This is a genomic window from Phocaeicola barnesiae DSM 18169 = JCM 13652 (assembly GCF_000374585.1).
In the GTDB taxonomy this organism is placed as follows: Bacteria; Bacteroidota; Bacteroidia; order Bacteroidales; family Bacteroidaceae; genus Phocaeicola; species Phocaeicola barnesiae.
In genome coordinates this window covers 115344-173014 of record NZ_KB894649.1, presented here as the reverse complement: position 1 = coordinate 173014, position 57671 = coordinate 115344, and the positions used below count along the sequence as shown (strand labels likewise).

The 57671-nt window shown below is 46.7% G+C and carries 45 protein-coding genes and 2 pseudogenes (2 of these 47 cut by a window edge); 26 read left to right on the top strand and 21 right to left on the bottom strand.

The features are described 5' to 3' along the window. The 5 genes from C510_RS0108880 to C510_RS0108860 form a co-directional block, all read left to right on the top strand. Positions 1 to 792, top strand: partial view of a GH92 family glycosyl hydrolase gene (locus C510_RS0108880; RefSeq protein ID WP_018710992.1) — the 3' portion only. It extends 2139 nt beyond the left edge of the window; only the last 792 of its 2931 coding nucleotides appear in the window; the start codon falls outside the window, past its left edge; the stop codon is at positions 790 to 792. 73 nt (positions 793 to 865) lie between these two features. After that, the gene (locus tag C510_RS0108875) at positions 866 to 1972 is read left to right on the top strand and encodes an alkaline phosphatase (RefSeq protein WP_018710991.1); all 1107 of its coding nucleotides are present in this window, start codon (positions 866 to 868) and stop codon (positions 1970 to 1972) included. A 15-nt stretch (positions 1973 to 1987) separates the two neighbouring features. Next, complete coding sequence (locus C510_RS0108870; RefSeq protein ID WP_025892386.1) at positions 1988 to 3592, top strand: MGH1-like glycoside hydrolase domain-containing protein; 1605 nt, start codon at positions 1988 to 1990, stop codon at positions 3590 to 3592. Positions 3593 to 3640: 48 nt separating this feature from the next. Beyond that, positions 3641 to 5032 carry a glycoside hydrolase family 125 protein gene (locus C510_RS0108865; RefSeq protein ID WP_018710989.1) on the top strand — a complete coding sequence of 464 codons (1392 nt, stop codon included), beginning with the start codon at positions 3641 to 3643 and terminating at the stop codon, positions 5030 to 5032. Then, on the top strand, positions 5029 to 5997 hold the full coding sequence (locus C510_RS0108860; protein ID WP_018710988.1) for an ROK family protein: 969 nt from the start codon (positions 5029 to 5031) through the stop codon (positions 5995 to 5997). Before C510_RS0108865 ends, C510_RS0108860 begins: the two co-directional genes overlap by 4 nt. A gap of 504 nt (positions 5998 to 6501) precedes the next feature. Here the strand turns inward: C510_RS0108860 and C510_RS0108850 are convergent. From C510_RS0108850 to mscL, 3 genes and pseudogenes are all read right to left on the bottom strand, one after another. Beyond that, positions 6502 to 7026 (bottom strand): annotated as a pseudogene (locus C510_RS0108850) (aldo/keto reductase); the annotation flags it as partial. A gap of 470 nt (positions 7027 to 7496) precedes the next feature. Then, positions 7497 to 9206, bottom strand: a complete 1710-nt coding sequence (locus C510_RS0108845; RefSeq protein WP_018710985.1) for a PNGase F N-terminal domain-containing protein — start codon at positions 9204 to 9206, stop codon at positions 7497 to 7499. Positions 9207 to 9300: 94 nt separating this feature from the next. After that, the gene (gene mscL, locus C510_RS0108840) at positions 9301 to 9747 is read right to left on the bottom strand and encodes a large-conductance mechanosensitive channel protein MscL (protein WP_018710984.1); all 447 of its coding nucleotides are present in this window, start codon (positions 9745 to 9747) and stop codon (positions 9301 to 9303) included. A 287-nt stretch (positions 9748 to 10034) separates the two neighbouring features. Between mscL and gap the strand changes: the two genes are divergently transcribed. The 9 genes from gap (at position 10035) to C510_RS0108790 (ending at position 21596) form a co-directional block, all read left to right on the top strand. Next, positions 10035 to 11045 (top strand): type I glyceraldehyde-3-phosphate dehydrogenase, encoded by a 1011-nt coding sequence (gene gap / locus C510_RS0108835; RefSeq protein ID WP_018710983.1) that lies wholly within the window; start codon positions 10035 to 10037, stop codon positions 11043 to 11045. A 144-nt stretch (positions 11046 to 11189) separates the two neighbouring features. Beyond that, positions 11190 to 12104 carry a tRNA (adenosine(37)-N6)-dimethylallyltransferase MiaA gene (gene miaA / locus C510_RS0108830; protein WP_018710982.1) on the top strand — a complete coding sequence of 305 codons (915 nt, stop codon included), beginning with the start codon at positions 11190 to 11192 and terminating at the stop codon, positions 12102 to 12104. A gap of 30 nt (positions 12105 to 12134) precedes the next feature. Next, positions 12135 to 13067 carry a diacylglycerol/lipid kinase family protein gene (locus C510_RS0108825; protein ID WP_018710981.1) on the top strand — a complete coding sequence of 311 codons (933 nt, stop codon included), beginning with the start codon at positions 12135 to 12137 and terminating at the stop codon, positions 13065 to 13067. Positions 13068 to 13084: 17 nt separating this feature from the next. Next, positions 13085 to 13879, top strand: a complete 795-nt coding sequence (gene kdsA / locus C510_RS0108820; RefSeq protein WP_026320167.1) for a 3-deoxy-8-phosphooctulonate synthase — start codon at positions 13085 to 13087, stop codon at positions 13877 to 13879. Positions 13880 to 14042: 163 nt separating this feature from the next. Further along, entirely contained in the window at positions 14043 to 15257 is a 1215-nt protein-coding gene (locus C510_RS0108810) for a porin (RefSeq protein WP_018710979.1), read from the top strand. 104 nt (positions 15258 to 15361) lie between these two features. Continuing rightward, the gene (serS, locus tag C510_RS0108805) at positions 15362 to 16636 is read left to right on the top strand and encodes a serine--tRNA ligase (protein ID WP_018710978.1); all 1275 of its coding nucleotides are present in this window, start codon (positions 15362 to 15364) and stop codon (positions 16634 to 16636) included. Positions 16637 to 16985: 349 nt separating this feature from the next. Beyond that, positions 16986 to 18929, top strand: a complete 1944-nt coding sequence (locus C510_RS0108800; RefSeq protein WP_018710977.1) for a glycogen debranching enzyme N-terminal domain-containing protein — start codon at positions 16986 to 16988, stop codon at positions 18927 to 18929. Between the two features lie 14 nt (positions 18930 to 18943). Next, entirely contained in the window at positions 18944 to 20215 is a 1272-nt protein-coding gene (locus C510_RS0108795; RefSeq protein ID WP_018710976.1) for a glycosyltransferase family 4 protein, read from the top strand. 19 nt (positions 20216 to 20234) lie between these two features. Then, positions 20235 to 21596, top strand: coding sequence for a glycoside hydrolase family 57 protein (locus tag C510_RS0108790; RefSeq protein ID WP_018710975.1), 1362 nt, complete (start codon positions 20235 to 20237; stop codon positions 21594 to 21596). A 256-nt stretch (positions 21597 to 21852) separates the two neighbouring features. On the opposite strand, the gene C510_RS0108785 is transcribed toward C510_RS0108790, so the two are convergent. Together C510_RS0108785 and C510_RS16345 are read right to left on the bottom strand one after the other, a co-directional pair. Further along, the gene (locus tag C510_RS0108785; protein WP_018710974.1) at positions 21853 to 23238 is read right to left on the bottom strand and encodes a DUF4270 domain-containing protein; all 1386 of its coding nucleotides are present in this window, start codon (positions 23236 to 23238) and stop codon (positions 21853 to 21855) included. Between the two features lie 22 nt (positions 23239 to 23260). Continuing rightward, positions 23261 to 24086 (bottom strand): annotated as a pseudogene (locus tag C510_RS16345) (glycogen/starch synthase). A gap of 266 nt (positions 24087 to 24352) precedes the next feature. Between C510_RS16345 and panC the strand changes: the two are divergent. Beyond that, the gene (gene panC, locus C510_RS0108775; RefSeq protein WP_018710973.1) at positions 24353 to 25198 is read left to right on the top strand and encodes a pantoate--beta-alanine ligase; all 846 of its coding nucleotides are present in this window, start codon (positions 24353 to 24355) and stop codon (positions 25196 to 25198) included. A gap of 5 nt (positions 25199 to 25203) precedes the next feature. Then, positions 25204 to 25554, top strand: coding sequence for an aspartate 1-decarboxylase (gene panD, locus C510_RS0108770; protein ID WP_025892383.1), 351 nt, complete (start codon positions 25204 to 25206; stop codon positions 25552 to 25554). A gap of 104 nt (positions 25555 to 25658) precedes the next feature. Here the strand turns inward: panD and C510_RS0108765 are convergent, their stop codons facing one another. The 4 genes from C510_RS0108765 to C510_RS0108750 form a co-directional block, all read right to left on the bottom strand. Next, positions 25659 to 27656 (bottom strand): fructose-bisphosphatase class III, encoded by a 1998-nt coding sequence (locus tag C510_RS0108765; protein ID WP_018710971.1) that lies wholly within the window; start codon positions 27654 to 27656, stop codon positions 25659 to 25661. 31 nt (positions 27657 to 27687) lie between these two features. Beyond that, on the bottom strand, positions 27688 to 29349 hold the full coding sequence (locus tag C510_RS0108760; protein WP_018710970.1) for a putative transporter: 1662 nt from the start codon (positions 29347 to 29349) through the stop codon (positions 27688 to 27690). Between the two features lie 271 nt (positions 29350 to 29620). Next, positions 29621 to 31810: a glutamine synthetase III family protein gene (locus tag C510_RS0108755; RefSeq protein WP_018710969.1), complete on the bottom strand. Its 2190-nt coding sequence runs from the start codon at positions 31808 to 31810 to the stop codon at positions 29621 to 29623. Between the two features lie 46 nt (positions 31811 to 31856). Further along, on the bottom strand, positions 31857 to 33086 hold the full coding sequence (locus tag C510_RS0108750; protein WP_018710968.1) for an LL-diaminopimelate aminotransferase: 1230 nt from the start codon (positions 33084 to 33086) through the stop codon (positions 31857 to 31859). Positions 33087 to 33304: 218 nt separating this feature from the next. Between C510_RS0108750 and C510_RS0108745 the strand changes: the two genes are divergently transcribed. Both C510_RS0108745 and C510_RS0108740 read left to right on the top strand, forming a co-directional pair. Next, entirely contained in the window at positions 33305 to 34189 is an 885-nt protein-coding gene (locus C510_RS0108745) for a YitT family protein (RefSeq protein WP_022339254.1), read from the top strand. Continuing rightward, complete coding sequence (locus C510_RS0108740; protein WP_018710966.1) at positions 34189 to 34785, top strand: Crp/Fnr family transcriptional regulator; 597 nt, start codon at positions 34189 to 34191, stop codon at positions 34783 to 34785. The genes C510_RS0108745 and C510_RS0108740 overlap by 1 nt, the downstream gene beginning before the upstream one ends. A 5-nt stretch (positions 34786 to 34790) precedes the next feature. Here the strand turns inward: C510_RS0108740 and C510_RS0108735 are convergent, their stop codons facing one another. The 6 genes from C510_RS0108735 to C510_RS0108705 all read right to left on the bottom strand — a co-directional run bounded on the left by C510_RS0108735 (position 34791) and on the right by C510_RS0108705 (position 41521). Further along, positions 34791 to 36035, bottom strand: a complete 1245-nt coding sequence (locus C510_RS0108735; RefSeq protein WP_018710965.1) for an LA_2272 family surface repeat-containing protein — start codon at positions 36033 to 36035, stop codon at positions 34791 to 34793. Positions 36036 to 36039: 4 nt separating this feature from the next. Next, entirely contained in the window at positions 36040 to 37698 is a 1659-nt protein-coding gene (locus C510_RS0108730; protein ID WP_018710964.1) for an AMP-binding protein, read from the bottom strand. A gap of 189 nt (positions 37699 to 37887) precedes the next feature. Further along, a complete protein-coding gene (locus C510_RS0108725) occupies positions 37888 to 38865 on the bottom strand; it encodes a dihydroorotate dehydrogenase-like protein (protein WP_018710963.1) in 978 nt (325 codons plus the stop codon). A gap of 10 nt (positions 38866 to 38875) precedes the next feature. After that, positions 38876 to 39544 (bottom strand): YggS family pyridoxal phosphate-dependent enzyme, encoded by a 669-nt coding sequence (locus C510_RS0108720; protein ID WP_018710962.1) that lies wholly within the window; start codon positions 39542 to 39544, stop codon positions 38876 to 38878. Between the two features lie 24 nt (positions 39545 to 39568). Beyond that, positions 39569 to 40051 carry a DUF4494 domain-containing protein gene (locus tag C510_RS0108715; RefSeq protein ID WP_025892381.1) on the bottom strand — a complete coding sequence of 161 codons (483 nt, stop codon included), beginning with the start codon at positions 40049 to 40051 and terminating at the stop codon, positions 39569 to 39571. A 228-nt stretch (positions 40052 to 40279) separates the two neighbouring features. After that, positions 40280 to 41521 (bottom strand): fucose isomerase, encoded by a 1242-nt coding sequence (locus C510_RS0108705; protein ID WP_025892380.1) that lies wholly within the window; start codon positions 41519 to 41521, stop codon positions 40280 to 40282. A 198-nt stretch (positions 41522 to 41719) separates the two neighbouring features. Between C510_RS0108705 and C510_RS0108700 the strand changes: the two genes are divergently transcribed. Then, positions 41720 to 42922, top strand: a complete 1203-nt coding sequence (locus C510_RS0108700) for a pyridoxal phosphate-dependent aminotransferase (protein ID WP_022339260.1) — start codon at positions 41720 to 41722, stop codon at positions 42920 to 42922. 3 nt (positions 42923 to 42925) lie between these two features. Then, positions 42926 to 44170 carry an ABC transporter permease gene (locus C510_RS0108695; RefSeq protein ID WP_018710957.1) on the top strand — a complete coding sequence of 415 codons (1245 nt, stop codon included), beginning with the start codon at positions 42926 to 42928 and terminating at the stop codon, positions 44168 to 44170. A 102-nt stretch (positions 44171 to 44272) separates the two neighbouring features. Here C510_RS0108695 and C510_RS0108690 read toward each other — a convergent pair whose 3' ends face one another. The 3 genes from C510_RS0108690 to C510_RS0108680 are packed head-to-tail and all read right to left on the bottom strand — an operon-like array spanning position 44273 to position 47247. Further along, positions 44273 to 45043, bottom strand: a complete 771-nt coding sequence (locus tag C510_RS0108690) for a DnaJ domain-containing protein (protein ID WP_018710956.1) — start codon at positions 45041 to 45043, stop codon at positions 44273 to 44275. A 19-nt stretch (positions 45044 to 45062) separates the two neighbouring features. Beyond that, on the bottom strand, positions 45063 to 46610 hold the full coding sequence (locus C510_RS0108685) for a peptide MFS transporter (protein ID WP_022339263.1): 1548 nt from the start codon (positions 46608 to 46610) through the stop codon (positions 45063 to 45065). Between the two features lie 25 nt (positions 46611 to 46635). Further along, positions 46636 to 47247 (bottom strand): tetratricopeptide repeat protein, encoded by a 612-nt coding sequence (locus C510_RS0108680; protein ID WP_018710954.1) that lies wholly within the window; start codon positions 47245 to 47247, stop codon positions 46636 to 46638. A gap of 229 nt (positions 47248 to 47476) precedes the next feature. Here C510_RS0108680 and C510_RS0108670 point away from each other — a divergent pair, with 229 nt between their 5' ends. Further along, complete coding sequence (locus C510_RS0108670; RefSeq protein ID WP_018710952.1) at positions 47477 to 48562, top strand: phosphotransferase enzyme family protein; 1086 nt, start codon at positions 47477 to 47479, stop codon at positions 48560 to 48562. A gap of 91 nt (positions 48563 to 48653) precedes the next feature. On the opposite strand, the gene C510_RS16905 is transcribed toward C510_RS0108670, so the two are convergent. From C510_RS16905 to C510_RS0108645, 3 genes are all read right to left on the bottom strand, one after another. Beyond that, positions 48654 to 49178, bottom strand: a complete 525-nt coding sequence (locus tag C510_RS16905) for a hypothetical protein (RefSeq protein WP_018710951.1) — start codon at positions 49176 to 49178, stop codon at positions 48654 to 48656. Positions 49179 to 49459: 281 nt separating this feature from the next. Continuing rightward, positions 49460 to 50362 carry an Abi family protein gene (locus C510_RS0108655; RefSeq protein WP_026320165.1) on the bottom strand — a complete coding sequence of 301 codons (903 nt, stop codon included), beginning with the start codon at positions 50360 to 50362 and terminating at the stop codon, positions 49460 to 49462. 404 nt (positions 50363 to 50766) lie between these two features. Then, the gene (locus C510_RS0108645; RefSeq protein WP_018710947.1) at positions 50767 to 51297 is read right to left on the bottom strand and encodes a nitroreductase family protein; all 531 of its coding nucleotides are present in this window, start codon (positions 51295 to 51297) and stop codon (positions 50767 to 50769) included. Positions 51298 to 51744: 447 nt separating this feature from the next. On the opposite strand from C510_RS0108645, the gene C510_RS0108635 reads away from it, so the two are divergent. From C510_RS0108635 to C510_RS17765, 5 genes are all read left to right on the top strand, one after another. Beyond that, entirely contained in the window at positions 51745 to 52959 is a 1215-nt protein-coding gene (locus C510_RS0108635) for an acyloxyacyl hydrolase (RefSeq protein WP_018710945.1), read from the top strand. A 420-nt stretch (positions 52960 to 53379) separates the two neighbouring features. Beyond that, a complete protein-coding gene (locus C510_RS0108630) occupies positions 53380 to 53781 on the top strand; it encodes a hypothetical protein (RefSeq protein ID WP_018710944.1) in 402 nt (133 codons plus the stop codon). Between the two features lie 116 nt (positions 53782 to 53897). Beyond that, on the top strand, positions 53898 to 55037 hold the full coding sequence (locus C510_RS0108625; protein ID WP_018710943.1) for a helix-turn-helix domain-containing protein: 1140 nt from the start codon (positions 53898 to 53900) through the stop codon (positions 55035 to 55037). Positions 55038 to 55465: 428 nt separating this feature from the next. Then, positions 55466 to 56518 carry a FimB/Mfa2 family fimbrial subunit gene (locus C510_RS17340; RefSeq protein ID WP_018710942.1) on the top strand — a complete coding sequence of 351 codons (1053 nt, stop codon included), beginning with the start codon at positions 55466 to 55468 and terminating at the stop codon, positions 56516 to 56518. Positions 56519 to 56565: 47 nt separating this feature from the next. Further along, positions 56566 to 57671 carry the 5' portion of a fimbrillin family protein gene (locus C510_RS17765; protein ID WP_026320164.1) on the top strand. 814 nt of this gene lie beyond the right edge of the window, so 1106 of the gene's 1920 nt are visible here — the first part of the coding sequence; it begins with the start codon at positions 56566 to 56568; the stop codon falls past the right edge of the window.

The window sequence follows — 57671 nt, the reverse complement described above, 5'->3', positions numbered from 1 at the left end:
GGTGGTGTACTGGAGTTTGTTCTGACTGATAAGCCTAACCTCAAGAGAGGAACGGGAGTGGATGCTTTCCCGTATTCGTATACCAAAGAATCTGTAGTGGCTATGCCATACGTAGACAGAGACCTGAACCTGTTCATGGAACATGTAGACGTGAATTTAGGTTCTGCCACAACAGGGGCCCGCATTTATTATACGTTGGATGGAAGTGAGCCGACAGAAAATTCACAGCTGTATAAAGGAACTTTGTCCATCGACAAGACCACTACCATCAAGACCAGAGCGTTTAAGGCTGGTTATGTTCCTAGTCGGATTTTTACGATTGAAGCTACCAAAGCCGTATTGGAGCCAGCGCTGACAAAGACCGCTTCTGAAAATGGAACATCTTATACCTATTTTGAGGGATATTATCAGACCGTCAATGACTTGAAAAAAAGCAGACCGGTCGGCAAGGGGATTATGAAAGAGCCTTCTATTAAGGAAGCCCCACAAGCAGACCATTTCGGCTACATCTTTGAAGGTTTAATCAATGTCCCCGAAGACGGCGTATATACTTTTGCGACGAAATCGGATGACGGTAGTGTTCTCTACATCGGCGATACAAAGGTTGTGGATAACGACGGTTCGCATGCTGCCATCAGCGCTTCAGGTAAGATAGCCCTGAAAAAAGGGTTGCATGCTTACAGATTGCTGTATTTTGAAGATTATGAGGGCGAAGAATTAGGCTGGGAATGGATGACTCCTGATGCCCGGCAGATGGAGACTATTCCGGCTGATGTCCTTTTTATAAAATGAATGAAATAATTTATATTATTAAATACGTCAAACTATGAATTTGAGAATCAATAAATGGATTGTCACTTGCATCATGTCAGTGGCAATTGTAGGAAATGGAGTTGCGCAGAACAGTAGAACAGACAAAGTGCAGACTTATGTCATGGAGAATCCTTATCCGGTAGAAAAGATTGTTCCACCGACAGGTACTAAGGTGAAGAACGTGATTCTGATGATTGGAGACGGAATGAGTCTGATGCATGTATATTCGGCATGGACAGCCAATCGGGGGAAATTATATCTGGAAAATTGTGAAGTAACCGGTTTGTCTAAGACCTATTGCGCCAATAAACTGGTGACTGATTCCGGGGCAGGAGGAACGGCCATGGCGATTGGGCAGAAGACCAATTATCACTCAGTTGGAGTCGATGTGAACGGGAATCCTCAGCCTTCTTTGATCAAACTGGCTAAACAGAAAGGCATGTCTGCCGGTGTGGCGGTAACCTGCCGTTTGTGGGATGCGACTCCGGCCGATTTCTGTTGCCATAACACTGACCGCGATAATGAAGATGAAATCATTGCCGATTATGTGAATTGTGAAGCAGACTATGTAGTGGGCGGTGGAGCCAAGAAGTTTGAGAACAGAAAAGACGGACGTAATATTTTCAAGGAACTGGAACAGAAAGGTTATCAGGTAGCCCGTAGTTGGGAGGAGTGCAAGAATCTCAAGTCTGGAAAAATCTTTGCGGTGACCGATTCGGTAGATACCCCGTTGCCGGCTGAAAGAGGAGACCGTCTGGCTCAGTCGTCTTTGAAAGGTATCGAGCTGTTGAACCAGAATCCGAACGGTTTCTTCATGATGATAGAAGGTTCGCAGTTGGATGATTACGGACATTTCAATGATTTGGACCTCCTGATGCAGGAAACTCATGACTTCGACCGTACCGTAGGTAAGATTCTGGAGTGGGCTGCCAAGGACGGTGAGACCCTTGTCGTTGTTACTGCCGACCATGAAACAGGTGGACTTACACTTATCGATGGCGATAAGGATAAAGGGGAAATCAAATGTAAATTCTCTACTACCGGACATTCGGGTGTGATGGTTCCTGTATATGCTTTCGGCCCGGGTGCGGAACTGTTTACCGGTATCTATGAGAATACGGACATTTTCCATAAAATCAAATCTTTGCTTAACCTTTAATGGGGAGAGACCGGCATGAAACGTATTGTATGTTTAACTTTGGGATTGTTGTTGGGAGGTAGCAGTTATGTTTTCTCTCAAGGATGCGGCAATGACAGTATCTATCATTTGCCATACAAGGATACTTATGTAAAGGAACCTCTTGTGGCGGAGAATAATTATCGTATAGCGAAACCTAAATACATGAATCCCGGGACTTTTGAAGAGGCCAGGAATATTCTGCCTTTACCGGTTTGGGACGGCCATCAGGACGAAATCGATATGTACTGGAGGGCATGGGAAATAGCGGTTGGCAATATCAAGAATCCGTTGCCGGGCTCTGGTTTCGTCGCTCCTTATATTGATACGGCTTACAACGGTAACATCTTCATGTGGGATTCATCGTTCATTCTGATGTTTGCCAGATATGGAGCCCGTTTCTTCCCGTTCCAGAATACGTTGGATAATTTCTACGCCAAACAACATCCGGATGGCTTTATCTGTCGGGAGATTAAGGCCGATGGTGCCGACTGTTTTGAACGGTATGACCCCGTGAGTACTGGTCCGAACCTGATTCCCTGGTGTGAAATGGTCTATTATCACCAGTTTGGTGATGTGGAACGGTTGCATAAGATTTTCCCGGTTCTTTGTGCTTATTATAAGTGGCTTCGGTTGAACAGAACCTGGAGAAACGGAACATATTGGTCCAGCGGCTGGGGAACTGGTATGGATAATATGCCTCGGGTAGAATCCAAATACAATCCGATCTACAGCCATGGTCACATGATTTGGTTGGATACCAACCTCCAACAGCTGTTCACGGCGAACCTGCTGCTTGAAATGGGATTCTATCTGGAAAGATGGCAGGAGATAGAAGAATTGGAAGATGAAATACAGGTTCTCAAGAAATACATCAGCGAGAATTTGTGGGATGAAAAGACCGGCTTTCTGTATGACCAGTATGCGGACGGCTCATTGAGTAAGACTAAAGGCATCGGAGCCTATTGGGCACTTTTCTCGGATGTCCTGAATGAGGAGCAGATGAAACGGATGATAGGTCAGCTGGAGAATCCGGAGACTTTCAAACGTCCTTTCATGATACCTTCTTTGTCGGCTGATAATCCACGCTACAAAGCTAACGGTCGATATTGGCAGGGAGGCATCTGGCCCGGAACCAATTACATGGTCATGACCGGACTGGTGAAGAATGGCTATCGTGAACTGGCCCGGAAGATAGCTTTGAGTCATTATGACCAGGTCTTTCAGGTTTATAAGAAGACGGGTACTTTCTGGGAGTATTATGCTCCGGAATTGGCCGAACCGGGATTTATGGCCCGTAAGGAGTTTATCGGTTGGACCGGACTTGCGCCTATTGCTGAACTGATAGAATACATCATCGGTATCAGAGGCGATTATACAGAAGGTAAGGTGGTATGGGACATGAATCTGACCGAAGAGAACGGAATTGACAGGTATCCTTTCGGACCGGACGGGTTGGTTTCCTTCAGGGCGAAGAGCAGACGTTCCGCATCAGACAAACCGCAAGTGACCGTAGAATCGAATGTACCTTTTGAACTGACCATCCTTTATGGAGATAAGGAGATGACGGTACAGGTCAAGGAAGGAAAGAATAATTTTTAAAGGAAAGGGTGAACGATGATAAGCAATAAGTTTTTAGGCGTTTCGGCAATGGCTCTGTTGCTGGCATGTTCGGGATATACGGAGACCTATGCACAGACTTCTTATGAGTCCAAACGTCCCGAAATAGCAAAGCGTAACTTCAGCTCAGAAGCTGTAGAGAAAATGATTGTAGAAGTAAGGGATGCCATCAGTGACCCCAAGCTGAGGTGGATGTTTGAAAATTGTTTCCCGAATACGTTGGATACGACGGTGGAGTTTCGTATGAAGGGGGATAAACCGGACACGTTTGTCATTACCGGCGATATCCATGCCATGTGGCTGCGGGATTCTTCGGCCCAGGTATGGCCTTATCTGCAATTGCTGAAAGAGGACAAGAATCTTCAGAATCTGGTTATCGGCCTGATTAACAGGCAGGCCCAGTGTATTCTGATTGACCCGTATGCCAATGCTTTCAATGACGGACCTTTGGGGAGTTATTGGGAAACCGACAATACACAGCACATGGTGAAGGAACTGCATGAACGGAAATGGGAAATCGACTCGTTGTGTTATCCCATCCGTGTGGCCTATCATTATTGGCTGATTACGGGTGACAGCTCCGTCTTCGATGCTGTATGGCACGATGCCATGAAACTGGTGGTACAGACCTTCAAGGAACAACAGCGGAAAGATGGATTGGGTCCTTACAGCTTTACCAGGGATTGTGACCGGCCGACGGATTCACAGATTAACGGCGGATTCGGAGCACCGGTAAAGCCGGTAGGACTGATTTATTCAGCTTTCCGTCCTTCGGATGATGCTACCCAGTACGGATTCCTGATACCTTCGAACATGTTTGCGGTTGTTTCGCTCAGACAATTGGCCGAAATCGAAACCAAGGTTTATGGGAACAAGGAGTTTGCGCAGGAGTGCCTGCAACTGGCAGACGAGGTGGATGAGGCTATCAAGAAATATGGTGTGGTAAATCATCCGGTAGCCGGAAGGATTTATGCATTCGAGGTGGATGGTTACGGTAACAGCCTCTGTATGGACGATGCCAATGTCCCCAGTCTGTTGGGAGCACCTTATCTGGGCTATTGTTCACAGGACGACTCGTTATACCTGAATACCCGTAAATTCATTTGGAGCGATAATAATCCGTATTTCTTCAAAGGAAAGGCTGGCGAAGGGGTAGGGGGCCCTCATGTAGGACTGGATTACGCCTGGCCGATGAGCATCATCATGAAGGCTCTTACATCGACCGATAAGGAGGAAATCAGGCGTTGTGTTACGTTGCTGAAGAATACCGATGCAGATACAGGTTTCATGCATGAATCCTTCCATGTGGATGACCCGACTAAATTTACCCGTTCGTGGTTCGCCTGGACGAATACGCTGTTCGGTGAACTGATAGTGAAAATCTACAAGGAACATCCGGATATCTTAAAATCTGCATTATGAGCAAGAAATATGTATTGGCTTTAGACCTTGGCGGAACAAATTCTGTATTGGGTATCGTCGACCGGGAGGGAAAGGTACTTGCAACTTCTTCGTTCAAGACGCAGGCATACCCGGTTCTGGAAGATTATGTCTCTACCTGTGCCTCGGAAGCCGAAAAACTGATTTCGACTTACGGTTGTGAACATGAAATCCATGCTTTCGGTATAGGGGCTCCCGATGTCAACTATTGGAAGCGGACCATTGAGAACGCGACGAATCTTCCGTGGAAAGGGGTTGTCCCGTTGACCGATTTGCTGGAGCAGAAGATGCATCTGCCGGTCAGGATAACGAACGATGCCAAAGCGGCCGCTTTGGGCGAAATGTTGTTCGGGGCTGCCAAAGGTATGAAGGATTTCATGATGATAACCCTGGGGACCGGAGTCGGTAGTGGTATTGTAGTGAACGGCAAACTGGTCTATGGTAAGAATAGTTTTGCCGGTGAACTCGGTCATTCAACAATCCGTCCGGAGAATGGAAGAGCGTGTCCGTGTGGTAGAAAGGGATGTCTGGAGGCATATTGTTCGGCTACTGGCGTGGCCCGTACGGCTGTTGAGTTCTTGGAGAAAGATGATGCTCCCAGTTTACTCAGGTCGATGGCTGTCGATGAAATAACTTCGAAAGATGTTTATGAGGCAGCTGTCAAGGGTGACCGGATAGCCAACGAGGTTTTCCGGTTTACCGGGAAATTGTTGGGCGAAAGTCTGGCCAATTTTGCCACGTTCTCAGACCCGGAGGCCTTTATTCTGTTTGGCGGGTTGACAAAAGCCGGCGACTTGCTGATGAATCCGCTGAAAGAGACTTATGATAAAGAGGTATTCGAAAATTATAGAGGAACGGCTCGGATTCTGGTCTCGGCTTTAAAAGATGCGGAGGCGGCTATCTTGGGAGCTGCTGCATTGGCCTGGCTGGATGCATCCGGTAGCTGATGCAACTGCTGCATATAGGTACAATAAAACAATAGCGGCTGCTACTATCGGGCTGATAGTAACAACCGCTATTGTTATATGTATAGAGCTAATGCCTGTAGCATCGTAGAATGCCTGCTTAAAACGAACGGACGAATGACTCGAAACGAACGGACGTTTGACTTAAAACGAACGGACGTTTGATTCAAAACGAACGGACATTTGACTTAAAACGAACGGACGAATGACTCGAAATGAACGGACGGACCGGAAAAAACACTGGCATACAAATGTTTGAAAAGGGAGAATCCGTATTTTCGTAACTGATGACCATTTGCTGATGCAAGTACTCCTGATTCTGAAAAGAAGATAGTCCATATCATTGGGTTGGTGACCTGCTGCATGGATTCCCTCTTGAAAATCACATCAAGGATTATTCTTTTTTCGATTACCGCGTGAACGAGGCTCTGCACATGACCGACGAGGAACACGATATCCTTGTTTTTCTGATGCGTCAGATTAGGGAGTCAGCCGTACGGAGGCCGCGCCGAGAAAGTCATCCAGGTGGTCGGGATTGGTTGTTCCGGGTATCGGAGCAATCCACGGCTTGCGCGAGAGCATCCATATCAGGGCGAACTGTGCCAGAGTCACGCCTTTGCGTTTTGCCCATTTCTTTACGAGATAGACCAGTGGCATATTGTGCTTCAACGCTTCTGGTTGGAACTGCGGCAGGTTGTAAGGGCGGTCGCCCTTTGGAAATCGGCTGCTTTCGTCGATGGTTCCGGTAAGGAATGCACGCTCCAGTGGGCAATAAGGCACAAAGCCGATGCCCAGTTCCTGAAGCGTGGGGAATATCTTGGTTTCCGGCTCACGCCACCAGATGGCATATTCGCTCTGCACTGCCGAAAGCGGACATACGGAGTGTGCCCGGCAGATGGAACCGGCACTTGCCTCTGATAATCCCCAATGTAATACTTTCCCTTCTTGCATCAGGCCTTTTACTACGCCTGCCACACCTTCCATCGGTACGTTCGGGTCTACCCGGTGCTCAGGCATTGTAGAGGCAAGGACCTGTCCTATGCCCGTCATTGTTCCGGCTATCGCCAGCGCGTAGCCGGTCGCTTGTTTTAGAAAATTTCTTCGGTCTATAATCTTCTGATTTTATTCTCTATACAAAAGTAGTGTGGAACAGGCAAAATATCCGTAACGATAAACCGGAGGTATGTACCCGTTTTACTGAAAGTGGAATTTTTCCGTTACAGACCGGTCAGTACCGATCGGTAAACATGTTGTTCATGCCTTCGGCAAAAGGCGTCCATGCTTGTGGCACAATGCTATACTCGCGCAAAATGGCAAGTTCATCATCTCCCTGGTCGGATATTATGTGTAGTGGGTTAGGACTGGTGGTTTGTAGAATGCTTGTTTTTTCTTCTGGCTTCTTCGTCCTGCGGAAGCGTAAATAAACAAAAATCCCAGGTCTCTTTGGCAGGCCTGGGACTTTTGCTTGGATGAAGGACGAATCAATAAATCAAAGTACCGGAGATACACCAGTAGCTGTTACTGCCTCCTTCAGGAGCTCCTTGAGGAATCTGAACGGTGATGGTGTGGGTACCTGCCTCCAAATCGCCCAAGTAGATGTATTCCGGATTGGTGACCGTTCCCGGACACCAGTTGGAGCGGCTTAAATCGGAAGAACTCAGGCCGTTTGAGAAGTTGCCTGAGCAGGGATTCCAGTTGCGGTAAGTGCCGCAATCGTCACGCCACGGGATGAAGGTAATCACTTTCTGGCCGTCCAGATAGATGGTATTCGGTTTCTGGTTGAATTCGTCACCGTTTCCCCAGCCACCGTGTCCGGTAGTGAAATAGTAGAGCTTGGCATCCTTTACCGGTTCTTTCAGGGTGAAGGTCGCTTTCAGGGAATCCTTCAGCATGAAGATGGGGTAGGGCTGTCCGGCCTGTTCCATGTAGTTTACGGTATTGAACAGTGGTATGGATTTGTATATCCGATGTTCATCGTCCGGATAGTATTTCAGTTTCAGGGACAGGCGGTGTCCTTTGGCATCCCAGTTACCGATATAGGCTCCAATCCAGGCTTCACCTTGCAGATGCTCTACAAGCGGGGTTACTTCACTCTTGTATAATACAGAGTCTACCCAATCCTGACCCATTACTTTGTTGTGGTTGTAGCTGCGGACACCGAATCCGGTGAAGAACCGCATGAGTTCTATCGGGGTGTCGTACGTTTCGGTTGCTACCAGCCCGTGATAGTCTGTGCTGTCTGAACGGAAGGACGGAACGCTGTTCAGGTTGCGCAAGGCGTCGAGGAACGATTGTTTCTTGTCGGTCGGTATCAGAAAGACTGAACCTGTACGGTCGTAAGCGTCGCCATCGGAATATTGGGATACTTCGACGAATACGGTACGGTTCGCTACATATTCAGGAAGCTTTACCTTCTTCAGGATGACGGTTCCTCCGGCGGCACTGTAGCATTCATTGTCATTCAGTTGGTCCGGGAGCTTGGCACCGTTGAAGCAGATGGTCTGCTCGTTGAATACCGGAATGGTGATTACCCCGCTTTGATTGAGGGTATACTGGTAATCGGCGTTGTCCATCACATTTCCCCAAGAGGTGGGCAGGAGGGAAGTGCCCGTTTCCTTTTCCGGATTGATGCTGATGGCTTCCTGTACGGTGTCACCGTTTCGGACTACTTTCAGCACGAGTCCGTCAGGAACGCCTACATTGGCCTGTGGGGTTCCGCGGAACGGAATGTCGGTGGTGTACCATACCTGGATGGTGTTCGAGTTGATAATGGTCTGTAGAATCTTGCAGTCCAATCCCAGCACTTTGTCGGTTCCTACTTCTTTGAAGCCCTTTCCGTATTCAAATGGAGTAGCCGCCGAAATGATTCTTCCGTCAGGAAGTTCGGCCCGTTTATACGATTTGCAGGCCTCGTAGTCGATGTAATTGGTGATTACCGGAGCCTTGTCCTGTTCGCGAATCTCTTCAGCCGGTTTTCCTTCCGGTTTCAGGGAGGTCAGAATCACTTCGTCTCCTATTACTTTCATCAATACCTGTCCGGGAGCTACTTTCCCCTTGTAACTGGATTGGTAGGTCACTTCAATTCCGGGCGCATTCTTTACTTTTTTCCGGATGTTCTCAGCTTCTGCCGTTGTGACGGTCAACAGGCAGCAGACCATCAGGCAGCACGATTTTACGTTCAGATGCTTCATGGATTAAGGTTTTATGATTTGTCAAATACACATGTGATTCAGTTGAGTGTATCGTGTATACCTTATAATATACACGATACGGTTGGATGAGTCTTTATTTCTGTTCGTTCATCTTTTTCAGCAGGTCACGGATTTCCGTCAGCAGTACCTGGTCTTTGGTAGGTGCGGGCGGAGGCGTAGGAGCAGCCTGTGCCTCTTCTTTCTTCTTGTTCATCAGTCGGGTCATGACACGGATGAACAGGAAGATGGAAAAGGCGATGATCAGAAAGTCGAATATATTCTGAAGGAAATTGCCGTAGTTTAAGGTAACGGCAGCTATCTCTTCTCCATTTTCTACAACAGCCGGTTTCAGGACGAGTTTCAAGTCCTTGAAGTTGACTCCACCAATCAGTAGTCCCAACGGTGGCATGATGATATCATTGACGACAGAACTCACGATTTTTCCGAATGCGCCGCCGATGATTACACCGACTGCCATGTCTACTACATTGCCTTTCATGGCAAACGCTTTAAAGTCCTGGAGGAATTTGCTCTTTTTCATTGTTTCATTGTTTCATTGTTTTCTTTCTTGTTTTTTCTAGGGTAAAAGTAATGTTTTTTTCGATGTCATGTGTATTTACAAGGTAAAAACATACTTACAAAGAAAAAGGATTGGACGCAGATGATTTTTTTCTTAATTTTAATACTTTTAATGAGCGGAATTCAAAAGAAATAGTTATTTTTGCATCGCAATAGGAAAGATAGGGAAAGCGATGAGCTATAATTCCTTGGTATGAAAATTGCTAGTGTTTATAAATTTTATTATAAAACCTTTAAATTTTAAACAAAATGATTAAAGTAGGTATTAATGGCTTCGGTCGTATCGGCCGTTTTGTATTCCGTGCTGCTCAGAACAGAAGTGATATTCAGATTGTAGGTATCAACGACTTGTGCCCGGTTGATTACTTGGCTTACATGTTGAAATACGATACAATGCACGGAAAATTCAACGGTACTATCGAAGCTGACGTAGAAAACAGCAAGTTGATCGTTAACGGTAAAGAAATCCGTGTAACTGCATGCAAAGATCCGAAAGAATTGGCATGGGATGCAGTAGGTGCTGAATACGTAGTAGAATCTACTGGTCTGTTCTTGACTAAGGAAAAAGCTCAGGCTCACATCGAAGCTGGTGCTAAATATGTTGTAATGTCAGCTCCTTCTAAGGATGACACTCCGATGTTCGTTTGCGGTGTTAACGAAAAGACTTACGTTAAGGGTACTCAGTTCGTTTCTAACGCTTCTTGTACTACTAACTGTTTGGCTCCTATCGCTAAGGTTTTGAACGACAAATGGGGTATCACAGATGGTTTGATGACTACAGTTCACTCAACTACTGCTACTCAGAAGACTGTTGACGGTCCTTCTATGAAAGACTGGAGAGGTGGTCGTGCTGCTTCTGGTAACATCATCCCGTCATCTACTGGTGCTGCTAAGGCTGTAGGTAAAGTTATCCCTGCTTTGAACGGTAAATTGACTGGTATGTCTATGCGTGTTCCGACTTTGGACGTATCTGTAGTTGACTTGACTGTTAACTTGGCTAAACCGGCTACATATACTGAAATCTGCGCTGCAATGAAGGAAGCTTCTGAAGGCGAATTGAAGGGTATCCTGGGTTACACTGAAGATGCAGTTGTTTCTTCTGACTTCTTGGGTGACACTCACACTTCTATCTTCGATGCAAAAGCTGGTATCGCTTTGACTGATACTTTCGTTAAAGTTGTTTCTTGGTATGACAACGAAATCGGTTACTCTAACAAAGTATTGGATCTGATCGCTCACATGGCTTCTGTAAACTGCTAATCAGTATTAGAAACTATATGAATGGAAAAGGGCAGGCTTTCGGGCTTGCCCTTTTTTTGCTTCTTTTCTTATAATTTTGCTCACTTGTCCGGCCTGTGTGCAGAAAAAAGCCTATATTTGTAGATAGAAACAATAAGCTGACTTATGAATTATGATCTTATAACCATTCTGGGCCCTACGGCATCGGGTAAGACACCGCTGGCGGCGGCATTGGCTGCACGGCTACGGACAGAAATTATCAGTGGAGACAGCCGTCAGGTCTATTGTCGGATGGACTTGGGAACGGGAAAAGATCTGGCTGATTATGTGGTGGACGGACACCGTATTCCGTATCACCTGATTGATATTGTACCTCCCGGTTATAAATATAATGTGTTCGAATTCCAACGGGATTTTCTGGCAGCATACGATTCTATCCGAAATCGGGGGATGCTCCCGATTCTGTGTGGTGGTACAGGCATGTACCTGGAATCTGTGCTGAAGGGATATAAGCTGTTGCTGGTCCCCGAGAATCCGGAGCTGAGAAAACGGTTGGGCGATAAATCCTTGTCGGAACTGACGGAAATTCTGTCTACCTACAAGCAATTGCATAACTCCACCGATGTGGATACGGTAAAACGTGCTATCCGTGCCATCGAAATCGAAGAATATTACCTGCAGCAACCGGTCGATGCCCGTTCCTTTCCCGAGCTGAACAGCTTGATTATCGGTGTGGATATTGACAGGGAATTGCGTAGAGAGAAAATTTCGCGCAGGCTCCGTCAGCGTCTGGATGAGGGAATGGTGGACGAGGTACGTGCGTTGCTGGATAGTGGCATTGTACCTGAGGATTTGATATATTACGGATTGGAGTATAAGTACCTGACCTTGTATGTGACAGGTGCAATGACCTATGAAGAAATGTTCCGTCAGCTGGAAATAGCTATCCATCAGTTTGCCAAACGGCAGATGACATGGTTCAGAGGGATGGAACGCAGAGGCTTTACGATTCATTGGATTGATGCTACCCGCCCGATGGAAGACAAGGTGGCCGAAATCATACAGCTTTTGAACAGATAACTTAAGTCGCATTACATTAATGACTAGATTATGGCGGTAGAACCAAACAGATGGGGAATCATCTATAACCCCAAAGCCGGAAGCAAAAAAGCTCAGAAACGCTGGGTGGCTATTCGTGATTACATGGATAGCCGGAATGTCCAGTTTGATTATGTCCAGTCGGAAGGGTTCGGGTCTGTAGAAAGACTGGCCAGGACATTGGCTAACAACGGATATAGGACCATTGTGATTGTGGGAGGTGACGGAGCTATCAACGATGCGGTCAATGGAATCATGACTTCGGATGTACCCGATAAGGGTGAGATTGCTTTCGGCATTATCCCGAATGGTATCGGCAATGATTTTGCCAAATTCTGGGGACTGGACTCCGATGATTATAAAGGTGCGGTAGATGTCATTATCAATCGTCGTTTACGGAAGGTAGATGTAGGAGTCTTCAGTTATTTTGATGGCGATAAGCATGAAGTCCGTTATTTCCTCAATGCCGTATATATGGGCCTGGGAGCTCGTATTGTCCTGATTACCAATGAGACGAAACGTTTCTGGGGTATTCCGCTCATTTCGTATCTGTCTTCCTTGTTTTTGGTGGCATTCGAACGTAAACAACATCGGATGCATCTGAAAGTAAACGATGAACATATTCGGGGAAGAATCATGGCGGTAGCTATCGGTAGTGCAAGAGGATATGGATTGACCCCGAGCGCTGTCCCGTATAACGGATGGCTTGATGTTTCGGTGATTTATCGTCCGGAATTGCGTCAACTGGTTTCCGGTCTGTGGATGCTTCAGCAAGGACGAATTCTGAACCATAAGACGGTGAAACCGTACCGTACCCGTTGTGTGAAGATTTTACGGGCACAGAATGCCGAGGTCAGCCTGGACGGACGTCTCTGGTTGGACCGCCATTTCCCGATAGAGGTGACTGTCGCCCCCGAAGCAATCACATTGATTATTCCTAATTAACAGATATGATACAGACTATAGCTGATTTGAAGAACAGTGAGAATTTTTTCCTGTTGGCAGGTCCTTGCGTGATTGAAGGCGAGGAGATGGCGTTGCGGATTGCCGAACGGATAGTAGAGATAACCGATCGTCTACACATCCCTTATGTGTTTAAAGGGTCGTATCGGAAAGCTAACCGCTCACGCCTGGATTCGTTTACAGGGATAGGAGACGAGAAGGCTTTGAAGGTATTGGCCAAGGTACGTGAGACGTTCGGTGTTCCTGTGGTTACAGATATACATGCCGCCGAAGAAGCTGCGATGGCTGCCGAATATGTAGACATACTGCAGATACCTGCTTTCTTGTGCCGGCAAACGGATTTGTTGGTGGCGGCCGCCAAGACGGGTAAGATCGTGAATATCAAGAAAGGACAGTTCCTTTCACCGGGGGCTATGCGTTTTGCGGCCGATAAGGTAGTGGAAGCCGGAAACAGTCAGGTGATGTTGACAGAACGGGGTACTACTTTCGGGTATCAGGACTTGATTGTCGATTACCGGGGTATTCCGGAAATGCAGTCGTTCGGTCATCCGGTGATATTGGATGTGACCCATTCGTTGCAGCAACCCAACCAGACTTCGGGAGTTACCGGAGGTATGCCTCAGTTGATAGAAACTGTGGCAAAAGCAGGTGTTGCTGTCGGTGTAGACGGTCTGTTCATGGAAACACATGAGAATCCTGCGGTAGCAAAGAGTGACGGAGCAAACATGTTGAAACTGGATTTACTGGAAGATTTGTTGGTGAAACTGGTCCGTATCCGTCAGGCTCTAAAATAAATAATTATAATAGGTAGGAAATTTCCCTGCTTCGATGAGGCAGGTGAATTTCCTTCCATCACCTTCCGAAACTGCATTGAATTTTCTTAAGTAAAAATCTTTTCTGAAATTTTGTGGCTCTTTTCAGGAGCATCTTTTCCTTCATTTTATTTTTTTTGAACGCATGGGTAGACTGGTAGTTTCTTTCCGACAGAAGGCTGTAATGGTCTTGAGTATGTTGTTGTCTGTTATAGCGATGGGTGTACAGGCTCAGAATGAGGCTTTGATTTCTCCGGAAGAATCAGAGACTTTGCTTGAAAAAGTCACTGGTAAAGAAAGGGAAATAGACTGGGCACACATGAATGTACAGTTTGCTACTTCGGCAAATGTGGAGTTTCTGAATAAGGAATTCAGTGAAGCCGCATTCAAGGTGAACCGTGTCCGTCTGGAGGTCTTAGGCTCATTCAGCAAGAAATTCTCCTATCATTTCCGTCAGATTCTGAATGTACATTCCACCCCTGGATATTCTTTGGACAATTTGTCCGGTTCGGTGGAACTGGCCAATGTGGGGTGGACGCTGAACGACAGGTTGCAGTTGACAGCCGGCAAGCAGGCCGTACAGTTCAGTGGCTATGAATGTTGGGTAAATGCCATCAAAGTCCGTTATTACTCGGATTTTAATAATTATCTACCTTGTTACCAGGTCGGTGTGAATCTGGCGTATAAGCTTCATCCTGACCATGAATTAAACTTTCAGGTAGTCAACAACCGTAACGGTTCGAATGATGAACTGTTCAGTTACGGCCTTCCGGCTGGAGTGGAGGAGTCTAAGATTCCGTTGTTGGGCACCGTAAGTTGGGACGGCTATTTCATCGACCGGGCCATGCAGTTGCGTTATTCCCTGTCATACGGACAGTTGGCCCGTAACCGGAATGTGTTTTATTTTACATGTGGAAACGTGTGGGACAGGAAGCCTTTTCTGGGATATATCGATTTCATGTACTCCCGTGAAGGACTGGATTCCAAAGGGCTGATCAGTCAACTGACTGCGGCAGGTGGAAACGAAGGGCGTACTGTCAAGAATGTAGATTATTTTACGACTATCGGCAACCTGGACTATCGGGTCAGCCCGCATTGGAATTTATATGTAAAAGGAGTATACGAGCTGGGTAACGTATTCAAATCGGAAGATGACATTCCGGCAGGTAATTACCGGCGGACATGGAATGCCCAGCTTTGTGCCGAGTTCTTTCCCATGGAAGAAAGCGGTCTGCTGTTGTATCTGCATTTTCTCCATAAATACACACATCTTACAGAGCGTGCCTGCAGATGGGGAGCAGAAAGCTTTAGTGAGCAGCGTATTTCCTTGGGACTTGTCTATACTTTACCGGTTTTCTGATTTCAAATTGATTTATATCGTGGAATCCTTGGTATATATATCAATAAAAAACTATATCTTTGTGGCACGTAACCTAATAACGAAGTTTAAAAGGAACAAGAAATATGCTTACTATCAAACAAATTACAGAAGATACCGATAAGGTAATCAAAGGATTGGAGAAGAAGCACTTCGCTCATGCCAAGGAAACAATAGCACAAGTGCTTGAACTGAACGACAAAAGACGTAATGCACAGAATCAATTAGATAGAAACCTGGCCGAGGTCAATGCTACATCGAAGGCTATCGGAGCTTTGATGAAGGAAGGAAAGAAAGATGAAGCAGAAGCGGCTAAGGCTCGTGTAGCTGAAATAAAGGAAGCCAGCAAAGGGTTGCAGGCTGAAATGGACAAGGCTGCCGAAGATTTGCAGAACCTGCTGTATACGATTCCGAATGTTCCTTACGATGAAGTTCCCGAAGGAGCTACAGCCGAAGATAACCTGGTTGTAAAGATGGGAGGTACAGAAACTGAACTTCCGAAAGATGCGCTGCCTCACTGGGAACTGGCTAAAAAATATAACCTGATTGATTTCGATCTGGGTGTGAAGATTACAGGAGCAGGTTTCCCGGTCTATCGTGGTAAAGGTGCCCGTCTGCAACGCGCCTTGATTAATTTCTTCCTCGATGAAGCACGTCAGTCCGGTTATGAGGAAGTCATGCCTCCTACTGTTGTAAATGCCGCTTCAGGTTACGGTACAGGTCAGCTGCCGGATAAGGAAGGACAGATGTACCACTGCAACGTAGACGATCTGTATCTGATTCCTACAGCAGAAGTACCTGTGACAAACATCTACCGTGATGTAATCCTGGATGAAAAACAGTTGCCGATCAAGAACTGTGCCTATACTGAATGTTTCCGTCGTGAAGCCGGTTCATACGGTAAGGATGTACGTGGTCTGAACCGTCTGCATGAGTTCTCAAAAGTAGAATTGGTGCGTATCGACAAGCCGGAACATTCCAAGCAGTCTCATCAGGAAATGCTGGACCATGTAGAAGGACTTCTGAAGAAATTGGAACTTCCATACCGTATCCTGCGTCTGTGCGGTGGTGACATGAGTTTTACCGCAGCTATCTGTTACGACTTCGAGGTTTATTCAGAAGCTCAGAAACGTTGGTTGGAAGTCAGCTCAGTATCAAATTTTGGTACGTATCAGGCCAATCGTTTGAAATGTCGTTACCGTTCGGCAGATAAGAAGACAGAACTTTGTCATACATTGAACGGATCAGCGTTGGCTCTTCCACGTATCGTTGCGGCTTTGCTGGAGAACAACCAGACACCGGAAGGTATCCGTATCCCGAAGGCACTCGTGCCATACTGTGGATTCGATATGATTGATTGATCAGAACTTCCTGAAATATTAGATAAAGGGGCTATTCGGATTTTGCTGGATAGCCTTTTTTCTATACTTTCATCTCGAAATATGTATCTTGAATAGTATCAAGTTTTTGAATCACGCTTTGGTGAATTTGGGAGTGGATTGGGTTGAAAAACATTTTCTGGAATTATGTTATGTAACATGAATTTAATGATAAAATTTATTTTCTTACGGTTATATAGCATTTTTTTAAATATTTCTTGGAAAAAAGTTGTTTTTCATTTTGTAATCATTATTTAATTACTAATTTTGAGGTGAAATAGAAATAACATTTTAGATAACGAAATCTAAGTATAACCTTAAAATAACAACTATGAGTTATTTACGATTTGATAAGACTCTGTTGACCAACTTGGAAGAATCACTTCCACGTGAGATTCTTCGGACCAACCGTTCGGGAGCTTACCACAGCTCTACAATAGTAGATTGTAACACTCGCAAATACCATGGCTTGTTAGTCATTCCTATTCCGGAATTGGATGACGAGAACCATGTGTTGCTTTCTTCTTTGGACGAAACGGTAATCCAGCACGGGGCAGAGTTTAATTTGGGACTGCACAAATATCACGGAGACAATTACAGCCCGCGTGGCCATAAATACATCCGTGAATTTGAGTGTGAGAAATTGCCTACAACTTTGTACCGTGTAGGTGGGGTAATCCTGAAGAAGGAGAAATTGTTTGTACATCATGAAAATCGTATCCTGATCCGTTACACACTGGTAGATGCGCATTCGGATACGATCTTGCGGCTCCGTCCGTATCTGGCATTCCGTAGCGTACGTCAGTATACACATGAGAATTCTCAGGCCAGCCGTCGTTATGATGTAGTAGAGAACGGTATCAAGACATGTATGTATCCGGGATATCCGGAACTTTACATGCAGTTGAGCAAAGAGAATGAGTTCAACTTCTGTCCGGATTGGTATAGAGGCATCGAGTATCCGAAAGAACAGGAGCGTGGGTATGACTTCAACGAAGATTTGTATGTACCGGGTTATTTTGAAGTGCATATCCAGAAAGGTGAATCTGTCATCTTCTCGGGTGGTGTTTCTTCCATCGATTGTGGAACACTGAATGAACTATTCGACAATGAGGCATCTCGTCGTATTCCACGTGACAATTTCAAGCATTGTTTGATTAACTCGGCACATCAGTTCCTGAACAAGCAGGGAGACGATTTGTATGTGCTGGCAGGTTATCCGTGGTTCAAATGCCGTGCACGTGATATGTTCATTTCATTGCCAGGTCTTACCTTGTCTATTGGGGAAGTAGACAAATTCAAACAATTCATGCAGACTGCAGTGAAAGCTATCAATGCATTCATCAACGACGAACCGTGTGACCTGAAGATTTATGAAATGGAACATCCGGATGTCCTGTTGTGGGCTATCTGGACTATCCAGCAGTATGCCAAGATGGTTTCCCGGGAAAATGCCAAACATGAATACGGACAGCTGTTGTACGATATCCTTTGCTATTTGACCACAAACAAACATCCGAACCTGGAGGTTCATGGAAACGGCTTGATTTACACGAATGGTCGTGAAAAAGCTGTTACGTGGATGAACTCTACAGTGAATGGCCGACCTGTGATTCCGCGTACCGGCTATATCGTTGAATTCAATGCTTTGTGGTACAATGATTTGAAATTCGTTGGTGACTTGTTGTCAGAAGACGGTTCTAATGACTGGACCGACAAGATTCAGGCGTTGGCTGAAAAAGCCGGAAAAGCATTCGTGGATACATTCCTGAATGAATATGGTTATCTGCTGGATTATGTAGATGGCGATATGATGGACTGGAGTGTTCGTCCGAACATGATTTTCACAGCCGCTTTCGATTATTCTCCGTTGGACGCAAAACAGAAGAAAGGCATTGTGGATATTGTCACCCGTGAATTGTTGACTCCGAAGGGACTCCGTTCGTTGAGCCCGAAGAGTGGCGGGTACAATCCGAACTATGTAGGACCGCAGATTCAGCGTGATTATGCTTACCATCAGGGTACAGCATGGCCATGGCTGGAAGGGTTCTATCTGGAAGCTTACCTGCGCCTGTATAAGCGTAGTGCCATTTCGTTTGTTGAACGTCAGTTGATCAATTATGAGGATGAAATGTCCAGCCACTGTATCAGTTCTATTCCTGAACTGTTCGATGGTAACCCACCGTTCAAGGGTAGAGGTGCCATTGCATTTGCGATGAATGTGGCTGAAATCCTGCGTACATTGAATTTATTGGAAAAATATGATAATCAATAAAAAGGAGGAATAGTATGAAAGTTTTAATGTTTGGTTGGGAATTTCCTCCTCATATTCTTGGAGGTTTAGGAACTGCCAGTTACGGTTTGACAAAAGGTATGTCGCAACAGGAAGATATGGAAATCACTTTCTGTATCCCGAAGCCTTGGGGCGATGAAGACCAGAGTTTCTTGAAAATCATCGGTATGAACAGTGTACCTATCGTTTGGCGGGATGTACAGTGGGATTACGTCAAGAGCCGGGTAGGACAGTATATGGACCCTCAGTTGTATTATGATTTGCGCGACCATATCTATGCCGATTTCAATTACATGCACACCAATGATTTGGGCTGTATGGAGTTTTCTGGCCGCTATCCGGATAATCTGCACGAAGAAATCAACAACTATTCAATCGTGGCAGGTGTCGTTGCCAGACAACAGGAATTTGACATTATCCACTCTCACGACTGGTTAACTTATCCGGCCGGTATCCATGCAAAACAGGTTTCCGGTAAACCGTTGGTTATTCACGTGCATGCAACAGACTTTGACCGTAGCCGCGGTAATGTGAATCCGACAGTCTATTCTATCGAGAAGAACGGTATGGATAATGCAGACTGTATCATGTGTGTAAGTGAACTGACTCGTCAGACAGTTATCCATAAGTATTATCAGGACCCTCGTAAGGTCTTTACCATGCACAATGCGGTATCTCCGTTGTCGAAGGAGATTGAGGAAATTGTTCCGAAAAAGAACCCGAAAGAGAAGATTGTTACTTTCCTGGGCCGTATTACCATGCAGAAAGGACCGGAGTATTTTGTTGAAGCAGCTGCCATGGTATTGAACCGTACCCGTAATATCCGTTTTGTAATGGCCGGTAGTGGCGATATGATGAATGCCATGATACGTCTGGCCGCAGAAAGAGGTATTGCAGACCGTTTCCACTTCCCGGGTTTCATGAAAGGGAAGCAGGTATACGAAGTGCTGAAGATGAGTGATGTGTACATCATGCCTTCTGTTTCTGAACCGTTCGGTATCTCTCCGTTGGAGGCCATGCAGTGCTGTGTTCCTACCATTATCTCTAAACAGTCCGGCTGTGCCGAGATTCTGGATAAGTGTATCAAGACTGATTATTGGGATATTCACGCCATGGCTGATGCCATCCATTCCATCTGTACCAACGATGCCTTGTATGAATACCTGAAGGTAGAAGGTAAGAAGGAAGTAGACGGTATTGTCTGGGAAAAGGTTGGACTGAAAGTTCGGGCGTTGTACGAACAGGTTCTTAAAAATTATGGTAAATAACAAATTATACTAAGTCGATATGAAAACAATTTGTCTTTATTTTGAAATACATCAAATCATACATCTGAGACGTTACCGCTTCTTCGAAATTGGATCGGATCACTATTACTATGATGACTATGCCAACGAACAGGGTATCAATGAAGTGGCAGAACGTTCATACATCCCCGCTCTGAGGACCTTGATTGAAATGGTTAAGGATAGCCAGGGTGCATTCAAGGTGGCTCTTTCCATTTCGGGCGTAGCTTTGGAACAGTTGGAAATCCACGCTCCGGCAGTTATCGAACTGTTGCAGGAATTGAATGCGACCGGTAACTGTGAATTCCTTTGCGAACCTTATTCTCACGGTCTGTCTGCTTTGGCTAATGAAGAATGCTTCCGCGAAGAAGTTGAACAGATGCGCCGGAAAGTGAAAGACTATTTCGGTCAGGAACCGAAAGTATTCCGTAATTCCAGCTTGATTTACGATAATGAAATCGGTGCTATCATTGCCAATATGGGCTTCAAGGGTGTATTGGTAGAAGGCGCTAAGCATGTATTGGGATGGAAGAGTCCGCATTACCTGTATCATTGCACCGAGAACCCGAACCTGAAGCTGCTGATGCGTGACTTCAAATTGTCTGACGATATCAGCCTGCGTTTCTCTAACAGCGAATGGAGCGAATATCCGTTGTTCGCAGATAAATACATCGACTGGATTGCTGCTATGCCTGAAAATGAACAGGTCATCAATATCTTCATGGAATTGTCTGCATTGGGTATGGCTCAGCCGTTGTCTTCCAATATTCTGGAATTCCTGAAAGCGTTGCCGGTATGTGCAAAACAGAAAGGTATTACTTTCTCTACTCCGACAGAAGTCGTTACCAAGCTGAAATCTGTCGATGCCATGGATGTTCCATATCCGATGTCATGGACAGACGAAGAAAGAGACATCAGCCCATGGTTAGGTAATGTGATGCAGCGTGAAGCTTTCAATAAGCTTTACAGTGTAGCAGAACGCGTATATCTGTGTACAGACCGTCGTATCAAGCAAGACTGGTATTACCTGCAGGCAAGTAACAACTTCCGTTTCATGACTACTAAACAGACAGGAGTGGGACTGAACCGTGGAATCTATGATTCTCCGTATGATGCCTTTACCAACTACATGAATATTCTGGGTGATTTCATTGCACGTGTCAACTCTTTGTATCCGGTAGATATGGATAACGAAGAATTGAGCTCATTGCTGACTACCATCAAGAATCAGGGTGAAGAACTTGTTCAGCTGAATGATGAAATCAAGAGTCTGCAGGAAGCGTTGAAGAAAGCAGAAGGTGATAAACCGGCTGCTGAGAAGAAGGCTACAAGCAAGAAGGCCTCCGGTAAAAAGTCAAAATAAGTAAGAAATAGGTTTCTATTAATTACAAACTGGTTAACACATCATTTCCCCATATCCGCAAGCGGGTATGGGGATTTTTTTTATCTGGTTTTAGTGACTGTTTTTAAAACATCCGGGTAGTTTTAACCGGGAATCCGGATGGGGTGTATGAATGTAAAACGGTCGTTCGTTTCAATCCAAACGAACGACCGTTCTATTAAAATATTATTTTCTGTTTGATGACAGCCTTCTGTATCAGGTCATTTTTCGGAGGTTGTCATTTCATTTGTGTAGGCTTGGTAATGATGACCTTGATGTTGAGTGGGTTCTCTTCTGTTCCTCTTACCAGGCGCGCTGAGTTGACCTCCATGTCATGTGAGATACTTACTACATTTTTTTCTGAATCCAGTTCTGTCGTGACAGGAATAAGGAGGATCTTATCCCAATCATCGTCTTTCTTTTCTTCGTTTCTGAGTTCACTGAAAATATAGCTTACCAGACGGTTCAGTTTACTGAAACTATAAGTATTGGTGTTGCTATCATACGAAGCAAGGAACGAAGTGATGTTATCGGCTACCTTATTATTCTCGAAAAACGATATCATCTCGCTCTTACGTACCAACAGCAAGTTGGAAGGGACACCCATCTTAAAAGGACCATCGTTTGACGATTTCATCTTTGTCAGTGACAGCGTGATGGAGTTAAGGGTATCTTTGCTCAATTCGTCATACATTGTCCGCAGGGGGAGTGTCACTTCCGTACACAGGCCTGCGGGTGTTTTCAGATACGTATAAGGTGCATCTTCTTTGACGAACTCTTTCAGCTTTTCTGAATTCTGCATGCGGGTAGACATGAATACCTCCTTGGATGCAGCAAACGGTACATACATGTAGACAAGGGAGTCTACCTTTCCCGAAACATTTCCCTTTGTGAGGTATTTGACTTTCATTCTCAGCCAGATGTCGCTGAGATAAAGTACCGAACCTTCTCCATGGGTGGTGTGGATATAGAATCCTTTCAGTACGTTGTTAATGAAAGCGTGTGCGTCGTCGAAATTCTTATGGTCGTTTTCTTCGTACTTGCGGGTCAGATAGTCACAAAAGTCTTTTCCTAGACTCATTGTAATGCTGTATGGGTCTTCTGCACTCTTGGTTGAATCCGCTGTAGCTACGTTGTATGCCGCATAGTCTTTTACAGCCAGTGGGGCAGCATTCTTGTTGTAGAAATCTTCCGGATTGAACGAAGTGTAGTACAATTGTTTGTCTTTACCGTTATCATTGATTGCTGTATTCAATGTATCTACCTGTACACGAAGAGTAGCCAACGAATCGCCATAATAGTTGTAATAATAGAGCTCCAGTGTGGTTTCTTCAATCCCTTGGAAAGTATCAGGGAATCGTTGCCCTTCTACACAGTTGATTTGTGTAATGAATTCTGCGGAATACTCCCCGAATTCCGGGTCGGTATATTTCCCCAGGTACGCACTGCTGGTACGTGAATAGATGGAATCCAGCAGATTGGTACGTGTCGTTACGTTATATGTTTCAGCAACGGCGGTTATTTCGTCTGCATTGGCTACGAAGTCACCGATGCCGGTGGTCGTATCATCACAGCTGTAGAGGGTAGCGGCAATTCCTAATGCTGCCAAGAACTTGAGTTTCATTGCTTGTCAATTTATGGGGTATTTATTTGTTTTCTGCATTTTCCCACACTTGGTCGTAGAATGGCATCGCATGCATCGGCAAATGTATCGGCAGGTTGATAGTCGAGAACCGGTATGTTCAGTTTACGGGCATAATCCAGAATATTCTGGTTGACCGTTTCACTGTTCTGGATAACACCGTCGGAGTAGGTGACGGCCAGTTTACACAATTCCTCGTAATTGACCGGAGTCTTTATCATGTTGATGTCTTCCGGAGTGATGTCTTTCAGCATCAGCTGGCTGGTAAAGTTATCGGCCAGATTGGATTTGAAGCCGTCACTGTATACAGAGAAAACAACTTTTGAATCTCTGAATGACGGTTCGTCATAGTACACTTTCTTGATATAGAGAGGTACCATGGCACTCATCCAGCCGTGGCAGTGTATAATATCCGGGCACCAACGGAGTTTTTTGACTGTTTCCAATACGCCTCTGGCATAGAAAATGGCACGTTCGCCGTTGTCTTCATATTCTTTGCCGTCTTCATCGGCTACCATTAACCGGTGCTGGAAATAATCATCATTATCAATAAAATATACCTGGCGTCGAGCTGCCTGAATGGATGCAACCTTGATAATCAGCGGATGATCTGTATCGTCGATAATCAGGTTCATGCCTGACAGACGAATTACTTCATGCAACTGGTTTCTTCGTTCATTTACATTGCCCCATTTCGGCATGAAGGTACGGATTTCGCAGCCTTTGTCTTGGATGGCCTGTGGTAAATCCTGGCCTATGGTGGCTAATTCACTTTCGGGTACGTAAGGAGTAATTTCTTGTGTAATGAATAAAACTTTTTTAGCGCTCATGTTATTTATAGTTGCTCAAAATCAGTTGCAAAGGTAATAAAAAATTGCCTATTCAAAAAATCTGCATTTCGATATTATTCCTTATAGTTTGTTAATGTATTGTGAAACAGTTTTTTATTGTTGAAGTTTCATGAATTCTGACAACGTAATTCTTACGAAAAGTATGCTATTTTTCCTTTTTCATTTCCTTATCTGATAAAAAAGGGTTTACTTTGCACCTGCTTTTGTGAGTAACAGGCAGAAAACAGTAAAAACAAAGATATCAAATGAAGTTAATTCAAACAATTGGTGAACTCCGTGCTGCTTTGGAAGTATGTCGGAAAGAGGGAAAGACGATTGGACTTGTCCCTACTATGGGCGCTTTACATGCAGGTCATGCTTCGTTGGTGAAACGTGCTGTAGCTGAAAATGATGTAGTCGTTGTAAGTGATTTTGTAAATCCTACTCAGTTCAATGACAAGAATGATTTATTGAAATATCCTCGTACCTTGGATGCCGACTGCGAATTGTTGGAATCCTGTGGGGCGACTTATGTATTTGCTCCTTCGGTGGAAGAAATTTATCCGGAACCGGATACACGTACATTCAGTTATGCACCGTTGGATACAGTAATGGAAGGCAAATACCGTCCGGGACATTTCAACGGCGTTTGTCAGATTGTAAGCAAACTGTTTCTGATTGTGGAGCCTACCCGTGCTTATTTCGGTGAAAAGGACTTCCAGCAGTTGGCCATTATCCGTGAGATGGTTCGGAAATATCCTTTTGACTTGCAGATAGTAGGTTGTCCGATCGTGCGTGAATCTGATGGTCTGGCATTGAGCAGCCGCAATGCACGCCTGAGTGAGGAGCAGCGTGGACAGGCTTTGCAGATTTCGAAGACTTTGTTTGAGAGCGTAGATTATGCAAAGACACATTCATTGGCAGAAACGAAACTTTATGTAGAGGAACGGATAGCTGCTTCTGAAGGATTGCGTCTGGAATATTTTGAAATCGTAGACGGTACGACGTTGCAGACTGTTGCGTCGTGGGATGACAGCTCGTATATTGTAGGCTGTATCACGGTATTCTGTGGCGAAGTGCGTCTGATTGACAACATTAAATATAAGGAGTAATGGCCATGATGATAGAAGTGTTGAAATCGAAAATTCATTGTGTGACCGTAACCGAAGCCAATCTGAATTACATGGGTAGTATTACCATCGATGAGGATTTGTTGGACGCAGCCAACATGATTGCCGGTGAAAAGGTACAGATTGTCGACAACAACAACGGGGAACGTTTTGAAACTTACATCATTAAAGGAGAACGCGGTAGCGGATGTATCTGCCTGAATGGTGCGGCCGCCCGTAAAGTGCAGGTAGGCGATGTAGTTATCATCATGTCCTATGCCCTGATGGATTTCGAGGAGGCCAAACAGTTTAAGCCGTCAGTCATTTTCCCGGACAAGGAGACCAACAAACTGGTGTAATTACTTCCCATCCAGGTATTATAGAATATAAGAAGAATCCTCCCAACGTGTTCTGTTACGGAATACGCTAGGAGGATTTCTATTTTTGTTCCTGAGGAATATTCTCAGGAGGCTTTTTCCTTGATGATGCCGGTACGATAGGCCACTAACAGCTTTTTCAGGTCTTCTATCTGAATGGACAGTTCACGTCCTTTATCTGTGTCCTTTACCATCATACGCTTGCTGCTCAGTTCGACAATTTGAGTGGTAGATTTGATATCCTGACCTTCCTCAATGGCTTTCTGGGTCGATGTAAAAGGCTCGTGCTGTACCAACTGGAACCCCCGGGAATGGTAGACCAGTGTGTAGCCGGCAATACCGGTTTCCGGCTGATAAGCCCGGGAGAATCCGCCGTCGATAACCATCAGTTTGCCGTTAGCCTTGATAGGCTTTTCACCTTTTACGGCTTTAACCGGTACGTGTCCGTTGATGATATGCCGGTGTTCGCCTTCCACTCCGAATTCATCCAGAATCATGTCGCAGATGTCTTCACGATCTCTCAGCGTATAATAGGCTCCTTTTACTTCTTTATGTGTACTCTTGTCGACCAGGAAATAGCGCTCGAATGTGGCCATCTTGCTCTTGTCGAAGGCTGGAGAGTCTTTTCCGCACCAGAGATACCAGATGTAATCGAGAGCAAAGGCTTTTTCATCATTGTCCTCTTCGGCGAAATAGGCGGTACGGATAAGCTGTCCCGTGCGGTTCAGCAATTCCTTGCCTTTGTATTTCCTACCCAGAATTTCCACTTCTTTCAGTGTTCCGTCTTCGTTCAGTGGCATGGAGGCATGGAACAGCAGGTTCGAGTTGCAGACATTGAACATACAGCCATAGCGGAACAGACATTTCATGTGTTTCCGCAGTTTTTCGCTCCGGGTAAATGAATAATGTAGCTTCTGTACGATTTCGGCTTCTTCTTCTGTCAGTCGATACGGATCTGCAGGGTCAATGGTCGGGAAGAAGCAGTCTCGCATTTCGTATTCTTGGCCGTCTAAGATAAATTTCTTCTTTTCAAAATCAATGTGATGCAGAAGCAGGCGGTCTTCCATGTGGAATTCCGGACGGCGGCGGATGATGTCAGCTTCCAGTTTGAACTGGATGATACTGATGGCCTTGTGCATCTGTCCCATCAGACGCAACGTCTTATTGTTGTATGGGTTGTTCTGTGGGTCTGTTTTAGGACCGAAGAATTCGCAGGGGTCGTCGGCGTAAGCCTCCATGGCAAAGGTGGCCAACGGGAGCAGGTTAATACCATAGCCATCTTCCAGGGCTGCCAGATTTCCGTATCGCATGGCCAGACGAAGGGCGTTGGCGATGCAGCAGTCATTTCCGGCAGCGGCACCCATCCAAAGAATATCATGGTTACCCCATTGGATATCGAAATTGTGGTAGTCACAAAGGGTATCCATGATGATGTGCGGGCCGGGACCACGGTCGAATATATCTCCTAAAATGTGCAGGGAATCGATGGTGAGTCGTTGTATCAGGTTACACAAGGCTATGATGAAATCATCGGCGCGGTGTGTATCGATAATGGTGCTGATGATGACATTGATATAAGCCTCTTTGTTCGGGTCCATGCTGCTTTCGTGGAGCAACTCCTGGATGATGTAGGAAAATTCGGCGGGCAATGCCTTGCGTACCTTCGAACGGGTATATTTGGAAGAGACGTTCTGACATACCCTTACCAGTTGGTTCAACGTAATGACATACCAATCTATCAGGTCGGTTTCCTTCTCTTTTACCAGTTGCAGTTTCTGTTCCGGATAGTAGATTAAGGTACAGATTTCCTTTTTTTCAGCTTCACGCAGGGTGTTCCCGAATAGCTCGTTGACTTTCCGCTTGATGGCACCTGAAGCGTTACGGAGCACATGCTGGAAGGCCTCGTATTCTCCGTGCAAGTCAGCCAGAAAGTGTTCGGTTCCTTTAGGAAGGTTCAGAATGGCTTCCAGGTTGATAATTTCGGTACTGGCAGCCGCTATGGTCGGAAATTTATGTGAAAGCAGTTCCAGGTATCGGAGGTCCTGCTCAATCATTTCGGTGGTTATCTGTTTGTAGATTTTCATTATATTATGTCAGTTAGAGGTTACAGTAATATCAGAGGAACAGCATCAGAATCAGTTGGGCGATGATTACTCGCAGGAACATGCCCAGCGGGTAAACGGTGGCATAACTGACAGCGGGATTGTCGTTTGGAATGATGTCGTTGGCATAGTTCAACGCCATCGGATTGGCCATACTTCCGCATAACATACCGCAAGTGTTTCCGAAGTCCAGGTGGCAGAGTCGCATTGCTACCAGTGCCATGATGAATACCGGTATGAAGGTAATCAGGAAGCCGAGGCCTACCCACAGCGCTCCTTCCGGCCGCATGACCGTTTCGAAGAAATGTCCGCCTGCATCCAGCCCCAGACAAGCCAGGTACAGAGAGAGACCGATGCCTCGCAGCATCAGGCTGGCGCTCCGTGTAGTGTAGGTCAGCAGGTGGAAGCGCGGACCATAGGCTCCAATCAGGATACCTACAACGATAGGACCTCCTGCCAGACCGAGTTTGACCGGTGAGCTGACTCCCGGTACTGCTATCGGAATGGAACCGACTATCAGTCCCAATACAATTCCTGTGAAAATGGAAGCCAGGTTCGGGTCTTTCAAGGTTTTGACGGTGTTGCCCAATACCTTTTCTACGTTATGGATAGCGGCAGCTTCTCCTACAACTGTCAGTCGGTCACCCAACTGTAGAACCAGTCCGGGAGTGGCAAGCAGTTGCACACCGCTACGGAGTACACGGCTGATATTGATGCCGTAGGTGTTCCGCAGGCGGAGAGAACCCAACTTCTTTCCATTGATTTCCGGACGGGAGATAATGATGTGTTTGGAAATGAGTTGGCTGTCTATGGCGTTCCAGTCGATGTCCTCCTTGTTCCAATCCCGGTTTTCCTGTTCACCGAACAGGATAGTCAAACTTGGAGCATCTTTTTCGGTGGTGATGACCAGAAGACGGTCATTTTCTCTTACAATCGTATCCGAAGTTGGAATACTCACGGTTCCATTATGCCACAAACGAGAGATGACAAACTTTGAATGACACAGTTTTGCTATATCTTGAACGCTCATGTTGAATACAGCCGGGTTATGTACCTGGAACGTTGCGATATAGGTGTGTTTAGGATCTTCGTGTTCGCGTTCTTCCAAATCTACCTTACGTACAAAGAACTTCCGGAGAAGGATAATGGCGAGGATGACTCCCAATACGCCTAGCGGATAAGTTACCGCACAGCTTAATGCCGCTCCACTGGTCGGTTCTCCCAACTGCTTCAGCGTCTGTTGGGCAGCACCCAGTGCGGGAGTGTTGGTTGTCGCTCCACATAGGATTCCTACCATATCGGGTAGAGAGACAGGGGTTACCATGCAGAGGCCTACGGTCATGAATGTACCCAATAGAATGACGCCCAGGCTGAGCAGGTTGAGTTGATACCCTCCTTTCTGGAAAGAGCTGAAGAAACCGGGGCCTACCTGCAGACCCAATGCGTAGACAAATAAAACCAATCCGAAACTTTCTGCATACGAAACGATTTGCGGATTGACGGAGAATCCCAGATGTCCGGCCAGGATACCCATGAAGAAAACGAAAGTTACTCCCAGCGAGATACCACATACATGGATCTTCCCCAGGGCTAGCCCGATGGCTGTAATCAATGACAAGATAACGACAGCTTGTAGGGCCGATTGCTCGAAGAATAAATTATATAGCCATTCCATATTGCAAAGATAGGGACTTTTCTATTTTTTGCAGGTTTTGCAGGCTGTATTTTTATGCGTTTATCATAGAAATATTTCTGAGGCTGCTTAGCCGTTATTTTCCGTACTTGCCTGTGATGTTTCGTATTGAATGGGAAGCCCAGATGTAAGTCACATGAAGATAGTAGTTTCCGACGAGAAAAATGATTGGGGGAGTTTTGCTTGAAAAGAAAGAACGGCTGGAGAAACAAACTTCTCCAGCCGTAATATAATAAGATGTCTTTGTAGTGGATTAGCGGATGAACAGCAGTTCGCGATATTTCGGCAAAGTCCACATCTGGTCGTCGACAATCAGTTCCAGTTTGTCGATGTGGTAACGGATCTGTTCCAGCATCGGAGCAATGGTATCATGATATGCGATGGCCTTTTCGCGTTCCTTTTCGATTTTGTTGGCTACTTTACGTGCCTCAACCAATGCATCTACACGTTCCTTGATGTATGCGGTATGTTCTGCAATCTGTTTGATGATGGCCAGGTTTTCGGCAGAAAGCGCTTTGGCCTCGTCTTCCGGGAACAAGGATTTCATCTTATAGGCATTGTCAATCAGTTTAGTCTGATATTCGATGGCTACCGGTACGATGTGGTTCATTACCAAATCTCCCAATACGCGGGCCTCAATCTGAATCTTTTTGGTATACATGTCCCATTTCACTTCGTTACGAGCTTCCAGCTCTTTGCGGGTCATGACGCCGGTTGATTCGAATATCTTGATGCTTTCCGGTTTCAGGTAGTTGTCGAAGATAATCGGGCAGCTGGTTTCGAAGTCCAGACCACGGCGGGCAGCTTCCTGTTTCCATTCTTCGCTGTAACCGTTTCCGTCGAAGCGGATAGGTTTGCATTCCTTGATGTATTTACGCAAAATCTTGATGATGGCCGAAATCTTCGGTTCTCCCTGTTCAATCAGTGCATCTACCTCTTTCTTGAAGGTTATCAGCTGGTCTGCCATGGCTGTATTCAAGGCAATCATGGCACTTGCACAGTTGGATTCTGAACCCGGTGCACGGAATTCAAAGCGGTTTCCGGTGAATGCGAACGGAGAAGTACGGTTACGGTCGGTATTGTCTATCAGCAGTTCCGGAATTTGCGGAATGTCCAGTTTCATACCTTGTTTGCCTCCCAATGAAACCAAGTCTTCGTTGGCGCTTTCTTCCAGGTGGTCGAGGACTTTGCTCAGCTGGGTTCCCAGGAAAGAAGAGATGATAGCAGGAGGTGCTTCGTTGGCTCCCAGACGATGAGTGTTTGTGGCGCTCATGATAGAAGCTTTTAGCAGTCCGTTGTGGTGGTATACAGCAGTCAGTGTGTTGACTACAAAGGTGATGAAGCGCAGGTTGTCTTCAGCGGTCTTACCTGGAGCCATCAGCAGGACCCCCGTGTCTGTTCCCAATGACCAGTTGTTGTGCTTGCCGGAACCGTTTACACCTTTGAACGGCTTTTCGTGCAGCAACAGGCGGAAACCATGGTTACGAGCGATTTTTCGCATCAATGACATAATCAGCATGTTGTGGTCGACAGCCAAGTTACATTCTTCGTAAATCGGAGCGAGTTCAAACTGGTTCGGAGCAACTTCGTTGTGACGTGTCTTTACCGGAATACCCAGTTCCAATGCCTGGATTTCCAGATCCTTCATGAATGCGGCCACACGGGTAGGGATGGCACCGAAATAATGGTCTTCCAGCTGTTGGTTCTTGGAAGCTTCATGTCCCATCAGGGTACGTCCTGTCAGCAGCAGATCCGGGCGTGCTGCATACAGGCCTTCATCTACCAGGAAGTATTCCTGTTCCCAGCCCAGATAGGTGATGACCTTCTTGACATTCGGGTCGAAATATTGGCAGACATCTACTGCCGCTTTGTTGACAGCTCTCAGTGCTTTCAGCAACGGAGCTTTATAATCGAGTGATTCACCGGTATAGGCGATGAAGATGGTAGGGATACACAGGGTATCGTCTACGATAAATACCGGAGAAGACGGGTCCCATGCACTGTAACCGCGTGCTTCGAAGGTATTGCGGATACCACCGTTCGGGAAAGAAGAAGCGTCCGGTTCCTGCTGGATGAGCAGTTTACCTGAGAATTCTTCCAGCATACCTCCTTTTCCGTCATGTTCAACGAACGCATCATGTTTCTCGGCAGTACCTTCTGTCAGTGGCTGGAACCAGTGAGTATAGTGAGTGACTCCCATTTCGATGGCCCAACGCTTCATGCCGTTCGCTACTTCGTCGGCGATGCTACGGTCGAGGGCAGCTCCATTGTCGATAACATCGATGAGCTTTGCGTATACCTTGCTAGGCAGGTATTTGAACATCTTTTCGCGGTTGAATACATACTTGGCGAAATATTCGCTGGGACGTTCAGCCGGAGCAGCAACTTCAACGGGTTTCTTGTGGAAGGCCTCTTCTACGACTCTGAATCTTAATTTTGACATAATACCTAAAGTTTATTAATAGTTTTTGGGGTTGTTTCTTCTTGTTTTATAAATAATGACATATACGCTTTATTCCTTCCTCACACTGCCTGCGGTCGTTGAAAGCGGTCAACCGGACATAGCCTTCTCCGCTTGGACCGAAACCGATACCGGGGGTACTGACGACTTGTGCGTCATAGAGCAGTTTGTCGAAGAATTTCCAGGAGCTCATCCCGTCGGGTGCCTTTACCCACAGGTAGGGAGCATTCTCTCCACCGAACACCTTCAGTCCGGTACCTCCCAAAGCCTTTTTCATCAGTCGGGCGTTCTCCATATAATAATCAATCATTGTCTTCACCTCTTCCTGGCCTTGCGGGGTATACACGGCTTCGGCTCCACGTTGTGAAATATACGATGCTCCGTTGAATTTGGTCGTCTGGCGTCGTAGCCACAGTTTATTCAGTGAAATGCGTTCGCCGTTGAGGGTGGCGGCTGTCACTTCTTTCGGAATGACCGTGTAGCCGCAACGTACACCGGTGAAGCCGGCTGTTTTCGAGAAACTCCGGATTTCGATGGCCACTTTCTTGGCACCTTTTATTTCATAAATGGAGTGGGGAATGTCTGGTTGACGGATATAGGCTTCGTAAGCAGCGTCGAAAATGATAAGGGCATCGTTCTTGATGGCATAGTTTACCCAGTTTTTCAACTCGTTTTTGGTGAGGACGGCTCCAGTCGGATTGTTGGGGAAGCAGAGATAGATAATATCGATACGTTGTTCTGGAATCGGAGGAATGAAATTGTTTTCCATCCGGCAGGGAATGTAGACTACATTGCTCCATTTCCCCCATTCGTCGATATAGCCGGCCCGGCCGCTGGAGACGTTGGAGTCTATGTATGCAGGGTAGATAGGGTCGGTCACTCCGATGCTGTTGTCATGGCGGAGAATGTCTCCCAGATTACCCGTATCAGTCTTCGCGCCGTCACTGATAAAGATTTCCGAGGCCGATAAGGAAACGCCTCTGGAGGCATAATCGTGTTTCAGAATCGCTTCAATCAGGAAATCGTATCCTTGTTCCGGACCGTAACCGTGGAAGGTCTCGGCTTTTCCTAAATCGTTGACCGCTTTACACATGGCTTCGCGGCAGGCTGCAGGAATCGGACGTGTAACATCGCCGATACCCAGATGGATAACTTCAGCTTTCGGGTGGGTTACCTTGAATGAATTTACCTTTCTGGTTATATCGGTGAACAGGTAATTATCTAGAAGCCTTAACAGATGTTCGTTAACTAATGCCATGCCTGATGTTTTGTCCTTATTCGCGGCAAAATTACTAAATTAGTGTCAATTACAAAAGAGCCTGGCTTACTTTTCTCTGCGAATTATCATCCTGTTAACAAAAAAAGTCTGTGTCGAAAGAATTTTTGGATAATTATCCTCCTTTTTGCCTTGATGTAGGTCAAGAGATTAAAATTTTTCCTATTTTTGCACCGCAATTTTAAAATATTTAAAGCACCATGAGTTCAACGCTTTCTGTTAAGAGTAAACAGGTTTATAGAGAAATTAAAGACTATTTGCTGATTGCATTGGGAATGATTATGTATGGTATCGGGTGGACCGTGTTCTTGTTGCCGAGTGATATACCATCGGGAGCCGTTCCTGGTATTGCATCCATTATTTATTGGGCTACAGGATTTCCGGTACAGTACACGTATCTGATAATCAACTTCTCGTTGTTGCTCTTGGCTTTGAAGATTTTGGGTCTGAAATTTTGTTTGAAGACCATTTTCGCAGTATTTATCTTGACTTTTATTCTGGCAGTCATCCAACAGCTGATAACTGGTCCGCTGATTCATAACCAACCTTTCATGTCGTGCGTTTTGGGAGCATCGTTCTGTGGAGCCGGTATCGGTGTCGCTTTCTCTGCCAACGGTAGTACCGGTGGTACCGATATCATTGCAGCCATTGTCAATAAATACAGAGATATCTCTTTGGGACGTGTGATTCTGATTTGTGATGTCATTATCATTACCTCCAGTTATCTGGTGCTGAAGGATTGGGAGAAAGTCGTATACGGTTATGTCGTATTGATTATCTCCAGTTTCATGCTCGACCAGGTGGTAAACAGCAGCCGTCAGTCTGTACAGTTTTTCATCATCTCTTCTAAGTACGAAGAAATCGGTCAGCGTATCAACAAGGATATGCACCGTGGTGTGACTTTCATTGATGGAGTCGGTTGCTATACGCATAACAACGTCAAATTGATGTTTGTACTGGCTAAGAAGCGTGAATCGAATACGATATTCCGCTTGATTAAAGATATTGACCCGAATGCGTTCGTTTCTCAGAGTGCCGTTATCGGTGTATTTGGAGAGGGATTTGATCGGATTAAAGTGAAATAATGATGACTACAATGACCAACATAGAGGCAGCGAGGCGAATTGCTGCCGAAAACCATGTCCTTTTGAGTAAAGAGTCGCTTCATGCTTTCGCGGAAATACTGACTCCCCATAAATTCAAGAAAGGGGAGCGGGTGTTGGATGCGGGTGATGTCTGTGTATCCATGTTATACATCGAGAAGGGGATGACCCGTCAGTTTTATTATAAATATGAGAAAGACTTGACAGAGCATATCGGTTACGAAGGTGGTGTCATTATTTGTCTGGAAAGTTATTTCAAGCAGGAACCTACCCGTCTGATGATTGAGACTTTAGAGCCAACGATTGCGTGGGAGATTCCTAAGAAGCTGGTGGAAGGACTGGCGGCTAAAAATATAGAGATAGCTACTCTATACCGCCGTTTCTTTGAGGAATCACTGATTGAGTCACAGATAAAAGCCGATACTTTGCGTTTTGAGCCGGCACACGAGCGTTATAACAAGTTGTTGCAGCTTCATCCGGAAATCCTGAAGCGAGCTCCGCTGGTATACATTGCGTCGCTGCTCCAGATGACTCCCGAAACGTTGAGCCGTGTTCGTTCCGCCGGGCTGAACGCCTGATGGCTTTAGAATAAGACCAGTCCGGCCTCGAATACACCTTTATTCTCGAACTTGTTTCCTTGGTAGGTCCGGGTCCAGTTGTAGCCTCCTGCTGCAAAGATACCCAGCCGTTTCAGTACTTGATATTCCAGGCTGATACGTGGCTCGATGGCATACATACGTGCGGGAATTCCTGCGTGTTTGTTGTCGAGCGTTTCAATGTGGTAGTAACCCACGTCACCATTGAGTGTCAGTCTGGATGTGAGAGAAATATATAACCCTGCACGATAGAATCCGCTGAATGAGAAATCTTTGTTCGTATCTAAATAATAGGCACCTGCACCTAACTGTGTGTAGGTGTATTTATTTTTGAAGCGGACTGAAAGATTGGCTTTGTTGGCGTTTCCGCCGGAAATCAGCAGTTGGGTGCGGGTCTTGGGCTTTAGGTTGATAACGCCCCATTGGTGAGCCGTACTGTCGGCACTGATGTTGACAATACCTATTTGAAGGCCCTTTTTCCCTTCGTTGCTGAAATTGGCGACACCTAATTGAAGTCCCTTGTTCTTTTCACTGTAGTTGGCGCAGGCCAGTTGTAGGCCTTGGTTGGTAACACTTACATTCCCTAGTCCTGCCAGCTGTACTCCTTTACTGGATTTGCCTGCCACGTTCAGTAAGCTCGTAACCTGTACTCCTTTGCTGTCTTCACCGCAGGCATTCATCAGTCCTCCGATAGCGATTCCCTGGTAGTTGTTGCGGTTGATGTTCGCAAGTCCTGCCAGATGAAATCCTGCCGCATTTTTCCCGGACAAGTTAATCAGTCCACTGACGCTTACTCCGTTCAGGGAAGCACCTCCTACGTTTCCAAGCGCAGACAACTGTATACCGTTGACTCGTTTTCCGCCTATGTTCATCAGCCCACTCAATGCTACTCCGTTTAGATTCTTGCCGCTGACATTCGCTATGCTGCTGATAATAACTCCTGAAGCATTCAGACCGGAAATGTTAGTGATGCCGGATAACTGGAAGCCGTTGGCATTCCCTTGTACAGTGCTGGAGATAACATTGATTCCTACACCGTTCAGTTGGGGAAAGTGGCTGAGTAATCCGATGTTCAGGTAGGTCCGTTTAGGGTCTTTGTGTGGATTGGTGATATTCAGCGAGATGTTCGGACCTTTCTTCAGCCCAATCTGTTTCTGTGCCTGTAGTGGAGATATTCCTGCCAGGCAACCACCCAGCAGGAACCACGCCATTGTTTGTACGTTCAGTTTCATGTCATTATTTTACATCTTGATAGAGGAAGCGCTTGATACTCTTCTTCGGAGTCTTTTCAAACTCTTCCGGATAGATTTTAACACGGGCTATCTGCGAGTATGCCGGAAGCTCTGCATTGACGGCTATCCGGTTGGCTTCCATGGCTTTTTCAATGTCTGCCTGGGAAAGTCCGTTGGCATAAGCCTCTTCAAAATCAGGATAGATAAGCGCTACGAGCTTGTTGTCGCTTTGTTGGATAACGATATTCTCACAGACATAAGGCATGTTGCTCAGCTTCTCTTCGATTTCTTCCGGGTAGATGTTTTGTCCGGAAGGGCCTAACAGCATGTTCTTGCTCCGTCCCTTGATGAATACATTGCCTTCTTTGTCCATGACACCGAGGTCGCCGGTATGAAGCCATCCTTCAGCATCGATTACCTGTGCTGTGGCTTCCGGATTCTTGTAATATCCCAGCATGACGTTATCTCCCCGTGTCAGAATTTCTCCTACGATGTGTTCCGGGTCTTGGCTGTCAATCTTTACTTCCATGCGGGGAGCGGCTTTACCGCAAGAGCCTGCCTTGAAGAACTTCCAGTCTTCGTAACAGATAATTGGAGCGCATTCGGTCATACCATAACCTACGGTATATGGGAAATCGATGCTCCGAAGCAGTTTCTCTACGTCCTGGTTGAAGGCTGCTCCTCCCACAATGACTTCATAGAAATTACCTCCGAAGGCCTGTACCATGTGCTCGCGCACGGTCTCCTTGATTTTGTCGTTGATGACAGGTACCCGGAGCAGGATTTTCATCTTCAGGGTTTCCAGGGTAGGAAGCACGTTCTTCTTGATAATTTTCTCGATAATGAGTGGAACAGCGATAACGATGTTCGGTTTTACTTCGGCAAAGGCCTGGAAGATGATTTTGGGGCTAGGCATACGTGTCAGGAAGAAAATATGACATCCTGCACAGACTTCGTAGATGAATTCGAAGGCCAGTCCATACATGTGGGCCATCGGCAGGATGGAGATTACCCGGCTGCCGGCTTTCAGATTCAGTACCTCGAAGGCGAACTGGGTGTTCGACCAGAGTGCCCGGTAGGGAATCATGACGCCTTTGGAGAAACTGGTGGTCCCTGAGGTATAGTTGATGACTGCCAGCTCTTCGGCTTCATCGCGCCGGTAGGCTACGTGTTCCTTCCGGAAATTCTTGGGGAATTTTTTGCCGAACAGTTCGTTCAAGTGTTCCCGTGCATACTCCAGACGTTCACTCCGGCATACCTGAAGGGTAAAGTCTGTCATCAGAATGATACCTTCCAGGTTGGGCATGGCCGCTTCATTCAGTGATTCCCATACTACATCTCCTACGAAGAGCAGGCGGGCTTCGGAATGATTGATGATGTTATGCACGTTGTCTGCCTTGAATTCATGAAGAATCGGTACAGCCACGGCACCGTATGTCAGGATAGCCAGGAAAGCCACTCCCCAATGGGAGCTGTTCCGTCCGCATAAGGCCACTTTGTCGCCCGGTTGGATTCCACTTTCGGCCAGCAGGATGTGCAGTTTCTCAATTTTGCGGGCCAGGTCTTTGTATTGAAGGGTTGCGCCTTTGTAGTCAGTCAGGGCATCCATGTCCCAATTCTTTTTGATGCTGTTTTCTATAAAGGCTAAAAAACTTTTTTCCATGTTATCGGTATTGTTGATTGCACAAAATGTAATGTACTGTGCAAATATACTTTTTTTCTAGGTTTTCCCAACGTTTTTCCTGGAAAACAGTTTCTTCTTCACAAAAAAAATCCGGAATGAAGGGATTGTATGACAGAAAGCCGTTCATTCCGGAAGAGTAGGGAAAAAGAAGAGCTGGTCTGTATAGACTTACTCTTCGTGATTGCTGTAATATTTCATGAACTGGGTACGTTCGAACGGATTGATTTCACCGGCTGCAGCGGCGTTCATCTTTCCTTTGAACTGTCCGATTGTTTCGTACTCGTTTTCATCCATCCAGGTTGTCAGTTCATTTTTCATTTCCTCGATGGTCTTGTTGCCGTATTGGTAGATGGCGCTGCAGACTTCTACAGCTGTGGCACCTGCCAGAATGGACTTGATAAGGCCTTTGCCGCAGTGGACTCCACCAGAGATGGCATAGTCTATTTGAGGAACTTCGGCAGATGAAATGGCAGTCCAGCGGATACGGTTAGCCAGTTCGTTCGGCGAGCTCATGACATTCGTTGCGCGGAATGTCAGGTCCTTGATGTTGATATCCGGCTGATAGAATCGGTTGAACAACACTACAGCTGCGGCTCCGTTGGCATAAAGCTGGTTGATGAGCGCAACCGGGTTAGTCAGGTTGTTTCCCAATTTCATGATGACCGGGATATTGACTGCTTTCTTGATGTGGCGCAGAATATCGATGTGCTGTTGTTCGAACGCGCCGAAAGTGTAATGTTTGCTGGTCTGTAAAGCCAGAATATTGATTTCCAAAGCGTCTGCTCCGGCTTGTGCCATCAGTCTGGCGAAATCTACCCATTCGTTGTCGCTGTAGCAGTTGATGCTGGCGATGATAGGGATTGTGCAGGTTTTCTTGGCTTCTTCAATGATGCTGATGTGTTCGTTCAATGCGTGTGAACGTACGTAAACGCCCAGATAGTCGTCTGCTTCGGGTGAACCGTAACCATGCATCTGTCCTGTCTGCATGTTTATCTGTTCCTCGAATACCGATTTCAATACTACAGCTCCGGCTCCTGCCTGTTCGAGCTTCTGTATCTTTTCTACGCTGTTGGTCAATCCGGAACTGCCGACGATAATCGGGTTCTTCAGTTTCAGTCCCGCAAAAGTTGTGTTAAGTTGTGCCATATAGTTTGATTTAATAGTTACGTTCTCCGAATATTTTGCTTCCTATGCGTACCAGTGTGCTGCCTTCCTCGATGGCCAGCTGATAATCGTGCGACATTCCCATGGAAATTTCCTTGAACGAGTCCGTATCCTGGAAATGTTTCTGTTTCAGTTCGAGGAAGAAATCATGCAGTGTCTTGAATTCGTTACGAATCTGGTCTGTGTCATCGGTGTAGGTAGCCATTCCCATCAATCCGCAGATGCGGATATTTTTCAGTCCTTTCCAACTGCCTTCGTCCAGCATGTCACGGCATTCCTGCAGTGAGAAACCGTATTTGCTTTCTTCCTGGGCGATGTGTATTTCCAGCAGGCAGGAGATGGTACGGCCTGCCTTGGCTGCCTGACGGTCGATTTCGGCCAACAGCTTGTAGGTATCTACGGCATGAATCATTGCTATGTATGGAGCGATGTATTTCACTTTATTGGTCTGTAGATGACCGATGAAGTGCCATTCGATATCTTTGGGCAAGGAGGCATACTTCTCTTCCAGTTCCTGTACCTTGCTTTCGCCGAATATACGTTGTCCGGCTGTATATGCTGCTTCTATCGCTTCCTTGGGATGAAACTTGGAAACAGCCACCAACCGCACCTGTTGCGGAATGTCCGCGAGTACTTCTTTCAGATTTTGTTGAATGTCCATGGTGGCTATATGATATATTGATGATTATCGGTTTGCTGCTTCCGGGAATTCCGGTTTTACATCCGGTTCTGCCGAATACGGATAAACGTCCATGATGGCCGTTTCTGCGATGGAGGCGATGCTGTAATCGGCCATGCTGCCTTGCATCCCTTCGTCCAGTTTCTTCACGGCATCCCGTAAATCGGCTGCTTGGACCAGCATGTTGGTCGCTGTCTTCTTTTCTGCTCCGCTTTTCTCATCCAGGGTGATGAAATACAGTTTGCATTTGAACCAGCGGTCTGCCGCGTCTTCTTCGCAGGGGAACAGTTCACTGTAGTTGGCCCGTTTGATGTCGGCTACGGTAAATTCTCCGCTGATGAAAGGAGTAATTTCTTCAATGATACGCGATTCAGCTTCAGTAAAGCTAAGTGCGTCAACCAGATAGGGTTCCGTTACTTTCTTGCTCATTCCGTTTTCAGCAATCTTCTCGTAGCGGATTTTACACTCAAACCAATTATGCATCATAATTCAATGTCTTCTTTAAATTTAAATAAATCCTCGTGCAAAGATACATTAAAATTTTTCTTTCTCTCTCTTTTTTCAATGAATCTTAGAAGTGTGTTCTTTAAAAAACGCTGGTGTTGGATGACAGTCAAGAAGAAAGCCCGGAGTCGTATCGGTCCGGGCTTTTATTCGATTGGATGAGTGGAATGGGACCGGTGTGCTTGGGGGAAGACCGGCATTCCTTCCTATCCTTTACTCTTTTAGCTTACAGCGGTTCTGCTGCATGAACTCCTGGATGGTGGCTACATAGTTTCCTGGAATCAGGATGTGATGGTTCCCGATAGGATTCTGCAGGAAGTAGCTGACGGGCTTATCCAGCTTCAACCGGAACTGGGTACGGCAGGCGTTTTCCAGCGAGGAGTTGTCTATCAGTACTCCACCACTTATATAATATTCATCCAGGCATTCTCCACCGCATTTGAACAAGGTGATCGGACCTTTTTCCATAATGCCTTGCAGGCCGATGCTGGCTCCGCTTTCGTAATGGTTGCGGATGATGAATTCTTTCGTCATGCGGGTGGCGATGGTGCAATGAGAGAGCAGAATCTCGTTCTGACGGCTGTCAATGAAGGTCGGGTTACCCATGAAGCAGCACTCACCGGTCAGTTTTTTCACCATCAGCATGCTCATGATGGACTGGAGGTCGCCTTCGCAGCCGGCCGGTATGCCTTCATCGTTCAACAGAGAGAGAGCCAGACAACCTGTTGTCTTGATTTCATTGAATATCGAGAAACAGGAAAGGGTTATCGCATCCAACTGTTCTTCCTGATACACCATCTTCAGTGCTTTGTAGAACCGCATGGCTTTCAGCAGGTCATCCGGAGTGGCATCTTGGCACGATGAAGCCCGGTTGGCAAAGATGGAGGCATCCATTCCGATTTCGTCATCGGTGATTTTATTGAAATACTTATAGACATCTTCGGTAGGGATGTCTATGTAGCTTACGCCCCAGCGTTGGCTTGCCAGCAGGTAGTCTACATGACTTGCTACCAGCCAGGGAGCCGGTGTACCGACTACGCCGATACGGTTGTGCTTCATGGCCCGTTTGGCTGCAAACGCCTGATGGTGGGATAGGACACTCTTCACCATGTCTCCTATCTCGCCATGAATGATATGTACCCGCATGTCTTTGGTCTGAATCCAGGCGGCAATTTCCAGGGCTGCAGCCAAGGAGTTGTTCAGTCCGTCTGTCAAAAGGGTGATGGGATAGGGGAGCAGGCTGAAATTCCGGATGACTTTAGCTTCTACACCTCCGCTGCAGATGAACGCCATCTTATAGGCACTTCCCGGAATGTCCTCTACTTCTGTGTATGGGATAAGGTGTAGTGTAAAATGTTTTTCTAGGGCTTGGAAAAGCTCCTGATGGATTCTGTATGTGCGGTCCTGGTCAAATTGCTCTGAATCCGATGTAAATATAATCAAGTATAGATTCATGTATATTTCAGTTAGGTTGTTCCCTACAAACATACGCCTTTTTTTGGAATAATCCCTAAAATGCAGCGAGAGATGGCATAGATTTACGTTCTATTAAGAGTTTGCAGGATTTGGTTATTTTCTTAATAAAAGTTGCTTCATATATTCTTTCCCGTTATCTTTGCATTCGAAATTTGTTTTAATCTATAAATTTGTATTATGCCACATATATCCATCAGAGGAAATGAAATGCCGGAGTCGCCTATCCGGAAACTGGCGCCTTTGGCAGAAGCTGCAAAAGGGAGAGGGATTCATGTCTATCATCTGAATATCGGTCAGCCCGACCTTCCTACACCCCGAGCGGCCCTCGATGCGATTCGAAATATCAACCGTACCGTATTGGAATACAGCCCGAGCCAGGGGTATCGGAGCTACCGCGAAAAACTGGTAGGCTATTATGAAAAGTACGACATTCATTTGGATGCCGACGATATCATCATTACGACGGGTGGCTCTGAAGCAGTGCTTTTCGCTTTTATGAGTTGCTTGAATCCGGGAGACGAAATCATTGTTCCGGAACCGGCATACGCCAATTACATGGCTTTTGCCATCTCCGCCGGCGCCATTATCCGTACAGTAACTACCACAATCGAAGAGGGATTCTCCTTGCCGAAGGTAGAGAAATTTGAAGAGCTGATTAACGAGCGGACCAAAGGTATCCTTATCTGTAACCCGAACAATCCTACCGGTTATCTGTATACCCGTCGTGAAATGAACCAGATTCGTGATCTGGTGAAGAAATACGATCTGTTCCTGTTCTCTGACGAAGTATACCGTGAGTTCATCTATACCGGTTCTCCGTACATTTCCGCATGTCACCTGGAGGGTATCGAGCAGAATGTAGTGTTGATTGATTCCGTTTCCAAGCGTTACTCGGAATGCGGTATCCGCATCGGTGCCTTGATTACCAAAAACAAGGAAGTACGGAAAGCCGTAATGAAGTTCTGTCAGGCGCGTCTGAGTCCTCCGTTGATTGGACAGATTGCTGCTGAGGCTTCGCTGGATGCGCCCGAAGAATATACCCGCGAGACATACGATGAATACGTGGAACGCCGTAAATGCCTGATTGACGGATTGAACCGGATTCCAGGTGTCTATTCTCCGATTCCGATGGGAGCTTTCTATACCGTTGCCAAGTTGCCGGTAGATGATTGCGAGAAGTTCTGTGCCTGGTGCCTGTCCGATTTCAATTACGAAGGCGAAACAGTGATGATGGCTCCGGCTACCGGTTTCTATACGACACCGGGAAAAGGAGTGAATGAGGTACGTATGGCGTATGTCCTGAAGAAGGAAGATTTGGTCCGTGCCCTGTTTATCCTCCGGAAAGCGTTGGAAGCCTATCCGGGTAGAGTAGACGACTGATGTATGAACTGGAAACTTTTTGTGGCCCGGCGCATCTATAGTAGCCGGGAAGGGAAAAAAGAAGTATCGAAACCGGCCGTCCGTATCGCGATGGCCGGTATTGCTATAGGTCTGGCTGTAATGATTGTATCCGTAGCCGTGGTGCTGGGATTCAAGCATCAGGTGCGTGACAAGGTGGTCGGACTGGGTTCGGATATCATCCTGTCCAGTATCGATGCCTCCCAGCTTTATCAGATGGCTCCGGTTGAGGGAAATGACAGTCTGATGCATGTATTGGAACAGGTTCCGGGAGTAAAGCATGCGCAACGTTTTTCTTCCAAGCCGGGTATGATTATGACTGCCGATAACTTTCAGGGGATGGTCCTGAAAGGAGTGGGGCAGGAGTACGATTTGAAGTATCTGGCCGAACACCTGGTGGAAGGGACGCTTCCGGCTTTTACGGACTCTGTAGCCAGCAACCAGACATTGATATCCCGTTCCATTGCCGATAAGTTGGGTGTAAAGGTGGGCGACAAGCTGTATACGTATTTCATCGAAGACGGTGTACGTGCCCGCCGGCTGACTGTTTCCGGCATCTATCAGACCAATCTTTCCAATTATGACGATTATTTCCTGGTGACTGATATCTATACCTTGGGACGGTTGAACAACTGGAAATCCGACCAGGTGAGCGGACTGGAACTGGAAGTGACCGATTATAATCAGTTGGAGGCAGTGACTGACCGTGTACGGGCATTGATTAACGACCGGACGGATGCTTACGGTTCCACTTATTGTGCCCGGTCGGTGGAAGAAGTCTATCCCCAGATTTTTGCCTGGTTGAACCTGTTGGACACGAATGTATGGGTCATTCTGATTCTGATGACGGGAGTGGCCGGTTTTACGATGATTTCCGGGCTGTTGATTATCATTCTGGAACGTACCAATATGATTGGTGTCCTGAAAGCTTTGGGAGCAGATAATGCCTCCATCCGCCGGATTTTCCTGTTGTTTTCTGTATTCCTGATTGGGAAAGGGATGCTGTGGGGCAACATCATTGGAGTAGGGCTCTGTCTGATTCAGTATTTCTTTGCGCCCTTCAAGTTAGACCCGGTAACCTATTATGTCAATACGGTACCGGTGGAACTGAATATAGGCTATTATCTGCTGTTGAATCTGGCTACCTTGCTGGTGGCTGTAGGGATGCTGATAGGACCGTCGTTCCTGGTGAGCCGCATCCATCCGGCCCGTTCCATCCGGTTTGAATAGTGCCGGTAATTTTTTGAAATGATTTGTACTACGTCATAAATGACAGAAGGCTGTTCCGGTATGCATCGGGACAGCCTTCTGTATGAAAAAGCCTTTCAGAAATTATTTCATACTGCGTGCCTTATAGATACGTTCTTTCGCATCGTTTATCAGCTGGAATTTAGCTTCTGCGGCTTTCTTTACATCTTCTCCCAACGTAGCTACCCGGTCCGGATGATGTTTCAGTGCCAGTTTGCGGTAAGCGGCGCGCACTTCTTCGTCTGTGGCAGTTGGTTCAATCTCCAGAACCTTATAGGCTTCGTCCAATGAGTTTCCTCGCAGGTTGAGCATGGATTCCACTTCCTTTTCCGAGAGTCTCATGGCCAGTGCCACCTCTTTCAAGGCATCGATTTCTTTGGTACATACGTTACCGTCACTTTGGGCTATTTTGACCAGAAAATCCAGCAACTGGATACGTTCTTCGTAACTCAGGTTGGCGGCTATCTGTGCTCCACATTCGTGGATGGTATTCCGGAAAGCCATCGGGTTGGTCTTGTCCATCTGTTTCCGTTGTTCAAACAGGTTCAATAGAATCTGTTCTCCTTCGCTGACGGCTGCCTCGCCGAAATTCACACGCAGGAAGCGGCGCACAAATTCCATTTCGCTGTGCATGATGCGTCCGTCTGCCCGGATGATGTACGAAGCCATGACCAGCAGCGAGAACAGGAAGCTGTTCCGTTGTCCCGCATACGGGTCGGAATCCTGTGTACCGTCCTCGGTAACAGTATCTGTCGAGTTGTCTAGCAGGGAACCCAGGGCAAATCCCGCCAAGGCTCCCAGAGGCCCCATCGTCATGAATCCGACGAGCCCTCCAATCCATTTTCCTATTTTCATATTTCTTGGTTTACTGTTATTATTCTATGCCCTTCATCATTTTCTGGAGTTTGCCTGATAAAAGGAACAGGATGACGGCTGCCGCTCCGCTCATGAAGACAAACAGCATGAAGAAATCGTACAGATTCTCCACCTGATAACCCAGGCAGCTTTTGCTGACTCCATGTTCCGGATAGAAACCGCTCAGGAATCCGGCAAACTTGTTGGCAGCCGAAGTACTGAGGTACCATACACCCATCAGTAGCGAAGAGAAACGGGCAGGTGAGAGCTTGTATACCAGTGACAGGCCGATAGGAGCCAGACACAATTCGCCCATGGTATGAATCAGGTAGAGACCTGTCAGCCAGGCCATGCTTACCTTTACTCCCGGTTCGATGTCCTTTACCCCGAAGGCGATGTAAAGATACCCCAGTGAAAGCAGTAACAGACCGATGGACTGTTTGCGTGGGGAGCTGGGTTCCCATCCTCGTTTGCCCAGGAATGACCAGATGGCGGCAAAGACGGGAGCCAGAGTAACAATCATAATCGGGTTAAAGGACTGGAAATAAGCTGCGGGCATCTCCCAGTTACCGATACGACGGTCAGTCTGCTCGTCGGCAAAGAAGGTGAGGGAAGCCCCTGCCTGTTCGTAAGCCGACCAGAAGAAGATGACGAAAAAAGCTATGATGTAGATGACTCCGATGCGTGCCTGTTCCGTCCGGGTCAGTGATTTGTCTGTAATGATGATAATCGGCATGACGATGACGGTGGCATAAATCAGGGAGCCAATCCAGTCGGAACCGGCAAAGACTCCGTCGGAAGTATGTCCCCAATTGACAGAAAACAGAATCGTGAGTATCAGGGTAAAAGCGACCATCAGTACCGTGCGGCCAGTATTGGATGGCTTCTTTTCATCTTTTTCTGTAGTCTCCTTGCTACGGGCAGGAGCTGTGCCTACCGGATTTCCGTCGGGGTCGCAGATGTATCGGTTCATGAAAATCCGGAAGACGGCCGCGCCCAGCAGCATACCGATGCAGGCTGCCAGAAATCCCCATTTGAAGTCTTCCGGGTGTCCGGTATTCCCTATCAGTCCGCAGATAAGTGGGGCGAGGGTAGAACCTACATTTACCCCCATGTAGAAAATGGTAAAGGCCGAATCCTTCCGTGAGTCATCGGGGCGGTACAGACGGCCTACCATGGTAGAGATATTGGGCTTGAAGAATCCGTTACCCAGGATAAGAAGCCCGAGTCCGCAGAACATCAGGTATTTGGCTAAACCTACTTCGTGGTAATAGCAGGCACTCAGGAACAGGAGAAACTGTCCGACAGCCATTGTGAGCGCTCCTGTAACGATGGAGCGTCTGTTTCCCCAGTAACGGTCGGCGATGTAGCCGCCAATCAGGGGTGTCAGATAGACCAGTCCGGTGTAACTGCCGTATACTTGCGATGCCAGTTCTTTGTCGAAAAGCAATGCCTGTACCATGTACAGCATAAACAAGGCACGCATGCCGTAATAACTGAAACGTTCCCACATTTCAGTTACGAAAAGTAGATAAAGCCCTTTCGGATGCCCTTTTGGTGGATTCATTCTGTTGTTTCTGTTTATATAGGTGTTAGTTAGCTAATTCCTGTTTGTCCAGCATGTTGTATGTAGCGTATACACGGTCTATCATGCTTGCGTCAGGAGCCTCTTCCATGAGTTGCATCATCAGGTCGGCTACATCGGCTTTGTTGTCCAGTTTCAGTGCGGTAGTCAGGTCGTCGAGGGCTGCCTCGTATTCGTGGAGCTGCAACAGGACCTCTGCACGGCAGGTATAGTTCTCTACATCATTCGGGTTCGTACGGATAGCTTCGGTAAAATCTGCTTCTGCCAGTTCCCATTGCTGATAATTCTTCAGCAGCATTCCTCGTGTATAATAGGCGAATGAGCGGAACTCTGTATCGGCTTCGGGTATGAGGTCCAGGCTTCGGGTCACTGCCTGAAAGGCCAGTTTTACATCTCCGGAGAAATTGCAGATAAGTGCCATGTAACAATGGGCGTATCCGTTTTCCGGATTTTGGGCCAGTTCGGCCTTCAGGTATTCGTATGCTTTTTCGGTATCTCCTTCGTTCAGCGCTTCTACTCCTTTCAGGTAGTTTTCAGAGTCTGGACGTTGTAGGTCTTTGGCATGGATGGCACCTGCTGTCAGGAAGGTGCAGAAAAGGATAAAGAATAGTGTTTTCATATGTATTTCATTTTTTAGCGGCGGCAAATCTAGAAACTTTTGGGGGGATGTCAAAGGAAATGATAGAAAAAGTTGCGCAAAATGCCGTTTTTCTTGAAATGTTCTTATATCTTTGTCACGGTTTGCCCGGCAGTTTATTCCTTTCAGAGGATTCGGAACTGATTATCAACAGATTTATGATAAGGACCCGTGGCAAAAGGATTGATTAACTTTAAAAACTAAATTTACTATGGCTGCATTAGATGCTATTGTCGCACAATTTCCTGAAATCGGTAAAGTTGCTCGAATTATTCCGTTAGGTGCCGGACTTATCAATCAGACACTTAAAGTTGAAACTGAAGACCCTGCTGCTCCGGATTATATCCTGCAGTGTATCAACAATGCGGTGTTCCAGGATGTGGACATGTTACAGCATAACATCGAGTGTGTCACCCGTCATATTCGCAAGAAGCTGGAAGCACGGGGCGAAACAGATATTGACCGTAAGGTGTTGCGTTTCCTCCCTACCAAAGAAGGAAAGACTTATTATTTCGACGGTGAAAAATACTGGCGTGTTTCTGTATTCATTCCTCGTTCTCAGACGTTGGAAGCCGTTACTCCGGAATCATCTTACCTGGTAGGTCTGAAGTTCGGCGAATTCGAAGCCATGCTGGCCGATATCCCGGAAAAGTTGGGCGAAACCATTCCTGATTTCCATAACATGGAGTTCCGTCTGAAGCAGTTGCGCGAAGCGGTTGCTGCCAATGCGGCCGGTCGTCTGGAAAAGGTGCAGGGACTGGTAGATGCCATCGAAAAGGATGCAAAAGAGATGTGTTGCGCCGAAGAGTTGTATCGTCAGGGCAAACTGCCGAAACGTATCTGTCATTGCGATACGAAAGTGAGCAACATGCTGTTCGACGAAAAGGGTGAGGTATTGTGCGTTATCGACCTGGATACCGTGATGCCGAGCTTCGTATTCTCCGATTTCGGTGATTTCCTCCGTTCGGCTGCCAATACCAGCGCCGAAGATGAACCGGACTTGAACAAGGTGCATTTCAACATCGAAGTATTCAAGCCTTTCGTGAAGGGATACCTGGAATCTGCTTCTTCTTTCCTGACTCCGATAGAAATTGAGATGTTGCCGTATGCGGTAACTCTGTTCCCGTACATGCAGGCTGTCCGTTTCCTGGCCGACTACATCAACGGCGATACGTATTACCAGATCCGTTATCCGGAACATAACTACGTGCGTACATTGGCTCAGTACCGTCTGTACGAAGAAGCGAAGGCGGCTGTACCTGCCATGAAGGAATATATGCAGACCTTGTTGGGTTGATATCCTGACGGAAACTATACGTGTATATAATCATAGCGGGGCAACCGGATTAACCGGTTGCCCCGCTTGTTTTAGGGATAGGGGTATTTTCTTATTTATTGGGTGCCGGAGTATTGGCAGGGCAATTGGCCCGGCATGTACCGTTGTTACCTGGAGCCGGGAAATTCGGACGTGGGCCTTTCATCTTATGATGCTTCATTTCCATTCCTTTCGGCGACATCACTGCCTGAAGCTGACGTGCATTCAGAATCTTTTTGAACTTCTGCAGGTATTCCTCCTGTACGTCCAGTCTTTTCCGTTCGCAGGCGATGTGTTCCTCCAGACGTTTCTCTATCTCTGCGTCCGTACATTCTTTCTGGCCTTTTTCTTTCGGACATTCCGGACGGCAGTTGCGGAGCGCTTCCAGGTATTCCTTATATAGTGGAGCGAACTTGGCGGCGGTCTCTTCGTCCAGCATCAGCCGGCCTTCCAGTCTTTTCAGAGAGGCATCCATCCGTTCTGCCGGAGTCAGTTCCCGCTTTTCCGGTTTCTGAGGGTTACGGGCCATTACGTTTCCGCTGCACAGCAAGGCAGCCAAAGTCATTGTCACAAATAAGCGGTTCATTGTCATTTTCATAGTCTTCTTATTTTAGGATTAAACTTGTGCGGAATCAGCTGACAGATTGCATAGGTACCAGTTAGCATCTGTAGTGTTTCTTACCGCATTTGTTCATTTGACAATTCCGTGCAGACAAGGTTTATTCCGATAACCTATTTTAGTTTCTCTAAATAGTCTGTAACGTTCTCAGTATTTGTTCCAACTGCTCATTTCTTCCAGTGGCTTGCGTACCTTTTTCCGGTGTTCGGAGGCGGGAATGACAAAATATGTGTATCCGTGGATGTGTCTGGTTGGTGAGGCTATTCCTTCCAAAGTGGTTCTTCTTGCCAGTTCGTAGGGAAGCCCATAGCCTTGATGTCTATCATCGGAAAATCTGCCAATAGCTCTTGCAAGTGAATTTTCATGTCATTGTTGGGGGACACGATATCAACAAACCACTTGATGATGCAGATTTCATAAAATGTCCTATAAGGAGAAACCTCTTCACTGATCCAAGGCCGTTTCAGCTTCTTTTTGGCTACTTTGGGATTGACAGCATATATCTTATTCCATACCCTTGAATGGTGGCAACAGGAATTTCGAGTAAGGGTTATTACCGTGAGCCATGAAATGAACATCGGAACAGGCAGATTGAAGTAGCCGGAAATCTTCTTTTTTAGGGCATTTGACTTGATGTTCTCGTATATGCGGGTAACGATACCGAGAGGCAAAATCTCCATGAGCATCCATGCTGGCGGATAGGTATTGCTGTATTTCTTTTTGAAATGCAGGATAAAATCCTCTTTCGAGTTAGTCAGTTCTTTGTCCACCAACGTCATTGTCCGGTTGAACTTGTCTTCGTTGGCGAACATTGAGACATCTGTCATCCAAAAAATATTGCCCGTTTCCTCTGCCGCAATGTTTGCCAACGCACTGCGTAGGGCTATCTCTACTTTCTCTATCTCGTTAAATAGAAAGAGCCGTAACTTCTTGTCGAAACGGTACAAGTTGAGTGCGTCTTGGAATGTGCTGCCCACTTTGTATTGATGGGCTTCTTTGGGCATTTGCAACAGGGGATACAGATAGGCACTGAACCGATAATAACCGATGCTCCGGATGTAGTGCTCTGCACGTTTGGGATTATCAATATTTAATCCTCTACTTTGTAGCAGGGCTACAATATCTGCGGGAGTCTGGTAGGTTTTATGGAAATGGATGGTCATGCATAAAAATAAAACGACCCCCGATTTTAGCATCGTTGAGAGGCTTGGGGGTTCTCGTACTGCAAAGGTATGACTTTATTTTGAATTCACCAAACCCTTCGCAAGAGAAATGTGGGTTGGGCATGATAACCACGTTTTTTCCCACTAATGTCATTCCGGGCTTGACCCAGAATCCAGTGAAGCGCTGGCTATGTGCATTCAGGGTATGGGTATCATCAGTTATTGGTTGCCGGTGCGTTGGCCGGGCAGTTGGTCCGGCATGCGCCGTTATATCCCGGAGCCGGGAAATTCGGATGTGGGCCTTTCAGCTTATGATGCTTCATCACTGTCTGAAGCTGACGTGCATTCAGAATCTTTTTGAACTTCTGCAGGTATTCCTCCTGTACGTCCAGTCTTTTCCGTCCTCAGTACTTGTTCCAACTGCTCATTTCTTCCAGTGGCTTGCGTACCTTTTTCCGGTGTTCGGAGGCGGGGTAACCTACGCTGATGAGCAACGGAACCCTGCGTTTGGGAATGTCCAGCAGCTTCTTTACTTTCTTTTCGTCGAACCAGCCGATGATGCAGGTTCCCAGTCCCAGCTCGGTAGCTTGCAGGCAGAAATGCTCTACGGCGATGCCTACGTCCAGCAAGGAGTATTCCTTATCCTTGATGACACTGCCTATCCGGGCGGTCAGATTCATTTTCTCCAGCACTACGGCTACAATGACCGGTACATCGGTTACCCATTTGTTCATGCCCATTCCTGCCGCCGCTTCCTTCATGCCGGCCAGCAGTTTGGGGTCGTCTACGACGACGAATTTCCAGGGTTGTGAGTTACAGGCCGACGGGGCGATGCGTGCCGCTTCCAGGCAACGCACCAGTAGGGCACGGTCTATGGGTTGGGTATCGTATTTCCGGTCACTTTGCCGGGCGTTGATGAGTTGTTCGAAATCCATGATGCTTGTTTTAAAGGTTACTTGCCGGCAAATGTACGTATTTCAACGGGAATATGGTGCTTTGGCATTTGAAAATAAATCCATCACTTCAAATTCCAGAAGACTCTTGACTGGGTCATTGTATGATATTTGGGGATAAAGGTACGTGTAGGAATAACGTACGTCAGGTTCTGAAAAATATACTCGTGTCTTCCTTGAAACATGAGCATGTTTTGATTAAAACGAACGGACGAATGCATGAAAACATGCTCGTGTTTGATTCAAAACAAACGTTCGTTTTTGGATGTAGCTGGGGAAATCTTACCGGACGGAAAGAAAAACAGGGTCTATCCATCTTATGATTTCTTTAATTTTAAAGTTGGAAGCAAAACATAAACCTGCTATATTTGTCTATGAATAAACACACTTTTAGCTTTGAATATTAAAAAAGAAGTTGCCGCTCCCGTTATGAATACGATGATACTCAAGACCCGCTTGCTTGTCTTGTCCCTGATTTTATCGGCCGCTTATGTATCGGCCTACGAAGCTGATTCTGTTTCCAGAAAGGTAATCCACATGATTGGCGCTGATTTCCGTCCCGCCTACGTATTTCAGACTCATGAGTTTTTCAGAGGAGCGAACAGTACAGGCGAAAGAATAGATGCCACTCTTTCCGGTCATCTGAAATATGGATTCAGGTTCTCGCCTTCTACCAAGATGGGTAGGATGTATCCGTATGCCGTACAGGGTATCGGTATCGCTTACAATACTTTCTTCTGCCCGTCGGAAGTAGGGAACCCATTGGCAGTCTATGTATTCCAAACTTCCAGGATAGCAGCTCTCACTCCGAAACTTTCACTGGATTATGAATGGAATTTCGGGGCTTCTTTCGGATGGAAGAAATATGATGAAGAGACTAATCCGTGGAATCGGGTGGTCGGTTCGAAAATCAATGCCTACATCAATTTAGGCTTTATGCTGAACTGGCAGCTTGCCCCCAACACAAATTTGCGGGCAGGGATAGACGTCACGCATTACTCCAACGGAAATACCCATTACCCGAATTCCGGGGTGAATACCATTGGGGCCTCTGTAGGTGTTACGCATTTCTTTGGAAATGGTGCGCCGGAAAGAATCCTTTCTTCCGGTCTGCAACGGGAAAATACTTTTCATAGATATGTGAGTTATGACCTCATTGTGTATGGTGCTACCCGGAAACGGGGAATCTTTCCAGCCGATTCGAATCCGGTACTGGCTCCAGGGTCTTTCGGTATTTTAGGATTGAATTTCAACCCGCTCTATAACTTCAGCAAGTATTTCCGGGCTGGCGTTTCGCTGGATATGCAGTACGATGAGAGTGCCAATATCGGGAATCACGTGGCTAACGATTATTTTCCGTCCGACCCGGATGAACTGCAGTTTTATCGTCCTCCTTTCCGGGAGCAGTTTTCGGCTGGCCTTTCCCTGCGTGCCGAAATCGTCATGCCCATCTTTTCCATCAATCTGGGTATAGGAAAGAATTTCTTTTGTCACGGAGCGGATAACAATTCTTTCTACCAGACTTTTGTCCTGAAGACCAATATTACGAAGTATCTTTTCCTGCATACGGGCTATCAGCTGTATCGTTTCAAGGACCCCAACAACCTGATGCTGGGAATCGGTTTCAGGTTCAATGCCCGATGAGAGAAATGATTTAGTAGAATGAGCTATGCAGTATTTCTGCAGAAACTTCATTATAATAGTACAAACCTAAAAATATTGATGTTAATACTACAAAAGTACGAATAAAAAGTGATAAACAGAAAAATGTAGCAAAGTTATTGGCAGATAGGCGTTTTAGGAAGATGGCTTGAAAAAATGAAAGACAGAAAAAGCAATGAAAAAGCCAAGTTAGGACATCGCAGCGTTACCAATTCGTGACCATGCTCAAAACAGGTTATGATGAGGTTGGAAGAATATAGAAAATACTAACTTCCAGTGAGTTACTAACAACTCACGCAAGAAAATGAGGCGTGAACGAGAATTGCAGTATTCCTCAATGATTTGCGTAGCGACGAAGGATTCTTCACGAACTAAATTTGAAACCAAAAAAATTTTAGAACGATGAAGAGTGCTTTGTCAGCAGGCGACATCAGGTCATTTGCGTCGGAGAAAGGGGATTCCGACAGCATCCTTGCCGTCCTTTTCCCGGACGGCAAGGCCATCGGTCAGCCCTATACACGCAACCGCACGGACATCAGGATGGTTCGTGTGTTCAGCGAGGACGAAGCCTACGGCATTTTCAGGTGTCTGTGCGGGAAAGAGTATATTTTTCCGGTGAGTGACGGAAAGTATCATTACCATGCGTGCCTGCTTGCCAAACCATATACCGGTTATCTGCTTTACAGTTTTCATGTGAAGCCCGACACTTATGAGGTCGGTGTCATTTATGTGCATTCACCCGAACTTCGTAAACTCGGTATAAAGGAGCTTCATTTAGTAAAAGCCATAAAAATAAAGAAATAATCCATTGTTCTTTGACATACATATGAAAAATAAGGGGGTTAGATGATAAAAAGCTCTGATTAGAGGCCTAATACGAACGGATTTTTGTAAATTCGCAAAATTTTTAGAAATCCGAAATGATAATACAAGGTCCTGAAATATATTATGCGGCATCCTGCCTGATACTGGTCGTTACGTCACTGTTTTGTGCGTTGGTGCGTTATTTCCACATGTGCCGTCCGTTTGACGAGGAAGAAACCTATTTTTATCCGGCCCGCAAGCTCGTCACAATTATCTATGCCTGTTTTGCCTTGCCTGTGGTATGGCTTTTCCGCATGGACAGCCCGGACGCATACTTCTTTATGCGTGTTTTTCTTATGCTGCTGTTGCCCGGTGCGGGCGTGTTGTCGTTCCGCCGGTTTTTCTTCAGCAAGACAAGACACCGCAGACTGATATTTGTATTGTCCGGTATCATTCCTCTTGTCATTATACTGGTCTGTTGGATATACGGCTGGATTGGCGGAGATACCCTCTACCGCCATCGTGATATGCTTCTTCTCCTTATCGGAGGATATTCCCTGCTGCTTACAGCCATGCTGTTGCATACCACAAGCTGGCTGTTGCGCCAGATTCGCCTACACATGCAGGAAGAATATTCCAACAGTGAAGATTTTCCGGTACGTTTTGCCGGTTTTGTCGTATTCATGCCGGTGCTGTATCTGGGAGCCGCATGGTGGCTGTTTTTTACAGGCGACCATAATTATAACATGTGGTTCCAGCTGGTCATTTCTGTCATGCACATCGTACTTTTGATACGGATATTGCATCCGCAACGAAAAGAATATCGGGAGGTGGTAGAAGAAACGGAAGAACTCATAGTGGAGAAAATAGAAACGGTACTGTCAGATCAGGAAAGCGGCAGCAGCCTGCTGTCTGTTGATGCCAAGGATGAACTGGAAGCGAAAATACGGGCAGCATTGACCGAGGACAGGCTTTACCTGAATCCGAACCTGAAAATCGGCGAACTGGCAGATGCGGTAAAGAGCAACCGGAAATATGTATCCATTGTCATGAAAGAACGTTTCGGTTCCTTTTATAAGGAACTGAACCGGCTCAGGATTGAGGCCGCTGTCCGATACCGGGAAGAACACCCTTCGGCAAGCCGTGAAGAAATTGCTACACATTGCGGTTTTTCCAATGTAAGGACTTACAGCCGAAACCTGAAATCCGGGATGCAGGACAAGAACACAGAAGGACAATTTAAGGAAATTCCCTGAATTGTCCCTCATTATGAGCATTTTTCCTTGAATTGTCCTTCAAATTTTCTAAGATTGTCCTCTCACTTTCCGTTAAAATCCGCTAACTTTGCAAACGGAATTTAATAATTGAATGACAATGTATTTTGATTTACAGCACATTTCAGGAAATATGGCAATCTGTTCAGGCAACATTCCGTTGTCCGCTGCATCGTGCATATACCTATATTCAAAAAAGTGTGTTGCAAATTTGGAAATGTGTGAGATTTGTGTAAACACACACACACACACACATTGCGACCGGCGTATCTTCGCGCGTTAATATACTTATTATCATCAATACATGCAAGGGTGGAAACTCCTTTTTACGGGAGCTTTCCGCCCTTTTTCGTATCCGTATGTCACGTTTACCCCATTAAAAATTCCCTAAATAACATAATTACTATACAATGAAAAAAAGGAACTACTTAAAGACAATCAGACATTACCTCTATGCATTCCTGCTCATACTGTTGCCGCTATGGACTGCCTGCGGGAACGATGACTCGGTCACTCCCGAGGAGACTGTACCCGAGCCGGAACCGGAACCGGAGCCCGAGCCTGAGCCGGAACCGGAGCCCGAACCGGAGCCAGAACCGGAGCCAGAACCTGAGCCGCAACCCGCACCCACGGCCGGCTGTCTGGTCTTCACTCCTCTCTGGGAACAGACGGCAGGCACCGCAGACCTGCCTGCGGACTTTGTACTGAACCTGGCCGGAAAGGCGCTCACCGTTCCTGCCGGAACTCCCTGTCTCTACCCGGACACTCTGACCGCGGGTGAATACCACATAACGGCATGGAACATCCCCGAAGCCGTCACCGTGACGTCCGACGGACTCGCCACCCTGGAACTGGATGAGGCGGGACAGCTGCTGTCAATGCCGGAACGGCTGTGGACGGCAGACACCCTCTACTGTGTGACGGCAGGCGACACTACGGACGTGACACTGCGCATGCACGAACGGACCCGCACCTTGCGCATCAGCCTGACGCTGGATGAAGCGGTGGAAATCAAGGAACAAGGCGACATCACCCTGACGGGTATGACGGGGGCTGTCCTCCTGCCAGAAGGCACACCGACGGGCGAAGCGGTGACCGCCGTCTTCCAGGTGAAACAGCTCACCCGCTCACGGGCAGAGAAGATTCAGGGGCTGGAACTGTTCCTGTGTTCGCTGGGAGCCTTTCCGAAAGCCGGGAATACCCTGTCCTTCCGCCTGGAACTGACAGACGGAAGGACTGTGACGTTCAGTCTGGACGTGACGGACAAACTGGCCGACCTGAGTGCAGGAAGCACCCTGCAAATGGAAGGAACCATAGAGATTCCTGACCCTGAACCTACTCCTCCGCCATACTGGCCGGAACCCGACCCCGACCCGGAACTGACGGTGGGTGACATCACCATCACCGACTGGGCTCCGCTCGAAGGCGACTATGGCGGTAACATATTTTTTCCGGGTGCGTAAACCGCTGTGCTGACTATATATTTATAACTGATTAAAACAGCAAACGTATGAATATAAAGAATCTATTATTGGCAACAACCGCTATCCTGTTGGCTGCGTGCAGCACCGACAGCGATGTACTGCCACCGCAAGACCTTGGACAGATAAGGGTAACGGCATCCGTGGGAGCCATGACCCGTGTGGTCCATAGCGGCAACTCGACCACCTTCGAGACGAATGACCGCATCAGTGTCTATGCCTGGTTAGGAGCCGACAACGACATGCAGCGGCTTGTGGTGGACAACTCCATCAATACATTAGGCGGCGACGGCACATGGACCGCCGAGCCGCAGATGCTTTGGGCCGACAATACGTCCGACCACTATTTCCTCGGCATCTATCCCGAGCGCAACGGAGCTACCGATTACGATGCCGACCCCTATACGCTGGACTTCAATAACCAGACCGCGAGCGACCTGCTGGTGGCGAGGACCACGGCCAAGCCCACCGGTTCTGCCGTGAAACTGGAGTTTGAGCATGTAATGGCAAAGCTCGTGGTAAACCTTTCGTTCCGCAACGAGTGGACAATTGCTCCCGAAGTGGTTTCGGTAACGGCAGTCGCATGCACCGAAGCCACCGTGAATTATTTAGAGAATCCTGTCGAGGTAACCCCGGCCACCGGTCAAAACCTTGTGGTGATTCCCTTCACGGGCACATCCGCCAGCTTTGCCGGCATCATGATTCCCGGGCAGAGCGGGTTCCGCACCATCAACGTCACGCTGGAGAACGGCAAGGTATATACCTATACCCACCCTTCAGGCATAGACCTGCAACCGGGCAGATACACTACGGTGAACCTTGTGCTGGGACGCGACAACATCAAACTGGACGATGCGGGCATCAGCGTGTCGGACTGGGAAAACGGTACTTCCATTGATGGCGCAGAAGCGACCGAAGCCTACTCATACGATTCCAATACCCGAACCATCACCATTTACAGCGGTGAAGGACTGAAGGTAGCGGCAGATGAGGTGAACAGCGGTAATACCGACATCAACATCACCCTCGACAACGACATCGACCTGACAGGCATCAACTGGACGCCGATAGGAACCTATGACAACCCATACACCGGCACCTTCGACGGCGGCGGCCATACCATCACGGGGTTGAC

Bases quoted from the DNA above. Each gene is read 5' to 3' on its own strand.
- C510_RS0108875 (WP_018710991.1), top strand. From the start codon at position 866: ATGTCAGTGGCAATTGTAGGAAATGGAGTTGCGCAGAACAGTAGAACA.
- C510_RS0108870 (WP_025892386.1), top strand. From the start codon at position 1,988: ATGAAACGTATTGTATGTTTAACTTTGGGATTGTTGTTGGGAGGTAGC.
- C510_RS0108865 (WP_018710989.1), top strand. From the start codon at position 3,641: ATGGCTCTGTTGCTGGCATGTTCGGGATATACGGAGACCTATGCACAG.
- C510_RS0108860 (WP_018710988.1), top strand. From the start codon at position 5,029: ATGAGCAAGAAATATGTATTGGCTTTAGACCTTGGCGGAACAAATTCT.
- C510_RS0108845 (WP_018710985.1), bottom strand. From the start codon at position 9,206: ATGAAGCATCTGAACGTAAAATCGTGCTGCCTGATGGTCTGCTGCCTG.
- mscL (WP_018710984.1), bottom strand. From the start codon at position 9,747: ATGAAAAAGAGCAAATTCCTCCAGGACTTTAAAGCGTTTGCCATGAAA.
- gap (WP_018710983.1), top strand. From the start codon at position 10,035: ATGATTAAAGTAGGTATTAATGGCTTCGGTCGTATCGGCCGTTTTGTA.
- miaA (WP_018710982.1), top strand. From the start codon at position 11,190: ATGAATTATGATCTTATAACCATTCTGGGCCCTACGGCATCGGGTAAG.
- C510_RS0108825 (WP_018710981.1), top strand. From the start codon at position 12,135: ATGGCGGTAGAACCAAACAGATGGGGAATCATCTATAACCCCAAAGCC.
- C510_RS0108810 (WP_018710979.1), top strand. From the start codon at position 14,043: ATGGGTAGACTGGTAGTTTCTTTCCGACAGAAGGCTGTAATGGTCTTG.
- serS (WP_018710978.1), top strand. From the start codon at position 15,362: ATGCTTACTATCAAACAAATTACAGAAGATACCGATAAGGTAATCAAA.
- C510_RS0108800 (WP_018710977.1), top strand. From the start codon at position 16,986: ATGAGTTATTTACGATTTGATAAGACTCTGTTGACCAACTTGGAAGAA.
- C510_RS0108795 (WP_018710976.1), top strand. From the start codon at position 18,944: ATGAAAGTTTTAATGTTTGGTTGGGAATTTCCTCCTCATATTCTTGGA.
- C510_RS0108790 (WP_018710975.1), top strand. From the start codon at position 20,235: ATGAAAACAATTTGTCTTTATTTTGAAATACATCAAATCATACATCTG.
- C510_RS0108785 (WP_018710974.1), bottom strand. From the start codon at position 23,238: ATGAAACTCAAGTTCTTGGCAGCATTAGGAATTGCCGCTACCCTCTAC.
- panC (WP_018710973.1), top strand. From the start codon at position 24,353: ATGAAGTTAATTCAAACAATTGGTGAACTCCGTGCTGCTTTGGAAGTA.
- panD (WP_025892383.1), top strand. From the start codon at position 25,204: ATGATGATAGAAGTGTTGAAATCGAAAATTCATTGTGTGACCGTAACC.
- C510_RS0108765 (WP_018710971.1), bottom strand. From the start codon at position 27,656: ATGAAAATCTACAAACAGATAACCACCGAAATGATTGAGCAGGACCTC.
- C510_RS0108760 (WP_018710970.1), bottom strand. From the start codon at position 29,349: ATGGAATGGCTATATAATTTATTCTTCGAGCAATCGGCCCTACAAGCT.
- C510_RS0108755 (WP_018710969.1), bottom strand. From the start codon at position 31,810: ATGTCAAAATTAAGATTCAGAGTCGTAGAAGAGGCCTTCCACAAGAAA.
- C510_RS0108750 (WP_018710968.1), bottom strand. From the start codon at position 33,086: ATGGCATTAGTTAACGAACATCTGTTAAGGCTTCTAGATAATTACCTG.
- C510_RS0108745 (WP_022339254.1), top strand. From the start codon at position 33,305: ATGAGTTCAACGCTTTCTGTTAAGAGTAAACAGGTTTATAGAGAAATT.
- C510_RS0108740 (WP_018710966.1), top strand. From the start codon at position 34,189: ATGATGACTACAATGACCAACATAGAGGCAGCGAGGCGAATTGCTGCC.
- C510_RS0108735 (WP_018710965.1), bottom strand. From the start codon at position 36,035: ATGAAACTGAACGTACAAACAATGGCGTGGTTCCTGCTGGGTGGTTGC.
- C510_RS0108730 (WP_018710964.1), bottom strand. From the start codon at position 37,698: ATGGAAAAAAGTTTTTTAGCCTTTATAGAAAACAGCATCAAAAAGAAT.
- C510_RS0108725 (WP_018710963.1), bottom strand. From the start codon at position 38,865: ATGGCACAACTTAACACAACTTTTGCGGGACTGAAACTGAAGAACCCG.
- C510_RS0108720 (WP_018710962.1), bottom strand. From the start codon at position 39,544: ATGGACATTCAACAAAATCTGAAAGAAGTACTCGCGGACATTCCGCAA.
- C510_RS0108705 (WP_025892380.1), bottom strand. From the start codon at position 41,521: ATGAATCTATACTTGATTATATTTACATCGGATTCAGAGCAATTTGAC.
- C510_RS0108700 (WP_022339260.1), top strand. From the start codon at position 41,720: ATGCCACATATATCCATCAGAGGAAATGAAATGCCGGAGTCGCCTATC.
- C510_RS0108695 (WP_018710957.1), top strand. From the start codon at position 42,926: ATGAACTGGAAACTTTTTGTGGCCCGGCGCATCTATAGTAGCCGGGAA.
- C510_RS0108690 (WP_018710956.1), bottom strand. From the start codon at position 45,043: ATGAAAATAGGAAAATGGATTGGAGGGCTCGTCGGATTCATGACGATG.
- C510_RS0108685 (WP_022339263.1), bottom strand. From the start codon at position 46,610: ATGAATCCACCAAAAGGGCATCCGAAAGGGCTTTATCTACTTTTCGTA.
- C510_RS0108680 (WP_018710954.1), bottom strand. From the start codon at position 47,247: ATGAAAACACTATTCTTTATCCTTTTCTGCACCTTCCTGACAGCAGGT.
- C510_RS0108670 (WP_018710952.1), top strand. From the start codon at position 47,477: ATGGCTGCATTAGATGCTATTGTCGCACAATTTCCTGAAATCGGTAAA.
- C510_RS16905 (WP_018710951.1), bottom strand. From the start codon at position 49,178: ATGAAAATGACAATGAACCGCTTATTTGTGACAATGACTTTGGCTGCC.
- C510_RS0108655 (WP_026320165.1), bottom strand. From the start codon at position 50,362: ATGACCATCCATTTCCATAAAACCTACCAGACTCCCGCAGATATTGTA.
- C510_RS0108645 (WP_018710947.1), bottom strand. From the start codon at position 51,297: ATGGATTTCGAACAACTCATCAACGCCCGGCAAAGTGACCGGAAATAC.
- C510_RS0108635 (WP_018710945.1), top strand. From the start codon at position 51,745: ATGAATACGATGATACTCAAGACCCGCTTGCTTGTCTTGTCCCTGATT.
- C510_RS0108630 (WP_018710944.1), top strand. From the start codon at position 53,380: ATGAAGAGTGCTTTGTCAGCAGGCGACATCAGGTCATTTGCGTCGGAG.
- C510_RS0108625 (WP_018710943.1), top strand. From the start codon at position 53,898: ATGATAATACAAGGTCCTGAAATATATTATGCGGCATCCTGCCTGATA.
- C510_RS17340 (WP_018710942.1), top strand. From the start codon at position 55,466: ATGAAAAAAAGGAACTACTTAAAGACAATCAGACATTACCTCTATGCA.